The organism is Micromonospora sp. RHAY321 (assembly GCF_023896955.1).
Classification (GTDB): Bacteria; Actinomycetota; Actinomycetes; order Mycobacteriales; family Micromonosporaceae; genus Micromonospora.
Genome location: NZ_JAMHIW010000009.1, coordinates 114779 through 172045 on the forward strand (window position 1 = coordinate 114779; position 57267 = coordinate 172045).

The window sequence follows — 57267 nt, forward strand, 5'->3', positions numbered from 1 at the left end:
ACGAAATACGACATGGCCAACGGCAGTCAGGCGTACGTCGACGGCATCTGGGCCTCCACGCTGAACTACCGGCCGAGCAACCGCACCTTCTACTGGGCCGGCTGCATCGACTTCGCCCAGACGCACATCTACACCGCCTCCGCCGTCGACGGCGCCTGGAGCCGGCACACCACCATCCCCAACTGCTACTACGACGCCGGGATGCTGATCGACGACAACGACACCATGTACGTCGCGTACGGCAACGGCACGATCAGCGTGGCGCAGTTGTCCGCCGACGGGCGGACGCAGGTCCGGGCCCAGCAGGTGTACCAGACGCCGTCGAGCATCGGCACCCTGGAGGGCGCTCGCTTCTACAAGCGCAACGGCGCCTACTACATCTGGCTCACCCGCCCGGCCAACGGCCAGTACGTCCTCAAGTCGACCAATGGCCCGTTCGGTCCGTACGAGCAGCGGCAGGTCCTGCTCAACATGCCGGGCCCGATCTCCGGCGGTGGGGTGCCCCACCAGGGCGGCCTGGTGCAGACCCAGACCGGCGCCTGGTACTACATGGCCTTCACCGACGCGTACCCGGGCGGGCGGATGCCGACGCTCGCGCCGATCAGCTGGACCAGCGACGGCTGGCCGCAGGTGCAGACGGTCAACGGGAACTGGGGCGTCAACTACCCCAACCCGCTTCCGCCGCGTCCCGTCAAGCCGCTGACCGGCACCGACACCTTCGCCGGCACCGCCCTCGGACCGCAGTACGAGTGGAACCACAACCCGGACGACAGCCGGTGGTCGGTCAACAACGGGCTGCGTCTGCAGACCGCGACGGTGACCAACGACCTCTACCGGGCCCGCAACACGGTCACCCACCGGATCCAGGGTCCGACCTCGACGGGCACCATCGAGTTGGACTACTCGACGATGCGCGACGGCGACCGGGCCGGTCTCGCGATGTTGCGGGACACCTCGGCATGGATCGGCGTCAGGCGGGACAACGGCACCACGCGTGTCGTCATGACCAACGGCCTGACCATGGGCACCAACTGGAACACCGTCGGCACCGGGACGGAGGTCGCCAGCGCCGCGGTGTCCGGCGGAAGGATCTGGTTGCGGGCCAACGCCGACATCCGACCTGGGACGGGCCGGCAGGCGAGGTTCTCCTACAGCACCGACGGCGTCACCTTCGTCGCGCTCGGCAACGCCCTGACCCTCAACAACGCCTGGCAGTTCTTCATGGGATACCGGTTCGGCATCTTCAACTACGCCACCCAGGCGCTGGGCGGCGCGGTGACGGTGCGCCGGTTCACCCTCGCGACACCGTGACGTGGGTCGCGAGCCGAGTACGTAGGGGCACCACCGTGTGGTGACGGCACCTGCGCGGGGTGGGAGCGGAGCAGCAGCCGTACCGCTCCCACCCCGGGCCCGCTGGTCGACGCCGACGGCCCGGCGGGCCCAGCCACTCCCTTGGGACCCAGACATCCGATGTATCGTCGCCGCGCTGGTACGGCGGACCCCATCCCGGCGGCACCGCCGCCATCGTGACCGCATACCAGAACCGGCCCGGCAACCAGCGGGTCACGACCGCGGCCTGCGTCTACTACGTGGGTGTGGCACTGCAGAACAAGCAGGTGGTACGGGTCGAGCTGCCCAACATCAGTGCCCGGCCGGCGTCCGGCGTACCGACCATGCACATCTTCGCCATCGCGATTGGCGCCTGATCACGTCGCGGCCTGCCAGAGCGAAGCGGACCTCGGCCCCTCGACCTCCTGGTCCTGCGCGAACTCGTTAATGCCTTGTTGTCCCGCCGGACGGTCTCTACCGTCTGGTGATGCATTCGCGACTGCTGGCACTGACCTTCGAGGCGCAGGACCCGGCTCGTGCGGCGCGGTTCTGGGCCGCTCTCCTCGGCCGGGAGGTGGTCGAGGATGCCGCCGGTGCGCTTCTGCCGGGCGAGGACGCACAACTCGGTCTTCGATTCGTTCCGGGCCGCCCGGGCCAACTCGGAGCGAACCGCATGCACCTGCACCTGACCAGCACCGATCTTGACGATCAGCAGCACACGGTGGCGACGGCGCTGGAACTTGGTGGCCGCCACCTCGACGTCGGGCAGCGCCCCGAGGACGAGCACGTCGTCCTGGCCGACCCCGCGGGCTACGAGTTCTGCGTGATCGAGCCCGGCAACGCCTATCTCGCCGGGTGCGGCTTCCTCGGTGAGCTCACCTGCGACGGCACCCGGGAGGTCGGCCTGTTCTGGAGCAAGGTGCTGGGCTGGCCGCTGGTGTGGGACCAGGACGAGGAGACCGCGATCCAGTCACCGCGCGGCGGCACGAAGGTCGCATGGGCAGGCCCACCCGTGGCCCCGAAAAGGGAGCCGAACCGGCAACGCTTCGAGCTCATCCCGGCCGCTGGTGACCGGCAGGCGGCGGTCGACGGGCTGATCTCCCTCGGGGCCACTCGCCTCGATATCGGTGAGAACGGCGCAGTCATGCTGGCAGACCCGGACGGCAACGAGTTCCGCGTCAGGTGAGTCGGGCGGGCTGACGAGACCTCGTTTCCCGCCGCATGCCGTCCGTCGAATGGCAAGGTGATGTCCATGGACAGGAAGCACGTCGCCGATTGGCTCGCCGGTTACGAGCGGGCGTGGCGGACGCCGGGCACGGACGGGCTGGTCACGCTCTTCACCGAGGATGCGAGCTACCAGCAGGGGCCGTACTGGACGCCCGTCGTCGGCCTGCCGGCCATCGCCCGGATGTGGGAGGCGCAGCGCAAGGGTCCCGACGAGGTGTTCCAGATGAGCAGGGAGATCGTCGCGGTCGAGGGCGACACCGCGGTGGTCCGCCTGGAGGTCCGCTACGGCGACCCGGTCGAGCAGGAGTACCGCGACCTGTGGATCATGCGATTCGCCGACGACGGACGTTGTCGGTCGTTCGAGGAGTGGCCGTTCTGGCCGGGACAGCAGCCGGCCAACCCTCCGGACGGATCGTGACCTGAGGAGTTCGCCAGCGATGTAGCTCATTCCTCCATCCCGCCGAACTTCGGCGTTGACGCAACCTGACGGTCGTCCGGACCCGTCGAGCTTGCGGAGGAGGGAGCCCCATGGTTGATGCCGAGGGTGAGTTCGTCGAGTACGTCTCCGCGCGACTGCCGAGCCTGCATCGGACCGCGTTCCTGATGTGCGGCGACGCCCACCTGGCCGACGACGTGGTGCAGCAGACGATCACGGCGTTGTACGTGAACTGGCGCCGGGTCAGTCGGGCCGACAACGTCGACGCGTACGTGCACCGGATGCTGGTCCACAAGCTCGTCGACGAGAAGCGGTTGAGCTGGGCGAAGGTCCGGCTGCTGGGGTCGGTGCCGGTGCCGGAGCGCCCGCCGGTCACGCCGCACGACGAGCTGGCCGAGCGGGACAGCCTGGTCGCCGCTCTCGCCCACCTGCCCCGCGGCCAGCGCACCGTACTGGTCCTGCGGTTCCTGTGCGACCTGTCGCTGGCCGACACGGCCGCCGCGATGGGCTGCTCCGAAGGCAACGTGAAGTCGCAGACGGCTCGGGCGCTGGTGGCGGTCCGCCAGGTGCTCGACGTCACCGAGATGTCCGGGAGGAACCCGAGATGACCACGTTGGACGACCAGCGGATCGCCGCACTGATGCAGTCGGCGTCGGTTCCCGAGCCGAAGGTCGATGTTGGCCGGGCGGTCCGCGACGGCCGGCGTCGCCGACAGCGCCGCCGCGTCGGCGGGATCGCCGCGGTGACGGTGATGGCCGGGCTCGGCGTCCTGGGCGCCGCCCAGCTCGGCGGGGCCGCCAGCCGGCCGGCTCCGGTCCCGCCGGCCCTCGCGGCGTCACCGCAGGGGACCGTGACGGCCGCCCCGCCCTCGCCGGTCACCTGCGAGGCCTCGTGGTTGCCGCAGCCGATCAGCGGTCCGGTCGCGGTGGCGAACGCCGTCGACCCCACCGGGCGGTACATCGTCGGCGACATCGGCACCGGGCAGGAGGACGGGCGGGTCGTGTTGTGGACCGACGGCCGGGCGGGTGTACTGCCTGCGACCGCGCGGCACGCGGCCGCGGTCAACGCTGGCGGCATCGTGGTCGGCACCAACGGCGACGGTACCGGCTGGGTCTACCGGGACGGGAAACTGCGTTCCCTGGCCACCCCGCGCGGCTACCAGGCGGTTCTCGTGCACGCGATCAACGGCCGGGGCGACATCGCCGGCACCGCCAGGGGAGCGGGCGACTCGCACCACGCCGTGCTGTGGTCGGCGAACCGCCCGCAGGAGTACCGGCTGGTCGGCCAGCCGGGATCCGCCGCGACCGGGATCACCGAGGACGGCACAATCGTCGGCACGACCGACCAACTGCCCTACCGGTGGACGCCGCAGGGCGCCGGGGCGGCGCTGGCGGTGCCCGACGGCTACCCGCGCGCCTCGGTCGACTCGGCGCACGGCGACTGGGCGATCGGCATGGTTCCCGGCGCCCAGCAGGGCGGGTCCGTGCAGATGCTGCCGGTACGGTGGAATCTCACGACTGGTGCGGTGAGCCTGCTGCCATTTTCGGGTGCGACCGGGATCGCCGGCAACGGCGACCTGCTGGTCGGCGACGGTTCGCCGCTGGTCGTCGCCCCAGACGGCACGTCCCGCCGGTTGCCGGGCCGCTCCGAGGTCCGGGCGACCGAGGCCGGCACGTACACGGCCAATGGGATCAGCGACGACGGTCTGACCGTGGTCGGTGCCGTCTACGAGAAGCAGGTGTACCGGCCGCTGGTGTGGCACTGCCGCCGCTGAAGGTCGCGCGCCCGATCCACGAGTTTCTCGGCACGACCCCGCGTATCGGCGGCAGACCCTGATCGCCGAGCACCAGGCCGCCTCCGAGACCGTCGGCAGCTCGGCGCTCAGCCCTCCCGGCGGGGCCCGGGATCCCGACGGTACGCGGGGCGAAGCTTCGCGCTGGCGAACGCCGCCTTCACGGCGGCGGAAAGCGCGGCGATGTCGTACGCGCCGTGGTGGCGCCGGCCGTTGATGAAGAAGGTCGGGGTGCCGGTGACGCCGCTGAGGTCGGCCGAGTCGACGTCCTCGGCGATTCGCTCGGCGCCCTCGCGCTCGGCGAGGCGCTCCCGGAACCGCGCCAGATCCAGGCCGAGCTGTTCGGCGTAGCGGAGCACATCGGCGGGACTGAGTGCGTCCTGGTGGTCGAGCAGCAGGTCGTGCATCTCCCAGAACGCGCCCTGCTCGCCCGCCGCCTCGGCGACCTCGGCGGCGAGTTGGGCGTGCGCGTGGACGTCGGTGAGAGGCAGGTGCCGCCACACGTACCGGATGTTGGCGAAGTCGGTCAGCAGCTCCCGGACCACCGGCTCGGCCTGCCCGCAGTAGGGGCACTCGAAGTCCCCGTACTCCACGACCGTCACCGGAGCTTCGGGCGGTCCGCGCATGTGGTCGCGCTCAGGATCGACCGGGACCATCAGGTCGATGATCCCTTCGGCGGCGCCCAGCAGCGCACGGGCACGCCGTGCCGCCGGGAGTCGGGCGGCGTAGCGGAACACCAGCCAGGTGATGACGGCCGAAGCAACCGTCGCGACGAGGATGCCGAGCTTCGTCTCCTCCAGGGCCGGGCCATGCAGCGCATGGGTGGCGATCAGGAGGGCGACGGTGAACCCGATGCCGGAGACCGTGCCCACCCCGGCGACGGCGACCCAGCCGACCGGTGGCCGGAGCCGGTTGTGGCTGAAGCGGGCCACCAGCCACGAGGTGGCCACGATCCCGAGCGGCTTGCCGATGACGTATGCCACCACGACGCCCAGCGTGACCGGGGAGGTGACGGCCCTGGCCAGGAGTTCGCCGTCGATCACGATTCCGACGTTCGCCAGCGCGAAGAGCGGCACGATCACATAGCTGGCCCACGGGTGGTAGAGGTTCTGCAACCGGTCGTTCGGCGAGAGCGTCGAGGCGAGCCCGACCCGGGCCGAACGGGCGAGCTGCGGGGTGGGCTGTTCCCGGAAGAGGCGGAACAGGTCGCTCGCCCGCTGCAGTTCGGTGCGGCCGGGGGCATAGGCGTAGGTGAGCAGCCCCATCACCAGACCCACCACGATCGGGTCGACACCGGACTTCGAAACGGCGAGCCAGGCCGCCACCCCCAGCAGCGCGTAGATCGGCCCGTACCGCACGCCCCCACGCCCTGACGAGCAGGACGACGGCGAAGATTCCCGTCGCGACGAGCAGCGCCGGCGGCGAGGGATGTTCCGGGTAGGCGATAGCCAGCACCGCGATCGCGACCAGGTCGTCGATGACGGAGACCGTGAGCAGGAAACCTCGCAACCGGTCCGAGAATCGTGGCCCGAAGACGGCCAGGGCGCCGAGCGCGAGTGCGGTGTCCGTGGCCATCACCGCGCCCCAGCCCGCGGCGGTGGTCTGCCCGGCGTTGAACGCGAGGTAGATCGCGATCGGCAGGAGGATGCCGCCGAGCCCGGCCAACGTCGGCAACGTCAGCCGACGTCGGTCCCGCAGCTCTCCGATGTCGAAGTCGCGGCGCAGCTCCAGCCCGGCGACCAGGAAGAAGAACGTCATGAGGCCGCTGTTGACCCAGGTACGCAGGTCGTGTGACACGGGCCAGTCGCCGAGCTGAACGGTGAAGGAGGTGCTCCAGAGCGACTCGTAGGACAGAACGTGGAGGTTCGCCCAGACGAGCGCGACCACCGCGGCGACCAGCACCACCCGTGCGCTGCCGGTCTCGGTGTGCAGGAACGAGCGCCGCTGGGCGTTGAACCGGCCAACCCAGGTGGTCCGGCCGGACCACCCTCGGTGGGGGTTGTCACTCGTCACGTGGTCGATTCTTCTCGATCCGCTCGCGACCTGACTCAGAATTCACGAGATCGATCCCGCCGCAGAGGACGGCAGGGAGCCAGGGCCAACAGGGGGCACTTTCATCCAGAAATTTAAAAGTTCCGTTCGATAAATGTGAAGTGATAGCGTCTGCGATCAATCTTTTGCGTTCCGAGACCGTTCTGGCCGGTCCAGAGGGGAGTCCGCGTCTCCCACCTCGGCCAGAACCCGCACCCATCGGGAGGAACCATGACCGCACCGAATCGATGGCGCCGACGCCATCGCGTCGGTTTCGTGGCCGCAGGTGCCGCTCTGGCGACCCTGCTCGCCACGGTCCTCGTCAGTCCAGCCGGGGCCGCACCCGTCGCCGCCGATGTCCCGCCGCAGGAACCCGGCGTCACCCTGCGTTCGTACGACATGGGCGCCCCACTGTCGGCGCTGTGCACCCTCAAGCCGGCACAGACGCCGAACGTCGACAAGCTGATGCCGCAGGTCAACTGGACCACCACGGACGAGTTCGGCCTGTCCGACCGGTTCATCACCCACGTCACCGCCAACCTCGCCGTGCCCACCGACGGCGACTACACGTTCCGCCTCGTCAGCGACGACGGGTCCCGGCTCACGATCGACGACCACCTCGTCGTCGACCATGACGGCCTGCACGGTGAGACCGCCAAGGAAGGGTCGGTCACCCTGACCGCCGGCCTACACCCGTTGTTCGTCGAGTTCTTCGACAACGGCGGCGGCCAGGTGCTGCGGCTCGAGTGGCGGCCGCCGGGCGCCGACAGCTTCGAACTCGTGCCGCCCTCCGCGCTGAGCACCGATGCCGGCGTCGTACGCGTCACCGCCCCGGGCTGGAAGTACTGCGAGGGAGCAACCGACTCTGCCGGCGACGGCCTGCCGCTCGACCGGGTGCACCCCGGGTACACCCTCACCGACCTGCGTCCCGAGGGGTTCCAACCGCAGGTCACGGGGATGGCCTTCAGGCCCGACGGCGCCCTGGTGATCACCACCTGGGGCGGCACCGACAACGCGACCGGCGAGGTCTACGTGGTCGAGGGCGCCACCGGCCAGACCTCACCCGACCGGGTGACCTACCGCAAGTTCGCCGAAGGCCTGCGTGAGCCGCAGGGCGTGGCCGTGGTCGACGGCACCGTCTACGTCAGCCAGAAGCACGAGCTGACCGCGCTGCGCGACACCGACGGCGACGGCGACGCGGACGACCGCCGGACGGTGGCGACCTGGCCGTGGGGCCAGAACTTCCACGAGTTCGCGTTCGGTCTGCTCTACCGGGACGGATACTTCCACCTCAACCTCTCCGTGGCGATCGACCTGGGCGGGGCCACCACCGTGCCCCAGCCCGCGCCGAACCGCGGAACCTCGATCAAGGTGAACGCCAGGACCGGCGAGATCACCTACGTCGCCGGAGGACTGCGCACCCCCAACGGGATCGGGTGGGGCCCGGGCGGCGAGGTCCTCGTCACCGACAACCAGGGCGGTTGGCTGCCCGCGTCCAAGCTGGTCCAGATCCAGCAGGGGGCCTTCTACAACCACTACACGACGCCCGCTGGTCCGTTCGACGACAAGCCGGTCACGCGTCCCATCGTCTGGCTTCCGCAGAACGAGATCGGCAACTCGCCCTCCACTCCCGTGCTGCTGAAGCAGGGGCCGTACGCGGGGCAACTGGTGGTCGGTGACGTGACCTACGGCGGCCTGCAGCGCGTCTTCCTGGAGAAGATCGAGGGGCAGTACCAGGGTGCCGTGTTCCGGCACACGCAGGGCCTGGAGGCCGGTATCAACGAGGTCGCCCTCGGCCCCGACGGCGCGCTCTACGTGGGCGGTCTCGGCGCCGGCGGCAACTGGGGCCAGGAGGGCAAGCTCAGCTACGGCCTGCAGAAGCTCACGCCCAACGGCACCTCGGCGTTCGAGGTCAAGCGGATGCGTGCGTCGCATGTCGGGTTCGAGCTGGAGTACACCAAGCCCCTGTCGGCCGAGACCGCCGAGAAGCTCGCCGACGCGTACCAGGTGACGCAGTGGCGCTACGGTGCGACGAGCCAGTACGGCGGTCCCAAGCTCGACCTGGAGACGCTCGACGTGGCCAAGGCCGAACTGTCAGCGGACGGCCGTACCGTGAAGCTCAGGATCCCTGGCCTGAAGGAGAACCGCGTGGTGCACGTGCGCTCCCCGCGCCCGTTCAGCTCGGCCGGCGGCGAGGAGCTGTGGAACACTGAGGCCTGGTACACGCTCAACGAGATCCCGGGACGCGTGGTGCAGCCGCAGACCTTCTTCGAGGCCGAGGAGGGCCGCACGGCCGGCGTCGGGATGGCCACCGACCACGCCGCGTACTCCGGCGCCGGATTCGCCGCCGGATTCGCCCAGGACGGCGCGTCGACCAGGATCTCCGTCGACGTCCGCGAGGCCGGGACGTACGACCTGGCGATGCGCTACGGCAACGGCCCGAATCCCTACTCGGGCGAGAAGCAGCTGAGCCTGTACGTCAACGGTGAACGGGTCGAGCAGACCGTCTTCCCCTCCACGGTGACCTGGAAGGAGTGGGGCACCGTCACCACCACGGCGAAATTGAACAAGGGTCGCAATGTCGTCGAGTACCGCAAGGAGGCCGCGGACTCCGGGCACGTGAACCTGGACGTGCTCGCCGTCCGGCCGCATGGCAAGCGGATCACGCTGTTCAACGGTGACGGGCTCACCGAGTGGCAGCACAGCGACGGGCGCGAGCCGGAGTGGGCGGTCGCCGACGGCGCCATGACTGTGCGCGGCGGGGACCTGCGCACGGTCCAGGCCTTCGGCGACTTCCGGCTGCACGTGGAGTTCAACCTGCCGTTGTACCCGCCGGACGTGACCGGCCAGGCGCGTGCCAACAGTGGGGTGTACCTGCAGGACCGCTACGAGATCCAGGTGCTGGACTCCTTCGGCATCGACCCGCCGCAGACCAACGACGCCGCGGCCATCTACACCCAGAAGGCCCCGGACGTGAACGCGGCGTTGCCACCGCAGACCTGGCAGACGTACGACATCACCTACCGGCAGGCCCGCTACGACGCGTCCGGGAACAAGGTCCAGAACCCCCGCGTCACCGTGGTGTGGAACGGCGTCACGGTGCACGACGACGTCGAGATCCTCGGCCCGACCGGCGGTAGCCGGCCCGAGGGTCCGGCGACGGGTGCCATTCGACTGCAGGACCACGGCAATCCGGTCCAGTACCGCAACATCTGGATCGAGCCGCTGAACCAGTAGTCGCCCAGGTCGGGGCTTGCGCGATCATCGCCTCGTCAGTGCGGTCGGACCGCACTGACGAGGCGATGGTCAGTGGAGGGGGCGCTACTTCTCGACGATCGTGATGGTCGCCGTGCGGTAGTTGTTGCGCCGGTCGTTCTTCGTCGGGTCGTAGTTCTTCTCGATGTTGCCGGCGCTGTCGACGGAGAACCAGCGGAACGTCGTGGTCTCGGTCACGTGGAACACCTGCCCCGGCTCACGGAACTCGGTCGCCGCATAACGTGGCGACTCGAGCGTGGGCCGGCTGCCGTCCGTCGTGTAGTAGATGGTGGCCGGCTCGTTCGTCTCGAAGCGCACGTTGACGGGCCCGCGGTACTTCCCGTCGCCGGGGATGAGCCGGGACGTCGGGTCCTTCTTGTCCCTGCCCCAGTCCGCCGCGACCCGGAACATCTCCATGATCCCGTTGGCGTACTCCATCGTCTCGGCGTGGCCGCTGACGAGTTCCGGATTTCCCGCCCATTCTGGCTGGAACGAACCGCCCTGCCAGTCGCCGGTGGCCGGGTTGTAGACGGAGCCGCCGACCTCCCAGCCGAAGGCGTAGATCCCGTAGGTGTGGTACAGGTCCTCGCGCACGTTGCCCGCGGAGGAGTAGAGGACGTCGGACGAGCCGCCGACGTTCTCCGGCGTGACGACGGTTTCCCGGTGCGCCTTGACCTGCGACAGGATCCTGGCTGCGGACTGCCAGTAGAACGCCTCGTCACCCAGCGGCGGGCGCGGCGTGGTGATCCGCCCGTCCGCGATGTAGGCGCCGGGCTGCCAGAACAACTGACCGCCGTTGGAGTGCACCGACATCATGAACTTGATGTTCGGGTACTTCTCGACCAGCCAGATGATGTTCTTCGACTCGGGCTCGGACAGCTCCTCCGGCCCCTGGTAGGTGCCACTGACGCAGTTGGTCGACCCACCCGCGTAGCCGTCGTGGCCCGACCCCACCCGGTAGTTCCGGTTCAGGTCGACACCCCAGGAGTTCCGCTGCGCCGGATCGGCGGTCGCGTCCGGGCAGTGGTTCGTCATGTTCTTACGCTGCGAGGCGAAGTTGTAGAAGCTGTAGTTCGCCCCGTCGGGGTTGTTGGAGAGGATGAAGAAGACGTCCGTGTTGTCGACGATCGTCTTCGTCTCCCGGTCGGACCGGTAGTTGTGCACCAGACGCTCGGCCGACTCCAGGCTGGTCGTCGCCGGCACCCACTCGCGGGCGTGGTCCTGCGCCTGGATGAGCACGCCCGGCTTCTTGCCGTCGCGGTGCTTGCCGATCCGCAGGACCGGGATCGTGACCGGGCCGCGCGGCACCTCGCCCTCCGGTGCGCCCGCGCGCTTCTGGTCGAGGAAGTCGGTCAGCGCGACCGCGCCGGCCGTCGGCGCGACCACGCCGCTGCCGGTGTTGGTGCGGTACGGGTGCGCCCGGTCGATGAGGCCCTGGGACCGGGTCCGCAGTGCCTCCGCCACCTCGGTAGCCGTACTCGCCGGCCCACCGGAGGCATCCTTCGCGAGCAGGACGCGGACCGCCTTGCCCGCGACCTCCACCGCGAGCGGGAGGTTCGCCCCCGGCCGCTCCACGAACTCGACCGTGACGTCGTTGCCACCCTCGTGGCCCCACGCCGCCGAGCTGACGACGACCGCCGCCTGCCCCGTACCGCCGATCGTGGCCTGCGCCTTGCGCTGGTAGCCGTTGGTCTGGTTCGGCAGGTAGACGATCTCGGCGATGTCCGGGTACTGGCGGGCGATCTCCTTGGCTCGGCTGTAGAGCTGCTGCGGGTGCTTGTAGCCGTCCACGAAGTCCGACTTGTAGGACGGGTTCGCCGTCAGCGGCGGCGGGGCGTCCTCGAGCCAGTTGGAGACGACGCCGGTGGCGACGCCGCCGGTGGAGCTCGTCACCTGGATCTTGTTGGGTCGTGCGTCGAGCTTGAACAGGTTCCGGTGGAACATGTACTGCCCCGAGTCGACGAACCGGCTCATCGTCCGGGCGAAGCCGAACGGCGTACCCTTGCCCGAGTCGTTCTCAAGCTGCATCCCGACGACCGGGTCCGCCTGCTGCCCCTCGGTGGTCCGCGCCTCGACGTAGAGGAAGCCCTGGCCCTTGGTGGTGAACCAGTCGGCGCGGGCGATCCGCACCGTCGCCTCGTGGCTCAACGGCTGGACCGTCCGGGCGGCGGCGGCGCCGATGCCGCCGTCGGCCTGGTCACTCCAGGCGAAGCCCTCGCCATCGCCGAGCACCTCGACACCCATCGCCCTGAGCTCGGCGACCTGCTCGGCGGTGACCACCGCCTCACCTTCGATGCCGGTCGGCACGCGCTTGAGACCGTGCTCGAGGTCGAAGCCGGCGGCGACCACCTTGTCCAGCATGTCGGCACCGGTCAGCTTGATGTGTACGAGGCGTACCGACTCTCGATCCTCGACCTGGGATCGGCCGGCGGTGGCCGCCGATCCCGTGGGATCCGCGCCCGCGGGCCCGGTTGCCACGAGGATGCTACCCACCAGGGCGGGCAGCGCGAGAAGCGCGATGCGTCGTTGTATGCGCCGCATTCCCCCTCCTTCTACTCACGACGGATGATTGGGGTGGTGACAGACCCCCGTGCGCGTCGCCCCCACTGAGGACAGCCCTGCCGGACGCGCGGTGAGCCTGGGTACGACGACGGCTGCCGTCGCGAGAAGGAACGGGAGGGCGTGAGCGGGCTGGGTCCGGTGAGCGTATGTGCGTCCGCGGCGTCAGTGGTTCGCGTCGATCGAATTTGAGCATTCCTTGAGGCACCGTCCGACCGGGCCCGGGCCACGGCGTCACTCGCCGGCGGGGGCGTCCCGGATGGCGAGTGCGGCCTGGACGAGCGCGGCGTGGGTCAACGTCTGGGGGTAGTTGCCGAACTGTGCGCCGGTCGCGGGGTCCAGCTCTTCGGCGTAGAGGCCGAGTGGGCTGGCGTAACCCAGCATGATCTGGAACATCTCGACCGCCTCGGCGCGGCGCCCGGTGCGGGCGAGCGCTTGGACCAGCCAGAACGAGCAGGGCAGGAACGCGCCTTCGGTCCCCGGGAGGCCGTCCCGACCCGGCGGATAGCGGTAGAGCAGTGGACCTCCGGCGGAGAGCCGGTCCCGAATGGCGTCGATGGTGCCGTGCACCCGGGGCGACTCGACGCTGTCCATGTCCAGCAGCGGCAGGATGAGCAGGGCCGCGTCCAGGTCCGCCGAGCCGTAGGTGCGGACGTAGCTGGACGTCGTCGAGTCGAAGCCGGACGTCCGGACCTCGGCGGCGATGGCATCTCGTGCTTCCAGCCAGCGTCGACGTCGCCGACGTGACAGGGGGTGCGTGTCGGCGATGCGTAGGGCCCGGTCCAGAGCGAGCCAGGCCATGAGCTTCGAATGTACGTGCTGCGCCGGTTGGCGGACCTCCCAGATGCCGGCGTCGGGCTCCCGCCAGCAACGCGTGACCACGTCGGCGAAGCCGCGCACCGCCCGCCACGTCTCGGAGTAGAGGGGCTGCCCCGCCCGCACGAACGCCCAGGCGGCGTCGATCAGCCAGCCGTAGCCGTCGAGCTGGTGTTGGCCGGCGGCAGCGTTGCCGATCCGCACCGGGACGCTGCCGAGATAGCCGGGCCAGCCGGGAAGCTCCCGTTCTGCCGGTACGTGGCGGCCGTGCAGGGTGAGCAGCGCCGGCAGGCGTGGCCGTTGCAGCCGACTGGCGTGCAGCAGCCAGGCCAGGAAGCCGCGGGCCTCGTCGGGTTTGCCGACGCTGAGGAACGCACTGACGCCGATGCTGGCGTCACGCGGCCAGACGTAGCGGTAGTCCCAGTTCCGTACCCCGCCTGGATCTTCGGGCAGTGACGTCGTGGGTGCGGCCACCGGGGCTCGCGACGGCGAGTAGGTCAGCAGCCGCAGGGTCAGCAGGCTTCGTACGACGTGGTCCCGGAAGGGCAGTGACCCGTCGACGTCGGCGGTCCAGACCCGCCAACGTTCCTCGTCCTCGTTGAGCAGATCCCAGGCCCGTGCCGGATCGACGCGGATCAGCGGTTCGCGGTAGGCGACAGCCAGCACGAGGGTGACCGGTCGGTCCGGCCTGACGCTGATCAGGGCGGGGCGACCTGGTTCGATGGTGACATCAGGCGTGCTGTCCAGAGACACCGCGAGTGCCCCCCACTGACACACCAGGGTCGAGTGCCGGCGGTGGACCCGGGGCCGGCGGTGCCCCACGCCGAGGCGGGGATCGAACTCGACGACGGCGTCGACAGCCGTGTCCTCGGCCGACAGCCGCCGCACGATCAGTGTCGTGGGCAGCAGTCGGCCGCTGACCTCGGCCACCATGGCCTCGGTGAGGGTGAGCCGGCTACTACCGACCGCCCATGTCGTCTCCAGGGTGGCGCTGTCCTGCCGGTAGCGCCGTTCGACGACCGTGGCCGGTCGGGCGGGACCGACCCGAAAGGTTCCCGCGTCCGGACCCCCGACCAGCCGGCCGAACAGGGGTTCGCCGTCGAAGCGCGGCACGCAGAGCCAGTCGATCCCGCCGTCGGCGGAAACAAGGGCAGCGGTGCGGGTGTCACCCAGCAGCCCGTAGTCGCCGATCGGCGCCGGGGGCCGGGCAGACGCGGAGTCGGGCCCACCGGTCATGGCGATCGCTTCCTGACGGGCACTGGGACGCGAGTCAATGGGACCGAAGGAGCAGCCCGAGAACCACCCCGTAGATGACATGGACGACAACCACGACCGCGGGGGTCTGAATGCCGTAGTTGACGGCGAACAGACCGGGCGGCTCCAGTACGGCCGTGCTCGCCGGGCCCGCCCGCTGGGAGGCCATGCGCGGGTGGACCCCCGGAAGCAGCGGTAGGAGCACCGTCAGTGCGATCCCGACGTGAACGGTCCCGAGCAGTGCCCCGATCCACCAGGTGGCGCGGTCCAGCAGGGCGAACGTGGCCGCGTAGCCGAGGGCGAAGCCCTGACCGGCGCAGAGGTGGATGAAGAACCCGACGATCCGGGCCCGGTCGGGATCCTCGGTGACGAGGGTCCCGAGCACCAGGGGAAAGTCGAGGCGAGTGAGGCCGGCCAGTTGAGCGGTGATCAGAACTGCGGTGAGCGCCGCGGTGGCGACCAACCCGAACAACGCCCATCCGGCCCAGTCCATCTCCGCGATGTTCCCTTGGTCATTGGCCCGTCCTCGGCAAGAACAACAGTGGCAGCGCCGGTTTTTCACCATAGGCCACCGGGCGGTGGGATGCGGCCAGCTCCCGGGATTACGACCGGTGCCAGAACGGCCCGGGAGACGAACGACGTGGCCCGCCCTGGTTGGTCAGGCGCCGTGGCGTCCCACGTCGGCGTGGAGTGCTTCGCGGAGGTTCGCGGCGGCGTCGGCCGGCTGGAGGTAGCCGGCGGTGATGTTGCGGACGTCGGCGGTCACCACGCGGGCGACGTAGCCGGCGTGTGTGCGGTAGAGCTGGTCCAGGGTGCCCTCGTCGAACGGCTGGTAGGTGCCGAACAGCAGGCAGAACGACTCACCGCTGTTGTCGCCGGTGTTCAGCGCGGTCGGCACGACCACCTGCGACAGCCGGATTCCGCCGCGGGCCAGGCCGTGGGCGTCACGGGCCTTGGTGCCGTCCGAGTTGAACACCAGCGGCGGCGCGGTCGGGGGTGGGGTGCCCCGCTCCACCCAACGCGCCAGGTGGGCGTACGCGGCGGCGGTCACGTGGTGCATCGGCACCCGGCTGAAGGGCGGCCGCGCGCAGGTGTAGGTCGGGGCGGCGCCCAGGTCACGCTCCTGGATCGGCGCCCGGTAGACCTGGCCGTTATGGCCGCTGTGTGCCGCGCCGGCCACCTCCCACCGGCGGAACCGGTCCGTGTCGGCGGGGCGGACGGGTGTGCGCACGTCGGTCTCGGACAGCACCTGGAACACCGGCTCGTCGCCGACCCGGGTGGGCGCGGAGCCCACGATGAAGCCGTACCCCTCGAACACCGGCTGTACCTGGGGCAGGACCCGGTCGTAGTAGACAGTCATCCGGCCGGCCGACTGCGAGGCGCCGATGGCGAGCACGGTGCGGGCGCGCAGCCGGCCCAGCGGCGAGACACCCTGCGGGTCGGCGACGGCCCTGCCGGCCTGGGCGAAGATGTCGTACGAGAGTTCGTCGGCGACGTACCGTCCCCCGCCGGTGACGTCGAGTCCGCCGTACCGGGTCGGGCTCCAGCCGCGTAGCTGGTCGACTCCGACGCGCTGGGCGGAGACACCGATCCAGGCGTCGCCGGCGCGGATGGTGGCCTCGGCGTTCCAGAGCGCGTCCAGGTCGTACCCCGCCGTGACGTTCTGCCACTCCACCAGCGCGACGCCACTGAACCGGCGCGGGTCGACCGGCCGGCGCACGACCAGCCGGGTCTGGTACGCCACGTCGGCGGCGACCCGGTTGCCGGCGGTGTCCCAGCCGTCCGCCACGCCGGAGAGGTAGAACTCCTCCTCGACGTAGCCCTTGGCGGCCAGGTCGGACGGCGTCGAGAAGAAGGGGTAGGTGTCGGCCAGCCGCTCCGCGCGCGGGTCGCCCGGCACGGTGCCCGGGATCGGACCGCGAACCGAGGCGCGGGCGATCGGCTCCCGCTCACCGGGCGCCGCAGCGCGCGCCGGTGCCGAGGCGAGCAGCGTGCCGACCAGGGTGGTGACCAGGGCGGCGGCGAGGGTGGCGGTACGCCGTGGACGTGTCATGGCGAAGGCTCCTTCACGACGACTTCCTGGCCGTACCATAAACGCTCTTCGATGTGGTCGGAAGCGGGCGGGGGAGAGCTGAGACGGCTGTCGCAGCCGCTGCTCAGCACGCTTCGAGCACCGCCCGGGCGGCACGTTCCGCGGTCGCCGGGTCGGCCCGCCGCCCGTGGATCAGCTCCGCGTACAACATGGACTCGACGATCCGCACGTACAGGAAGGCGGCGCCGTCGAGGTCAGCCGGTGACCAGGCGGGGTCGGCAGCCGCGGCGACGAGGATGCCCCTCTGCGCATCGACGACCCGGGCGTGTACGCCGCCGGCCGGTGTGAACAGCACCCGCGCGGCCGTCGCCGGCTCGGCGCGCAGGAAGGCCCGGAAGGGCCGGGCCTGGCGGACTGCGACGGCGAACCGGCGGGTGGTCTCGAGCACCCCGTCGACGCCGGTGGTGGTGGTCTCGGCACGGGCCTGGGTGAGCAGCCGCTCCGCGAGGCGCCAGAGCACGTCACCGAGCAGCCGGTCGCGGCTGTGCACCACCCGGTAGAGCGTGGCCCGGCTGACCGTGAGGGCGCCGGCGAGCGCGTCCATGTCGACGGTGGCGTTGCGGAGAAAGAACAGACATCCGCCCTGGACGACACGCTCCGCGCTGATCACCCGCCGAGACGGCACCGCCATCCCTCGACGATAGCGCCGCCGGAACGGCGTGGCCGTCTGCCTCGTCATCGGCAAACTCAAATATTGCTCAACTTGTACCCGCGCCCCGCTGCCGCGACCTGCTGCCCGCCTACGGTCAAGGTCACTTCGACAGGGATCGGCGACACCCCCCATTCGCACAACCTGGGAGCATCATGGCACCTACTCCGCCCACGGATGCTGAGCTGAACGTTCTGATCCGTGCCCGGCTGGCCGCACTCGGCATCGACCTCGACCAACTCCCGCCGGGTACGAGCCCCGACCCGGAGACCGGCTCGCCCGGCCGGGACTCCGTGCTCGCCTCGCTGCGCTCCTTCATGCGGGGCACCGTGGCGACGCTCGCCGCATACCAGTTGCCGACTCCCGACGGCACCGACCCCGATGCCGCGAAGGCGTTGTCACAGCAGCACGTGCCCGTCCTCTACCCCTCCAACGGCACGGAATGGCGGAAGGCATGACGTCCGAACCCTTTGACCGTACGGTCGACCGGCGCGCGTTCCTGGCTCGCGCCGCGGCGCTGGCCACCGTCTCCGCCGTGGGCGTCAACGTCGGACTGCCCTCGGTCGCGCTGGCGGGCAACGGCCTGGCCACCAACACCAGAACCCGAGCGGGCGGACGGCCGCTGGACCAGCCGAACGCCTACACCGAGCCGCGGCCGGAGGCGCTCGCCGAGCCGACCGAGCTCACGATCGCCGAGGCGGCCTGGCTCATCCGCGCCGGCAAGCTCACCCCCGCGCAACTGGTCGAGGCGTACCTGGCCCGAATCTCCCGGCACGACGGCATCTACCAGGCGTTCAACCGGGTGCTCGCGGACACGGCCATCGCGGCCGCGAAGGACGCCGGACGCAGGCCCCGACGCGGCGCGCTGCACGGCATCCCGCTGGCCATCAAGGACAACTACTACACGGAGGGGGTCCACACCACCGCGAACTCGTTCCTGTTCAAGGACTTCGTGCCTCCGTACGACGCGACCGCGGTGGCCCGGTTGAAGGCCACCGGCGCGATCGTGCTCGGCAAGACCCAGATGGGCCCGCTGGCGACCACCCGTGCCACCACACCGGCCGGTGTGATCACCACCGTCAACGCCTGGGCGCCGACCGACCGCAGCACCGACCCCGGCGGGTCGTCCACCGGCACCGCCACCGCGGTCGCCGGCCGGATGGCCACCTCCGGCATCGGCACGCAGACCGGCGGCTCGATCACCTCCCCCTCCAACGCGCAGAATCTCACCGGCCTCAAGCCGACCATGGGTCGGGTCTCGGCGGCCGGCATCATTCCGCTCACCTACACCCGCGACCATCCCGGCCCGTTGGCGCGCGACGCCAAGGACGCCGCGATCATGCTGACCGCGATGGCGGGCGAGGACCCCATGGACCCGCGCAGCCAGGGCCTGCCCGACGTGCCGAACCTGATCGACGCAGCCAGCCCCGTCTACCAGGGGCGCCGCGTCAAGCTGCGCTGGAAGACCCGGATCGGGGTCCTGCCGGGCTTCGCCAACGGCACCTCGCCCACCGCGCTGGCCCGTGCGGCGTACCTGGCACAGCTCGCCGCGATCCCCGGCGTCACCCTGGTGGACGTGCCGCTGCCGGCCGAGTGGGGCCAGCTGACCGGCAGCACCTTCAACAACGTCCGGCTGCCCGAGCGGGCCGAGCCGTTCATGCCGTACCTGCGCACGGACCTGCGCGGCTTCGGGGTGTCGGTGACCAGTTGGCTGCAGGGTGCGCTGATGGGTGGCAACGAGTTCATCACCGGTCAGCGGGCCAAGCTGCTGTTGATGGATCGGGTGCTCAACGACCTCTTCGACGGCTGCGACGTCGTGGTGCAGACCGACCCGGTGCCCTTCGACATCGTGGGCCTGCCGGAGATCGCCTTCCCGATCGGGTCCACCACGGCGGGGCTGCCCATCGGCACCATCCTGGGTGGCCTCCCGTACGCCGAGGACCGGCTGTTGTCGGTGGTGGCCGCCTACCAGGCGGTGACGGACTGGCATCTGCGTCGTCCGGCCGACCCGCCCGCCGCCGCCGGCGCGCGGCGTGCGGCTCCTGCCGAAGAACTCCGCCTGACGGCCGAGGAGGTCGCCGAGCTCAGCCAGTGACGTGCGAAGGGCGGGCAGGTCGGTGCCCGCCCTTCGTGGCCGTGCGAAAAGCCGAGGACTTTCGACGTACGTCCCCGGTGGAATGTGTCGTGCCTCGGCAGAACAACCGCATCTGCTCTGACAGTGGCGAGTATCAAGATTTCCTCAACTGCCGCCGTGAACGTTCCGAACATCCATCGAAACCTGTTGAATCGAGTTATCCGAGTTGGCGCGGCCGCCCCTGCCGGACCCTTTTCCGTCGTGTACGTACCGTGAAGGGGTATCAGGTGAAACGAAGACTGTCTCGGACAACGGTGTCGGTCGCGTGCGCGTTGACTCTGGTCGGTGCGCCGGTGTTGACGTCGGCGACCACCGCTACCGCCTCGAACCGCGTACCGAAGCCGGAGTCGGTGATCGGCTGGGCGCCGTGTGCCGACTACAAGCTCGCCACGTACGAGCAGATCGCCGACTACTACCGGGCGATCGACAGGGCCAGCGACCGGATGAAGCTCGTCGAGATCGGCAGGACCAGCGAGGGACGGCCGCAGCTGATGGCGATCGTCTCCTCCGAGAAGAACCTCAAGGACGCGAACCTCAGGCGCTACCGCGAGACCTCGGTACGGCTCTCCCAGGGCGACTCGCTTCCCGAGTCTGAGGCGCGTGCCCTGGCGAAGAACGGCAAGGCCATCGCCTGGGTCGACTTCGGCATCCACTCCACCGAGGTGGCCGGGCACCAGACCGCCCCACAGTTCGCGTTCGACCTGGTGACCAGCGAGACGCCCGAGGCGCGCGCCATCCGGGACAACGTCATCACCCTGTTGGTGCCGAACGTGAACCCGGACGGCGGCACGAAGGTCGCCGAGTGGTACCGGAAGAACCTGGGTGGGCCCTACCAGGATGCGAGCTATCCCGAGCTGTACCAGAAGTACGCCGGCCACGACAACAACCGTGACTGGTACATGTTCAATCTGCAGGAGACGCAGAACGTCGGGCGTCAACTGTTCCACGAGTGGATTCCGCAGGTCATGCACAACGTGCACCAGACCGCCGTCTTTCCCGCCCGGATCAGCATCCCGCCGTACGAGGACCCGCTGAACCCGAACATCAACCCCCAGGTGGTCCGGGGCGTCAACCTCGTCGGCGACGCGATGGGGCAGCGGCTGGATCGGGAGGGCAAGGTCGGCGCGCTGGCCCGCCAGCAGTACGACATCTGGTGGAACGGCGGCGCGCGGACCGCGCCGTACTACCACAACCAGATCGGCATCCTGACCGAGACGGCGCACGCCTCGGCGAGCCCGCGGGTGTACGACCCCGCCACCTTCCCGAAGACCTTCGCGGACGGCACCTCGACGAGCGAGCCGTCGGTCTTCTACCCCAGCCCCTGGAAGGGTGGCGAGTGGCACCTGTCGCAGAGTTGCGACTACATCAAGACGGCCTCGTGGGCGATGCTCCGGGTGGCCAGCGACGACCGCGAGGGCCTGCTCTACGGCTCGGCGCAGATGGCCCGGGACGGTGCCCGCAACGGCGCCGGGACGACCTACGTGATCCCCGCCGACCAGGCGGACTTCCCGACCGCCACCAAGCTGGTGGACAAGCTGCGCTGGAACAACATCCAGGTCGAGCGGGCGGTCAGCTCCTTCACCGTCGGCAAGCGCACCTACCCCGCCGGGAGCTACCTGGTGCGGGAGGCCCAGCCGTACCGGGCGGCCGTGTTGGACCTGCTGAACCCGCAGGTCTATCCGGACCGGAGGCTCTACCCGGGTGGCCCGCTGGAGCCGCCGTACGACATCACCGGCTACACCCTGTCGTTCCAGATGGGCGTCACCGTCGACAAGCTCGGTCAGGCGGTGCGCGCCAGCACCGTCCGGGTCGACTCGCCGAGGGTGCCGGCGGGTGTGGTGGCCGGCGCGCCGAAGTACGCGTACGCCCTCGACCCGCGGGTCAACGACAGCTCCGCGGCCGTGAACTCCCTGCTGGCGGCGGGGGACAAGGTCCTGCTCAGCGGCGCCGAGGTGACCACTCGCAGCGGCAAACTGCCGGCTGGCACGTTCCTGGTGACCCCCCGTCCGGGCACCGAGGCGCGGGTGACGGCGCTCGCCACCCGGTACGGCCTCAGCGTCGCCGCGGTCGACGCGCAGCCGGCGACGGTGCGGGAACTCGTCGCACCTCGGATCGGGCTGTACGACGGGTTCAACAACTACGACGAGGGCTGGACCCGCCTGATCCTGGACCAGTTCGGCTTCGGCTACCAGAAGCTGACGAACGCGTCGGTCCGGGCCGGCGACCTGCGGGCGAAGTTCGACACGATCGTGCTGCCCGACGCCACGTACAACTCGATGCGCAACGGCCGCGCGGCGGGCTCGCTGCCGCCGGAGTACACCGGCGGGATGACCGACGCGGGCGTGGCCAACCTGAAGGCGTTCGTCGAGGCGGGCGGCACCGTGGTCACCCTCAACAAGGCCGCTGAGCTGCCCATCAAGGCGTTCGGCGTGCCGGTCAAGGACGTCACCGAGGGGGTGCCGGACACCAGCTACAACGTTCCGGGCTCGGTGCTGAACCTCACCGTCGACGCCGGTGACCCGGTCGCCGCCGGGTTCGGACCGACCGCGTCGGCGTTCGTCGCCGACGGGCCGGCGTTCGAGGTTGAGGACGGTGCGCAGGGTGTCACGGTGGCAGCCACCTGGCCGAAGACCAACCTGCTGAAGAGTGGCTTCCTCCTCGGCGAGGACGTCATCGGCGGCAAGGCGGCCGTGGTGACGGCGAAGGTGGGCGACGGGCAGGTCGTGATGATCGGCTTCAAGCCGCAGCACCGGGCTCAGTCGCACGGTACGTACCGGCTGCTGTTCAACGCGATGTACCTGGGGGGTCAGCGCTGACCTGACGTGGGTCGCGGTGGCCGGGTGCGCTCATGCGCCCGGCCACCGGCGTGCGCATGGGAACGCACTTAAGCGCCGCCGTGTCCCTCAGGCCAGGAGGCGCTCCCGCATCGTCGCGCCCAGATTGATCCCACCCACCGCACGAGGGCCCGTCGGGTCGTGCACGTCGAGGACGTTGTTGCGGCGCATCAGCTCCCGCACCGCAGGTGGCAGCCGAGGCGGGTCGTCCATCGCTGCGAGGACCTGCGCGGCGCTTGAGATCAGTCGATCGGCCAGGGCGGCGGCGTCGGTGTCCACCCGTACCCGGCCGTACTCCCAGCCGGCGGTGGTGAGGTCGAGTACCTCGAACATCCGGGTCACGAGCGGCTTCGGGTCGGTCACCCGGTCGAGCCGGGGTGCCCGGCTGCCGACCACCGCGACGGCGGCGGCCACCTGCGCGTACGGGTGGAAGCCGCTCGGCAACGCGAACAGTGGCCACCGCAGCGCCGAGCCGGCCTCCATCCACAGCGGCCGGTAGTTCCGGCGGTGCACCAGGAGGCGCCGGCCCGTCCGTCGGTGGATCTCGTGGGCCTGGGCCAGGAGATCCGCGTGGGCCTCGTCGGCGACCTGGCTCACGATCCGGGCCGCCACCACCAGGCCGTCGTCGCTGTCCAGCATTCCGCTGACCGCCTCGACCTGCTCAGAGAACCGGATCTGCGCGCGGGCGCCGTACCGGTGCTGGACGTCGCGTAGCAGCGCCTCCTGCCGCCCCGCATCGAGCTGGACCCGCCCGCCGCCCAGCAACCGTCGAAGCCAACGCATTTCGCCTCGTTTCAGCACAGCCGTCCCGGACCGCGGCAATGCTAGTGCGTCGGACCTTCCTGGGATGGTGACGGGGTGCCTGGGCGGTCTGTGCGCCCTCTGCTCCGAGCGGGTCGAAAAAAGTCAGGACGCCGATGTCGAGAACCGGGGGCCGGCTCCGTCCCCGTGGTGAAGGCGACCAAGATGGGGCGCACCAGTACCGAGGAGAACCACGATGGCCAAGTACCTGCTGCTGAAGCACTACCGCGGCGCTCCGGCTGCGGTCAACGACGTGCCCATGGACAAGTGGGCGCCGGAGGAGATCACGGCGCACGTGCAGTACATGAACGACTTCGCGGCCCGGCTCGAGACCACCGGCGAGTTCGTCGACGGCCAGGCGCTCTCCCCCGAGGGGACGTGGGTCCGGTACGACGGGGAGGGCCGCCCGCCGGTCACCGACGGCCCGTTCGCCGAGACGAAGGATCTCATCGCCGGCTGGATGGTGATCGACGTGGACAGCTACGAGCGCGCCGTCGAGCTGGCCGGGGAGCTGTCGGCCGCCCCCGGAGCGGGCGGGAAGCCGATTCACGAGTGGCTGGAGCTGCGCCCCTTCCTGACCGAGCCGCCCACCATCACGGAGTGACCTCGGCAATGAACGAGGCCCTGCTCAGGAGCCTCACACCGAGCGTGCTCGGGATCCTCGTCCGCCGCGGAGCTGACTTCGCGGCGGGCGAGGACGCCGTGCAGGACGCGCTGGTCGAGGCGGTCCGTGTCTGGCCGACCGATCCGCCACGGGACCCGAAGGGCTGGCTGGTCACCGTGGCCTGGCGCCGGTTCCTCGACGCGACCCGGGCGGACGCCGCCCGCCGCCGGCGTGAGGACCTCGTCGACGAGGAGCCGGCCCCCGGCCCCACGCCAGCGGTGGACGACACGCTCCAGCTCTACTTCCTGTGCGCCCACCCCTCCCTGACGCCGTCGTCCGCGGTCGCGCTCACGTTGCGCGCCGTCGGCGGGCTGACCACCCGCCAGATCGCCCAGGCATACCTGGTGCCCGAGGCGACCATGGCGCAGCGCATCAGCCGGGCCAAGCGCACGGTCTCCGGCGTGCGCTTCGACCAGCCCGGCGACGTCGCCACCGTGCTGCGCGTCCTCTACCTGGTCTTCAACGAGGGCTACTCCGGCGACGTCGACCTCGCCGCCGAGGCCATCCGGCTCACCCGGCAGCTCTCGGCCGCGATCGACCACCCCGAGGTGGCGGGGCTGCTCGCGCTGATGCTGCTCCACCACGCCCGGCGGGCCACCCGGAACGCGCCCGACGGCAGCCTGGTGCCGCTCGCCGAGCAGGATCGCGGTCGCTGGGACACCACGTCGATCGCCGAGGGCGTCCAGATCCTGCAGGCGGCCCTCGCCCGCGACCGGCTGGGCGAGTTCCAGGCCCAGGCCGCCATCGCGGCGCTCCATGCTGACGCGCCCGCCGCCGAGGAGACCGACTGGGTGCAGATCGTCGAGTGGTACGACGAACTCGTGCGCCTGACCGACAGTCCGGTCGTCCGGCTCAACCGCGCGGTGGCCGTCGGTGAGGCCGACGGACCCCGTGCCGGCCTGGCGGCGCTCGCGGCGCTGGACGACGCACTGCCCCGCCACACGGCGGTCGCGGCGTACCTCCACGAGCGCGACGGCGACCTGGCGACGGCGGCACGGCTGTACGCCGAGGCGGCGCGACGGGCACCCAACCTCGCCGAGCGCGACCACCTCACCCGCCAGGCCGCCCGACTGAACGCCGGGCGGGGTCGTTGACGGGCCGATCTGATCAGGAATCAAGAAGCTCGGGGGTGCGGTCGCGCCTAGCCTTTCCCAGGTAGCCGGCGCCACGCCGGGCCTGAACAGTGAGGGGAAGCCTGAGAATGTCCGCGAACACCTCCACCACCGTGTCCGACGGCTTCAGCCCGGAAGAGCGTGCCGCGATGAAGGAGCGCGCCGCCGAGCTGCGCGCCGAGGGCAGGAAGGGCGCCAAGAAGGCCGACGGGTTGCAGGCGGTCCTCGACCGGATCGCCCAGATGGCGCCGGAAGACCGGGCGCTCGCCGAACGCGTACACGTGGCGGTGACCGCCGCCGCCCCGGAGCTGTCGCCCAAGACCTGGTACGGGATGCCGGCCTACGCGAACGCGGACGACAAGATCGTGGTCTTCTTCCAGGACTCCGGCAAGTTCAACTACCGGTACTCGACCCTGGGCTTCCAGGACACGGCCAACCTCGACGACGGTGACCTGTGGCCGGTGGCGTACGCGCTGCGGACGTGGAGCGCCGCGGTGGAGAAGAGGGTCATCGAGCTGGTGAAGGCCGCCGTCGCCTGACCGTTGCCCGTACGACCACCCTCAGCTCCGAGCGCTGCGTCCCGCGTCCCGTGAGGGCGTGGACTCCTGCTCGGACGATTCGGTGTGCGCCCGTTCACCGTCCTGGTCGAACATGGTGAGGATCTCGACCGGGCCGTCCAGCGCCCCGATGGAGTGCGGGGTCATCGTGGAGAACTCGGCCGCCTCGCCGGCGCCGACCGTGATCCGCCGGTCGCCGAGGTGCAGCAGCGCGGTGCCGCTGAGCACGGTGAACCATTCCCGTCCGGGGTGAACGGCCAGGTGCCCGGGGCCGGTACGCCGTTCGGGAGTGATCCGCATCTTGGCCACCAGGCGGCCACCGTGCTGTGCGGCGTCGCGCGACAGCACCCAGGTGACCAGGCCGGGTTCCTGGTGCTGGACCGGCCGGATGATCACGTCGGCGTCGTCGACGGGCTCCACGAGGTGATCGATCGTGGTGCCCAGTTCCCGGGCGAGTACGACGAGCTGGTCGAGGTCGATGCGGCGGTTGCCGGTCTCGATCCGGCTCAGCGTCGACGGGCTGATGTGGCACCGGGCGGCGAGCGAGTCGAGGCTCCAACCGTGGGCCTGCCGTAGCCCGCGGAGGCGTTGCCGGACGACGTCCGACAGGTCGACGTGTGACACGGCTCCATGCTACGGCTTCTTGCGTAAACGGCAAGGAGCCTTGCTGCAACGGCAGGAGCGCATACCGTTGAGGTACGGGGGACAGGCGGTCTCTCGTACCCCTTCGGCAGGAGCCCGGTAATGAGCAAGCCTCACGACCATCCCGGATCGCCGCACGCGGAGCACGCCGCGTTCGACCCGCAGTGGTGGGAGCACCACTACCGGGAACACCCGGCGAAACACCAGTCCCCGAGCCCGCAACTGGTGGCCGAGGTGACCGGCCTTCCCGCCGGGTCGGCGCTCGACGCGGGTTGCGGCGGTGGAGCCGACGCGCTCTGGCTCGCCCAGCAGGGCTGGCAGGTGACGGCGGTCGACGTGTCACCGACCGCCGTCAGCACCGCCGAGGGCTCCGCCGCGCACCACGACCACCAGATCACCTCGCGCATCTCCTGGGTCGTGGCCGACCTGACAACCTGGCAACCGCCGACGCGCTACGACCTGGTGGTGAGCCAGTACGTCCACCCCAGGGTGCCCTTCACGGAGTTCGTGGCCCGCCTGGCCCAGGCCGTCGCCCCCGACGGAACGCTCCTCATCGTCGGCCACGATAAGGCCGACGAGCACTCGGCGGCCCACGCCCCCGACGACGCCTCGATCAGTCTCGACGCCGTCACCGGATCCCTGAGCCCGGACCTGTGGGATGTCGAGGTGGCCGAGCCCCGGATCCGCCACACCGAGCATGATTCAACGCGAGTGGTTATTCGCGACCTGGTCGTCAGAGCGCATCGCAGGCCGCTGTGATGGTGCCCGCCGGTCACGCCGGGTCGGTAGCCGCGCCGGCATCCGAGGCGGAGCGGGCAGGCGCTGAGGTGCCGCCGTCCTGCTGCGTCGCCCAGAGCGCCAGCAGGCGCAGGTTGTCGTGCGAGGGGCTGCCGGGGGCGGTGGTGTAGACGAACAGCGTCTGGTCCTCGTCACCGGGCAGCGCCAACGCCTCGTACTGGATGGTGATCGGTCCCACCGAGGGGTGGACCATGTGCTTGGTGCCGTGCGTGCGCTCGTGCACCCGGTGCCCGTTCCACCACGTACGGAATTCCCGGCTCTTGATCGTCAGCTCCCCGACGAGCTCGTTGAGCAGGCCATCGTCGGGATACCGCCCGGCGTAGAGGCGCAGCGTGCCGACCACCTCGGCCGCCACGGTCGGCCAGTCGAGGAATGCCTCGCGGGCGGCCGGGTCGAGGAAGACCCACCGTGTGTAGTTCCGGTGCGGGGGCGGCAGGCGGGTCCAGTCGGTGAGCAGGGCACGCGCCAGCGTGTTCGACGCGAGGACGTCTGTGCGGCGGCCGACGATGAAGGCCGGCTGGTCGACCATCGAGGCGATCATCTGGTGCACGGCCGGCCGTACCCGCTGGACCGGCGGCTGCTCGGAGCGGCGCCGGACCGGCCGGGCCAGGTCGGCGAGGTGGGCGCGGGCGGCGGCGTCGAGCCGGAAGACCCGCCCCAGAGCGTCGAGGACCGCTTCCGACGGGCTGGTGTGCCGGCCCTGCTCCAGCCGGGTGTAGTAATCGACGCTCACCCCGGCGAGCTGCGCCACCTCCTCCCGGCGCAGGCCGCGCACCCGCCGGCCAGCCTGACCGGTGTAGCCCGGAATGCCCGCGACCTCCGGGGGCATGCCCGCCCGGCACCTCCTCAGGAAGTCACCCAGATCTGTGTGTCCTGCCATGCCGTCAATGATGGCCGCCCCGGTGGTGTGGTGCCCACGGTTGGGTGGGCATGCCGTTCCCAGGCAGGGCTGGGCTCGCCTGACGGTGTCCGGCCCGGGGTGCGCGGCCGCAGCATGGGATGGCGTTCCCGCTTCGGGACGCATCCACTGTCACGCCGTCAAGAAGAGGAATCTCCCATGCCGTATCCCACCACCGGACCCGCCACCTGGTTCGTCACGGGCGCCTCCCGTGGCCTCGGTCTCGAGCTCGTCAGGCACCTGCTTGAGCGCGGCGACAACGTCACGGCGACCACCCGCTCGACCGAACGGCTCAGCGCGGCGCTGAGTCCCGTCGACACGTCACGGTTGCTGGCCCTGCCGGTGGACCTCGCCGACGAGAAGGCCGTCCGCACCGCCGTGGAGGCAGCCGGCGACCGCTTCGGAGCCGTCGACGTCGTGGTCAACAACGCCGGCTACGGCCTGCTCGCCGCCGTCGAGGAAGTGACCGACGCCGAGGCCCGGGAGCTGTTCGACGTGCAGCTCTTCGGCGCGTGGAACGTGCTGCGTGCCGTCCTGCCCGGCATGCGCGAGCGCCGCAGCGGCCACATCATCAACATCTCCTCCATCCTCGGGCTGACCGCCTTCCCGGGCTGGGGTGCGTACTGTGCCGCCAAGTACGCCCTGGAAGGCCTCACCGGATCTTTGGCCCGCGAGGTCGCCGACTTCGGTATCCGCGTCAACCTGGTCGAGCCCGGCTACCTGCGTACCGACTTCCTGCGCACCCACAGTCTGCGGCTGCCAGCGCAGGCCACCGACGGCTACGACGCCATCCGCGAGATGACCGACAACCACCTGGCCATGCCCGGGACCCAGCTCGGCGACCCCGCCAGAGCCGCCGCCGCGATCATCAGCATCGTCCGGAGCGGCACCGCACCCCTGCACCAGATCCTCGGCTCCGACTCCTACGCACTGGCCACCGCCCGCATCAACGATCTCACCGCCGATATCGAGGCCGGTCGACACCTCGCCACCACCACCGACATCACCTGAGCCGACGTCCGTGTCCCAGGACCGAGCGCAGGCGGCCGCGTGGACGTCGGCATCGGCGTTGCACCTGAACGTGACGATGCCGTCGCGGCCGTCACCGTTGACGACACCGACCGGGGCCACCTCGGCGTTCGGCGCGAACCAGTCGTGCCATTTCGTGGCGCCGGCGAACGACGATCCGGTCTGAAGAATTCCATCACCGTGCTGTCTGATGCAGGCAGACATTGACATGCATGATGGTCGCGGGTTTACTCGCCGCAGTCAGGAAGGGGGAGCCATGGGCATCCGTCGTCGTTCGCTTCTCGGCCGTGCCGCCGCGATAGGTGCAGCCGGCGTGGTCGGTGTCGTCGGAGGTGGCCTGACCACGGCCGGTCCGGCCCAGGCGGCGGTCTGGAAGAAGCGGTTGACCGGCGCGGACCTCGACACCAACAGTCGGTGGCGGGTGGCCGGCACCGACCTGGGCATTCCCTACGTGCTGGAGAACGGATCGATCGGCTACCTCTTCGGTGACACCTTCAACACGCCGTGGCCGGAGGGCCCGCCCCTGCCCAACGACTGGCGGTCACCGGTCATGTTGCGCTCCGCCGTCCACCCGGGCGCGACGGGAGGCGTGGTCTTCGACAGCGCGGCGCGGGTCGCCGGCAACGGACGTGCGCCCGAACTGATGCACAACGGCCACCACGGCATCGGCATCGACGGGCTTCCTGAGGTGACCGTCATTCCCAACGACGGCATCAGCTTCCCCGAGACCGGTCGGCAGCTCATCTCCTACATGAGCATCGAGAACTGGAACTCCGCCGGCCCGGCCGGGCCGCAGTGGAAGTCCCGCTACGCCGGCCTGGCCTACTCCGACAACGGCAACGACTTCGTCCGTACGCCGCTGAAGTGGTGGAACAGCCCGGACAACAGGGACCCGTTCCAGATGTGGACCATGCAGCGCGACGGCGACCACGTCTACGTCTTCTCGGTCCGCTCGGGACGCCAGGACGGTCCGATGATGCTGCGTCGCGTCCGGTGGGACCGGCTGTTCTACCCCGAGTCGTACGAGGGGTGGGGCTGGAACGGCGCGAACTGGGGCTGGGGGAGGCCCTGCACGCCCATCCTCACCGGTCGTTTCGGTGAGCCGTCGGTACGTCGCCTGAGCGACGGCACCTGGGTGATGTCGTACCTGAACTGTCAGAACGGGTGCGTGGTCACCCGGACCGCCTCCGGGCCGGACCGGGCGTGGACGGCGGAGAAGATTCAGGTCACGAGCTGGCAGGAGCCGGCTCTCTACGGCGGGTTCATCCATCCCTGGTCGAGCCGGGACGCCAACGATCTGCACCTGATGGTGTCGAAGTGGACCCGTACGCCGGACGGCCGCAGCACCGCCTACCACGTCAGCCAGTTCGTCGGCTCGGTGTGACAGGAGTGCGCCCGGACGGTTGAGCCGGCCCGCCGCGACGCGACGGGACCGGCCCAACCGGTGGTGGTCAGCTGTTCAGAGTAGCCAGCAGGGCGGTGGCCATGCCCTGCTCGCCCCGTGCGTTCGGATGGAACGGGGCAGCCGAGTTCTGTGGCACCAGCCCCTCGACCCACCGGGTGCCGCTGCTCTTGCACGCGTCGCGGCCGATCGACGGGGTGTAGACGTCGGCGTACGTGGCGCCGTTCGCGGCGGCGACGCGGGCCAGCGTGGAGTTGAGCGACTTCTCGATGCCGCGCAGGTACGGCACGTCCTGGTAGGCGATCGGGACCACCGGCCAGCAGCCGTACCCGGTGTCCGGCAGGATCGCCGGATACCCGAGCACCGCGACCCGCGCGCCCGGCGCGGCTCGGCGGACCGCCTGGAGCACGGCGGTCACCTTCGGCGCGGCGGCGGCGATCCTGGCCTGCAACTGGTCGGTGCCTCCGGCGGTGTACCGGTCCTTGCACGGTGATCCCAGCGGGCTGCTCAGACTCGCCTCCGCGCAGTCGCCGATGATGCCGGAGAAGCCGATGTCGTTGCCGCCGATCTGCACCGTCACCAGCGCCGTGTCCGGCGTGACGGCGTTGAGCTGCGGTGGCACCTCGATACCCAACTGGCCGCTACCGCCGTAGAGGATGTCGTCGGTGGTGGCCCCTGAGCAGCTCACGTCGACGAGCGGCGACGAGCCGGCGGACGCGGCGACCAGGGACGGGTAGTTGCGGTTGGAGCGAAGGCAGTTGAGGTCGACCTGGGTGGGGATCAGCGGACCGGCCGCGTACGAGTCGCCCAGTGCGACGTAGCGTCCGGCCGGCACGGCGGCGTTCGCGGGTGTGGTGAGGGCGAGCAGCACGCCGGCGGTGGCCGCGGCGAGTGCCGCCAACCGGGTGGCTGCGCGCAGGATCGGCAGGCGGGGACGGGTCATGGCGCCTCCCAGTGGGGATCAGGGTGGTGCCGAGATTCTGTCGACAGCGACGGCGAGGGTCAATATAGATAGACCTCACTATTTGCTGGTCCAGGGTGTGGGGTGGGCTGATCTTGGCTGATCCGGCATTGCCTGAAACAGACTCGCGTCATGAAACCGGACACCGCCGCGGGTGGAGGCTGACCAAAACTAGATTCATTCCAGAAGAGTGGACTATGGTCATCACGTGACATCCGACTTCGAGGCTCAGCTGCGGTCGGTCTCGTTGCGCGTGACCAAGCCCCGGTTGGCCGTGCTCGCGGCACTGCACGACCACCCGCACGTCGACACCGACAGGGTGATCGCCCTGGTGCGGGCGGACCAGCCCACGGTCTCCCACCAGGCGGTGTACGACGTGCTGCGCGCGCTCACCGACGCCGGTCTGGTGCGACGCATCCAGCCTGCCGGCGCGACCGCCCGCTACGAGTCGCGGGTGGGGGACAACCACCACCATGTCGTGTGCCGCTCCTGCGGCGCGATCGCCGATGTCGAGTGCGCTGTCGGCCACGCTCCCTGTCTCACCGCCTCCGACGACCGCGGCTTCGTGGTCGACGAGGCGGAGGTCGTCTACTGGGGCACCTGCCCCGACTGTGCGACCGAACGCACCTCCCAGTGATCCAGCAGCACCAGTTCGGAAGGAAAACATGAGCGACACCCAGGACAACGGCCCCTCCAGCGCGCAGGGCGTGGACAAGAAGGAGGCAGCGGGCTGCCCGGTCGCGCACGACTCCGTGACCGCGCAGGGCAGCGAGAGCGAGAATCCGGGCATTCCCTCGCCGACCCCGAAGACCGGTGGGCGTCCGCGTACCAACCGGGACTGGTGGCCCAACCAGATCGACCTGTCGGTGCTGCACGCCCACTCCTCCAAGAGCAACCCGTTGGGCGAGGACTTCAGCTACGCCAGGGAGTTCGCCAAGCTCGACGTCGAGGCGCTCAAGCAGGACATCGTGCAGGTCCTCACCACCTCGCAGGACTGGTGGCCGGCCGACTTCGGCCACTACGGCGGCCTGATGATCCGGATGAGCTGGCACTCGGCCGGCACCTACCGCATCCACGACGGTCGCGGCGGAGCCGGTGACGGCGGGCAGCGTTTCGCTCCGCTCAACAGCTGGCCCGACAACGCCAACCTCGACAAGGCGCGCCGCCTGCTGTGGCCGGTGAAGCAGAAGTACGGCCAGAAGATCTCGTGGGCCGACCTGCTCGTGCTCGCCGGCAACGTGGCCCTGGAGTCGATGGGCTTCAAGACGTTCGGCTTCGGCTTCGGCCGGGAGGACGTCTGGGAGCCCGAGGAGATCTTCTGGGGTCCCGAGGACACCTGGCTGGGTGACGAGCGCTACGTCGGCGAGGCCGAGATGGCGCCCGAGGTCGGCGCGACCGAGATGGGCCTCATCTACGTCAACCCGGAGGGCCCGAACGGCAACCCGGACCCGCGGGCGGCGGCGTACTTCATCCGGGAGACCTTCGGCCGGATGGCGATGAACGACGAGGAGACCGTCGCGCTGATCGCCGGTGGCCACACCTTCGGCAAGACCCACGGCGCGGCCCCCGCCGAGAACAACGTGGGCCCGGAGCCCGAGGGTGCCCCGCTGGAGGCGCAGGGCCTGGGCTGGCTGAGCAGCCACGGCAGCGGCAAGGGCCGGGACACGATCACCAGTGGCCTCGAGGTGACGTGGACCGACGTGCCGACGCAGTGGAGCAACCGCTTCTTCGAGATCCTCTTCGGCTTCGAGTGGGAGCTCACCACGAGCCCCGCCGGCGCGAAGCAGTGGGTCGCCAAGGACGCCCCGGAGATCATCCCGGACCCGTTCGACCCGTCGAAGAAGCACAAGCCGACGATGCTCACGACCGACCTGGCGCTGCGTTTCGACCCGGCGTACGAGAAGGTCTCCCGCCGCTTCCTGGAGAACCCGGACGAGTTCGCGCTGGCCTTCGCCAAGGCCTGGTACAAGCTGCTGCACCGCGACATGGGTCCGGTCAGCCGCTTCCTCGGGCCGTGGGTCGCCGAGCCCCAGCTGTGGCAGGACCCGGTGCCGGCCGTCGACCACGAGCTCGTGGGTGACGCCGACATCGCCGCCCTCAAGGCGAAGGTCCTGGACTCCGGCCTCACGACCGCCCAGCTGGTCTCCACCGCCTGGGCGTCCGCGGCGAGCTTCCGGTCCACCGACAAGCGCGGTGGTGCCAACGGCGCCCGGATCCGCCTGGAGCCGCAGCGCAACTGGGAGGTCAACCAGCCCGAGCAGCTCGCGTCGGTCCTGAGCACGCTCGAGGGCATCCAGCGGGAGTTCAACGAGGCCGGCGGCGCGAAGATCTCGCTCGCCGACCTGATCGTGCTGGCCGGCTCGGCCGCCGTGGAGAAGGCGGCGCGCGACGCCGGCGTCGAGGTGACCGTGCCGTTCCGCCCGGGCCGCACCGACGCCAGCCAGGAGCAGACCGACGTCGAGTCGTTCCGGGTCCTCGAGCCGCGCGCCGACGGTTTCCGCAACTACCTGCGGGCCGGCGAGAAGACCCAGCCGGAGGTGTTGCTCCTCGACCGCGCGTACATGCTCAGCCTGAGCGCGCCCGAGATGACCGTCCTCATCGGCGGCCTGCGTGCCCTCGGGAACAACGTGGGTGGCTCGCGGCACGGCGTCCTCACCGACCGGCCCGGCGTGCTCACCAACGACTTCTTCGCCAACCTGCTCTCCCCGGGCACCCGGTGGAAGGCGTCGGAGTCCGACGAGCACGTGTACGAGATCCGGGACCTGGCCACCGATGAGGTGAAGTGGACCGCCACCGCGGTCGACCTCATCTTCGGCTCCAACTCGCAGCTGCGGGCTCTCTCGGAGGTCTACGCCAGCGACGACGCGCGCGACAAGTTCGTGGCCGACTTCGTCGCGGCCTGGACGAAGGTCATGGAACTCGACCGGTACGACGTCGCCTGACCCTGCTCCAACCGACGAGCCCCGGTCGATCGACCGGGGCTCGTCGGCGACGGGAACCGACCCTCGGGGCCGGGGTCACCCACGCGTCAACGCCGCGCCGCGGCGGGTGGATCGTCGGTCGAGAGGGCCCGCGCGGACGCGATGACCCTCCCACGTTCCGACTGGGGAAAGCGGTCGAGCATGGCGCGCACCTCCTCAGCGCTCACGTTGGCACCGAACAGCTCGCTGCCCGGTTCGAGCCGTACGCCCTCGGCGAGGGGGCCGGCGACGACCGGATCGAAGCCGAGGGCGTCCACAAGAGACGCCACTGCGGCGAGGTCGGCGGCGTCGTCGCCAGCGATCGCGATGGCCTTGCGGCCGGGTGTCCCCGCCGGCCGTGCCTCGTCCTCAAGGTCGTGGTAACCCATGTGGTTGAACGCCTTGACGACCCGGGATCCGGCCAGGAACGCCTGCACGACCTCACTCGACGACGTGCGCGGATCGGTGAGGTCCGCACGGATGCCGTCGACCTCCCACCAGTAGTTCATCGCGTCGACGACGAGCTTTCCGCGCAGCGCCTCGGCGGGGACGCTGCGGTACTTGCCGAGCGGGAGGGCGAGGATGACGACGTCGGCGTCGGCCACCGCGTCGACCGCGGTGGTGGCGACCGCCCCGGGCGTGAGCACCTCGACGGTCAGCGCGATCTTCGCCGGGTCGCCGGAGCCGGCGACGAGCACCCGACAGCCGGCGGCGACGGCGAGTCGAGCCAGCACGGTGCCCACCTTGCCGGCGCCGAGGACGGCGAGGGTCTGTGGCCTGTTCCGGCCGTTGCCGTTCATGTCTTCCTTCCGGGTTGCCGATGCGGCGGTGGTGGGAACGGGTCAGCTGGCGAGGATGTCACGGACCATGGGGATCACCTTGGTGCCGTACAGCTCCACCGCGCGCATCCGGGCACTGACCGGCTGCGCTCCCGCTGTGTAGATGAGGTCGAACCGGCCGACGCCGACGCTGCGAACGGCCCGGGCGATACGCCGGGCCACGGTCTCCGGAGAGCCGATGTAAAGGGAACCGTGCTCCACCTCGGCGTCGAACTCCGGGCGACGGATCGGCGGCCAGCCCCGCAGCCCACCGATCCGGTCCCGCATGACCCGGTAGTACGGCCAGTACACCTCCTTCGCCTCCTCGTCGGTGTCGGCGACGAAGCCGGGGGAGTGCATCCCGACCGGGTGCGCGGTCGTGCCGAGCTGTTCGGCCGCCCGCCGGTAGAGGTCGATGTAGGGCGCGAAGCGCTCGGGAGCCCCGCCGATGATGGCGAGCATGAGCGGGAGGCCGTACCGGGCGGTACGCACGACCGACTGCGGCGAGCCGCCGACGCCCACCCAGGTGGTGAGGCGACCCGACTCCGTCTTCGGGAAGACGTCCGCGTTCTCCAGGGGCGGTCGCTTGGTGCCACTCCAGGTGACCGGCTGCTCGTCCAGCAGCTTGACGAACAGTTCGATCTTCTCCTCGAACAGCACGTCGTAGTCGCGCAGGTCGTAGCCGAACAGCGGGAAGGACTCGGTGAACGAGCCACGACCGAGGATGACCTCGGCCCGGCCGTTCGACAGCGCGTCGACCGTCGCGAAGCGCTGGAACACCCGGACCGGGTCGTCCGAGCTCAGCACGGTCACCCCGGAGGCGAGCCGGATCCGCGACGTGCGGGTGGCGATACCCGCCAGCACGGTCTCCGGCGTCGATACCGAATATTCGGGCCGGTGGTGCTCGCCGAGGGCGATGACGTCGACGCCGAGCTGGTCGGCCAGCACCGCCTCGTCGACGACCTGCCGGATGGCCGCCGCGTAGGAGATGGGCTTACCGGAGTCGTCCTCCGGTACGTCGCCGAAGGTGTCGAGGCCGAACTCGAGGTCAGACATTGGTGGGCTCCTTCGCCAGCAGCTCCCGGACCCGCGGCGCGACCTCGCTGCCCAGCAGTTCGATGGTGCGCGCCCGTGCCTCGCGAGGCAGGTGCATGATGTCGTACTTGAGGTCGAATCGGCTCAGCCGTAGGTCACGCGCCACGGTGGCGATCTTCCGCGCGACCGTCTCCGGTGACCCGACGAACAGCGCCCCGTGGTCGATTTCGGCCTCGTAGCGCGCCCGGTCCGGCTTGTAGAAGCCGCGCTCCTCGGCGAGCGCCGCGACGACCGGCTGCCAGTACCGCCACCAGGTCTCCACCGCCTCCTCGTCGGTGTCCGCGACGAGGCCGAGCGAGTGTTGCCCGATCGGCTGGACAGTATGCCCGGCCTGTTCGAGCGCGCGGAGGTAGAGGTCGGCGTGCCCGGCGAACCGTTGGGGGCGCCCGCCGATGATGGCCATCATGAGCGGGAGCCCGTAGCGCGCCGCGCGGAGCACCGAGTTCGGGCTTCCTCCGACGCCGATCCACGTCGGGATGCCGCCCGGCCGCATCCGCGGATGCAGTCGCTGCGCGACCAGAGGGCTTCGTACGGTTCCGGACCAGATGACCGGTTCGTCACGCTGGAGCCGTACGAAGAGGTCGAGCTTCTCCTCGAACAACCGCTCGTAGTCCGCCAGGTCGTAGCCGAACAGCGGGAACGACTCGGTCGCGGACGCGCGCCCGAGAACGATCTGCGCCCGTCCGTTGGACACGGCGTCGAGGGTGGAGAACTCGTGGTAGAGCCGGACCGGATCGTTCGTGCTGAGCACCGTGACCGAGGTGCCGAGGCGGATCCGGTCGGTTGCCGTCGCGATCGCCGCGAGCAACACGGGTGTGGCCGAGTCGTTGTGGCCCTCCCGGTAGTGCTCACCCACGCTGAACACGTCCAGGCCCACCGACTCCGCGAGCCGCGCCTCGTCGACGAGCAGCCGCACGGTTTCCGCGTCGCTCAGGACCCGGCCGCCGTCGGTGGCCACCTCCCCGAACGAGTTGAGCCCCAGTTCGAAGCCTCCGTCTGTCATCGTCTCCTCCTCACGCTCGCCTCCCGCCGTGACTCCCACGGCAGGAAGCCCCTCGACGATTGACACGTCAATCATGCTAGCCTTCGAATTGACATATCAACCGGGAGGGGCGGATGACAAAGGCCACACCCGAGCGGCGGAGCGGACGCCGCCTGCCGACCGCGGAGGAGCTGCGGATCTGGCGGGACTTCATCGAGACGACCGGTGCGCTCAGCTCCCAGATCGCGTCACGCCTCCAGACCGATTCCTCGCTCTCGCCGGGGGACTACGCCGTACTGCTCGCCCTCAGCGAGGCGCAGGACCGGCAGATGCGCTCCTCCGAACTCGCGGCACACATCAGGTGGGAGCGGAGCAGGCTCTCCCACCACCTGGGGCGGATGGAGCGGCGGGGACTCATCCGTCGCCAGGAGTGCCCAACGGTTCCCCGAGGGGCGGAGGTGCTGCTCACGCCGACCGGTGCGGAGGCGTTCCGACGCTCCACCGTCCCGCACCTGCGCGCCATCCGCGAGCTCTTCGTCGACGCTCTCACACCCGACCAGCTCCGCGCGGCAGGCGAGATCGCGGCGGCGCTCAGCACGCACCTCGGCACGCGGCACGAGAGTTGAGCGGCGGCCGGGACGCCGAGAGCGTCACGGCCGTCCCGCCGCATGCGACCGAGCACACCGGGTACGCCGCAGCGGCCCTCCAGCCAGCGCGGTGGGCCAGGACCGAGCGCTTTCCCCGCAGCCGAGGAGCACCGACATGCCGATCGCGGGACGGGCACGACTCTCACCGACGGCCTCCCTGGTGCTGCTCGCGTCGATTCTCGTGTCGTTCCTGGCCGCGTCGGCGGCACCGACCCCGCTCTACGGCATCTACCAGGAGCGCTGGCACTTCTCGCCGGTCACGACCACCGTGGTGTTCGCCGTCTACGCGCTCGCCGTGCTGGCGTCGCTGCTCACGTTCGGCAAGTTGTCCGATCATGTCGGCCGGCGTCCGGTCCTGGCCGTCGCGATCGCGGTGCAGATGGTCTCGCTGGTCGTCTTCGTCTTCGCCAACGGCGTACCCACGCTGCTGGCGGCCCGGATCGTGCAGGGGCTCGCGGCCGGCGCCGCCACCGGCGCCGTCGGCGCCGCCATGCTCGACATCGACCGCGCCCGCGGCACGCTCGCGAACTCGATCGCCCCCGGTATCGGTACCGGCAGCGGTGCCCTGCTCTCGGCGCTGCTCATCCAGTTCCTGCCCGCGCCGACGCGGCTGGTCTACGTCGTGCTGCTCGTGGTCCTGCTGATCCAGGCCGTCGGGGTCGCGCTGATGCCGGAGACGGTCACGCCGATGGCGGGGGCGCGACGCAGCCTGCGGCCGGACATCAAGCTGCCCCGCTCGGTGCGGGAACCGGTACTGGTCGTCATTCCGGTGCTGTTCGCGGTCTGGGCGCTGGCCGGCTTCTTCGGGGCGCTCGGCCCGGCGCTCGTGCGGACCCTCATGAACACGTCGATCGTGGTCGGCGGTCTGGTCCTCTTCGTCTTCGCGCTCTTCGGGTCGATCGCCGTCCTGGTGCTGCGCAACACCGCCGCGAAGACGGTGATCCTCACCGGGATCGTCGCCCTCATCGTGGGCATGGTCGTCACGTTGGTGTCGGTCATGGCCCAGTCCGTCCCCGGATTCTTCGTCGGCCTGGCGCTCGGAGGTGTCGGTTTCGGTGGCGGATTCCAGGGCAGCCTCAAGACGATCATGCCGCTGGTCGAGGCGCACGAACGTGCCAGCGTGCTCTCCCTGCTCTATCTCGTCTGCTACGTCGGGTTCGGCCTCCCCACGGTGATCGCCGGTTTCCTCGTGGTCTACGCCGGCGGTCTGCCCCGGACCGCCGACGAGTACTCCGTCGCCGTCATCCTCCTGGCCCTCGTAGCCCTGGTCGGGTTGCGCAGGGCCACGAGAATGGCCCCTGGCTAAGGCCGGGAACGAGGAACCAAGCCGGGGCACGGGCAGTAGCGTGGTGATCGGGACGGAACGCCAGGCAGGGCATGAGCCGTACGCGATCCAGGGAGGCCGCGATGAGCCCGAGGAGTGCCCAGGGCGACGCGAGTGGGATGTCGAGCATCGAGAACCTCGACGTGAAGCTCGAAGTGATCGTCGTTCCGGTTTCGGACGTCGACCGCGCGAAGGAGTTCTACGGACGCCTCGGCTGGCGGCTCGACCAGACCCCGCCCGGCATCGTCCAGTTCACGCCACACGGCTCCGGGTGCTCCGTGCAGTTCGGTTCGGAGCTCACCTCGGCCGCGCCCGGTTCGGCCATGGCGTACCTGATCGTGTCCGACGTCGAGGCGGCCCGCAACGCCCTGGTCTCGGCCGGCGTCGAGGTCGGCGACGTCTTCCACCCCAGCCCGGACGGCCCGGTCGACGGGCTGGATCCCGAGCGGCGCAGCTACTTCTCGCGTGCCATGTTCCGCGACCCGGACGGCAACACCTGGCTTCTGCAGGAGATCACGACCAGGCTTCCCGGCCGCATCGAGGGCGGCCTCACGTCCTTCAGTTCGGCGACCGACCTGGCGAGCGCGCTCCGGCGCGCGGCCGACGCGCACGGCGAGCACGAGAAGCGCACCGGCAAGAGCGACCCGGACTGGCCCGACTGGTACGCGACGTACATGGTGAGCGAGCAGTCGGGGGCGAAGCTTCCCGAGTGAGCCGCCAACGGGTCTGACCGCCATCAGGCATTGACACGTCCCGCTATCCATTCCATGGTCGATGGACTCATCACTCCGTCGAAGGGTCAAGGATGGTCGGCAACGAGCACAGGTACGTCATCGTCGGGGCGGGGCCCGCCGGGCTTCAACTGAGCTACTACCTCCAGCAGCACGGTGCCGACTACCTGACGCTCGAAAGTGGTGACGAACCGGGCGGGTTCTTCCGGCGGTTCCCCCGGCATCGCCGGCTCATCTCACTGAACAAGGTGCACACCGACAGCACCGACCCGGAGATCCGCCTGCGCTGGGACTGGAACTCCCTGCTCAACGACTCCCCGGACCTGCTGTTTCCGAACTTCAGCGAGGAGTACCTGCCCGCAGCCGACGACCTGGTGCGCTACCTCGCGGAGTTCCAGCGGATCCACCAGCTCAACGTCCGGTACGGCACGACGGTCGAGCGGATCACGCGGACGGGCGACGGTTTCACCGTGCGCACCGGCCAGGATGAGGTCCGGGCGCGCTGCCTGGTCGTCGCGACGGGCTGGGGCCAGCCGTTCGTGCCGGCCATCAAGGGCATCGAACATGCCATCGGGTACGAGGACATGGTCGTCGACCCCACGGCGTACGAGGACCAGCGGGTCCTGATCATCGGTAAGGGCAACTCCGCCTTCGAGACCGCGTCGGCCATCCTCGGCCGGGCCTCGATGGTGCACCTCGCCAGCCGGCAACCCCTGCGGCTCGCGTGGAACACCAAACACCCCGGGGACGTCCGTGGCCAGTACGGCGCGATCCTCGACAGCTACCAGTTCAAGACACTGCACTCGGTGCTCGACTGCACGATCGACGAGATCCGGCCCGTCGACGGGCGGTTCCAGGTGTCGATCACGTACACCCACGCCGAGGGCGAGACCGCCGTGCTCGACTACCACACGGTGCTGCGGTGCACCGGCTTCCGGATGGACACCGCGGTGTTCGACGAGACGTCCCGTCCCGACATGGTGCGGGACGGCCGCATGCCCGGGCTACGCCCCGACTGGCAGTCGAGCAACATCGACGACCTCTACTTCGCCGGTACGATCGCCCAGGCCCGGGACGTCAAGCACGCGTCGTCGCCGTTCATCGACGGCTTCCGGTACAACCTCCGCACGTTGACCCGGATCCTGCGGGAGCGGTACGACGACGTGCCGTTGTCGTTCACGACGACGCCGGCGGACGCCTCGTCGTTGGCCAAGCTGATGCTCGACCGGGTGAACTGGTCCTCGGCGCTGTGGACCCAGTTCGAATACCTCTGCGACGTCCTCGTGCGCGACGACGCCACCGGCGACTTCCACCACTACGAGGACCTGCCGGAGGACTACGCCGTGGAGCGCTTCGCGTCCGCCACGCAGTGGTACACGCTCGCGCTGCGGTGGGGCCGCGACGACTACGGCGATGTCTTCGCCATCGACCGGCACCCGACCCCCGACCGGGCCCGGGAGAGCGCCTTCATCCACCCGGTGATCCGGCGGTACCGCGGAGCGGACCTGCTCGCCGAGCAGCACCTGCTGGAGGATCTGCTGGCCGAGTGGCGGCGCCCGGACCGGCACGTCGAGCCGTTGGTCGAGTTCCTGACCAGGGACCTCACCAGCGGATCATGACCTCGTCGAGCGGCTTGCGGGTCAGGTCGGGGACGTGGGCGTCCGGCGTCGGATAACCGACCGGCATCACGACGTACGGGCGCTCCTCCGGCGGTCGCTCACACACCTCGTTGAGGAATCGCATCGGGCTGGGGGTGTGGGTCAGTGTGACCAGGCCGCAGTGGTGCAGCGCGGTGATCAGCAGACCGACGGCGATGCCCACGGATTCCTTGACGTAGTACGGCTTCGGGCTGTGTGGCCCCTGGTGTATCTCGAACACGACGATGACGGCCGGTGCGGTCTCCAGGAACGGCTTGCGCCAGTCGGTGCCGAGCCCGGCGATCGCATCCAGCCACTCGGCTGAGGCGCGACGGTCGTAGAACGCACGTTCCTCGGCCTCCGCCGCCTCGCGCAGCCGGCGCTTGCGGGCCGGGTCGGTCAGGACGACGAACCGCCACGGCTGCACGTTGGCGCCACTGGGTGCGGTCGAAGCGGCCCGGATCGCGGCCTCGATCACCCCGTCGGGCACGGGGTCGGGGGCGAAGTCCCGCACGGAACGGCGCCGCGCCATCCGTTCCGCGAACGCCTCCGCCTCGCGCACCATCTCCGCCGGCTCCATACGGGCGTACTGGATCGGAACCCTGGACTGCGGGTCTGCCTCGGTCACCTGTGGCCTCCACTGATCAGGGGTGCCGGTCGCCGTGGCAGGGCAACCCTGCCGCGACGTCCGGTTTCCCCAGCATTTCCGAGGCCGGCGGTTCGTCGTTACGCCGTCGTGCTGTCTTCGCGGGAGGGCACGTCCGGGGCGGTCCGGGTGGCGATCTCGTCGACCACGTCGGTCAGGCGGCCGCGCAGTGCCGCGGCGGCCCGCTGGCGGGTCGCTCCGTCACCGTTCGTGGCGAGGAGTGTCAACCAGTCCTCGACCCGCTCGCAGTCGCCCGCCTCGTGCAGCGCCGGTCGGGCGCGCTCGACCAGCCGCCCGGCGAGCGCCGCAGCGGGCAGCAGCCGGCCGGTGAGGACGTCGACGCCGTGCCCGCCCATCCCGTCGCGGGCGGCGCGCCAGTACGCGAGCCGCATCAGCTCCGGGACCAGTTCCGGCCCCTCGTCGCCCCGGTCGACCGCGTCACCGGCAACGACCACCAGAGCCCGCACCAGGGCGGCCAGGGCCGCGGACTCGGCGGCGGTGACGGGCACGTCGGCCACCCGCACCTCGAGCGTCGGGTGGTTCGTCGACAGGCGGAGATCCCAGAAGATGGTGCCCCGGTCGACCAGCGCGCCCACTTCGAGCAGCATGTCCACGTGGTCGTCGTACTGCTGCGCGGACCTCAGCAACGGAGGCGGGCCGGCCACCGGCCACCGGCCCCATGTGACGCTGCGCCAACTCGCGTATCCGGTGTCGCGCTCCGACCAGTAGGGCGAGTTGGCCGTGAGGGCGAGAAACACCGGCAGGTGCTGGCGCAGGTGGTTGCCGATCAGCACGGCGCGGTCCCGGTCGGGCTCCTCCACGTGGACGTGGACGGCGCAGATCGCAAGCTCGTCGTGCAGCCCACGGAAGGTGGCGGTGCCGCGATCCTGGCGCGGCCCTTCCGTGATGGGCGGCGGCACGGCACGGCCCAGCACCGGCGAGCCGCTCGCGATCACCCGCAGACCCGCCGACAGCGCTGCGGCCTGGACGGCGGCACGACCTTCGACGAGTTGCGCGCTCAGGGCGTCCAGGCTCCGGCACGGGTCGGTGCGGGTCTCGACCTGAAGCTTGGTGATCTCGCCGCCCACCCGGGTGCCGAGGGCCGGACGCGCACGGTCGACGACCGTGGCCGCCTCCGGCACGACCTCACCCCGGTCGACGTCGACGACGAGGAACTCCTCCTCGACCCCGAGCAGGGGAATGGGCGATCCCGAGCGCTGTCCCGTAGTCATGCCGACGCCGACCCCTCGCTGCCGGTCGTTCGCCGGCGCCGAGCCAGACTATGGGATGTCGTCGATGGGTCGCGGCCCGGAACGCTCCATCGTGGACAACGCGCCGACGAGCCCGGCCAGCAGCGCCGCGCGCTCCGGCATGCGGTCGACACAGACGTACTCGTCGGCAGCGTGTGCCCCGCCTCCGACCGCACCCAGGCCGTCAAGGGTCGGGACGCCCAGCGCGGCGGTGAAGTTGCCGTCGGACGCGCCGGCGGCGTGCGCACCGACGACGTCCGGAATGCCAAGCTGACGGGCGATCGACTGGGCCAGCTCCAGGAGCGGCCGCGCCAGCTCGGGCGACATGGGGTAGCGGTTGATCCCGCCCTGCACGGTCAGCGTCGCCTCGGGCAGGAACGGCACCAGCCCGCGGATGGCGTGGTCCACGCGTTCGAGTTCGTCCCTGGTCCAGGCCCGGACGTCGACGGCCAGGCTGGCGCGTTCCGGCACCGTGTTCGTCGTGGTGCCGGCGGAGAGCAGGGTCGGCGTGACCGAGGTGCCACCGCTGTCCGCCGCGCCGAGCGTACCCAGCGTGAGGACCTGGTGGGCGACCTCGACCGTGGCGTTGACCCCGCGTCGTGGCTCGACGCCTGCGTGGGCGGCGCGGCCCCGGACGGTGAGGCGGTACACCGAGCCGCCCTTCCTGGCCACCTTCACGTGCCCGTCCGGGGTGGCGGCCTCGCAGACGAGAACCGCACCCGAGCGCCGTGCCTCCCGCTCGATCAGCGGCCGTGACGTGACGGACCCGGACTCCTCGTCGCACGTGAGCAGCACGCCGACCGCCGAAGTGTCTTCGACCAGGCGCAGTGCCGTGAACATCTGCACGATGCCGCCCTTCATGTCGCACACGCCGGGTCCCGTCGCGACGTCCTTGCGGACGGTGAAGGGCCTGGACCGGATCGTGTCGACCGGGAAGACGGTGTCGAAATGGCCGAGGAGCAGCACCCGTTGACTGGCGGCCTGCCACAGCAGGTGCGGCAGGCCGTCGATCACGACGCGGCGGGCGGGCCGGCCGAGCGCTTCCTCACCCCAGCGGGCGAGCAGGTCGGCACAGGACTCCAGGTGAGGCAGCGAACCCGGTGCCGACTCGGACGCGACGAGCGTGCCCAGCCGGTCGACCATGTCTTCCCTGAGCCGCGTCGCGGCGTCGAGCAGACGGCGTGGGTCGTCCATCGATCCCTCCAGCCTCACGGGTGACGGGCCTGGCCAGGCGTGTCCGTCGACCATCTCAGGGGGATCGGGGTGTGGTCACCCTTGTCTGTGCTCAGGCAGCCGCTTCACCCGCCGGCTGCACGCTGGCCGATCCGTAGCCGAACTCGACGATCCGACGCGTGGACTCGGCGTAGGCGTCCTGACCCTCGGGCGCGAAGGTGCCGAGCCCGTCGACGTACCGGTTGAACATGCAGAACGCGGCGGCGATCAGGACCGTGTCGTGGATCTCCAGGTCGCTGGCGCCCTCCGCGCGGGCGTTGGCGACCAGCTCGGCGGTGACGTTGCGGCCGCTGATCTGTACCGCGCCGGCGATGCGCAGCAGCGCCCGCAGCTTGGCCGAGATCGGGGCGCTGTCGAGGTCGGCGCGTACGTGGTCGACGAGGGGCATCCCCTCGTCGAGTTGTGCCGCGGCGAACGCCGAGTGCGACGCACAGCAGAAGGTGCACTCGTTGCGCCCGGAGACGTACGCCGCGATCAGTTCGCGCTCGCCGGCCGGGAGTGAGTGCGGGGCGCGCAGCAGCACCTCGGCCAGCTCGTTGAGCGGCTTCGCCGTCTCCGGGCGGTACCGCATCGGACCGGATATGCCGGGAAACTGCTTCTCGTCGATCCCCAGGTCGATGTGCGCCATGGTTGTCATGCCTCTCAGCCGTGAGCCGTGGCCCGGTCGGGCGGCGCTCCTGCCGAAGACGACTGCCGGCGCCGGGGCGCGCGGCCGCCGCCGCGTCGCGCCGCCACGATCTCATTCCGTGCGCCGGCCGCGCTTATTCAATCGTGCTCTGTTCCAGAAACCGGCGTGCGTTCCCGGATCCTCGGCTTTCGCCGCCGGTGACGCTTGCTCCTCACGCGGCGTCATGCCACATAGTCGGTGGCGTGGAGGAGCACCTGACCGTGGGGCGTGTGGCGGAGTTGGCCGGCGTCAGCGTCCGCACGCTGCATCACTATGACGAGATCGGCCTCCTGGAGCCGTCCGCGAGGAGCGCGGCTGGGCACCGGGCCTACTCCGCGCACGATGTGGAGCGACTTCGGGAGGTGCTCGCCTACCGGCGGCTCGGCTTCGGACTGCGGGAGATCGCGGACCTGGTGCACGACCCGGCCACCGACGCGGTCGCGCACCTGTGCCGGCTGCGCGGCCTGCTGATGGACCAGCGCGACCGCGCTGCCGCCATGGTGACGGCCATAGACAGGGAACTGGAGGCACGAGCAATGGGAATCAGGACGACGCCAGAGGAGCAACTCACAGTGTTCGGCGCGCGGTTGTACGACGCCATCGGATCCGCCTACCCAGCGACGCGACGCACCGAGCCACGGATCGCCGCGCGCATCTGGGAGGCGCTGGGGGATGCGCGAACGGTGTTGAACGTCGGGGCTGGCACCGGCTCCTACGAGCCACCCGACCGCGACGTCACGGCGGTGGAACCGTCGGCGGTCATGCGGGCGCAGCGTCCCGTGGGCGCGGCGCCGTGTGTGGCCGCCGCGGCGGAGAGTCTGCCGTTCGAGGACCAGTCTTTCGACGCCGCGATGGCGGTCAGCACCGTCCACCACTGGCCCGACCCGGTCGCCGGGCTGCGGGAGATGCGGCGCGTGGCCCGCCGCGTGGTGGTGTTCACGTACGACGCCGATGACACCGGCTGGCGTCAGCGGTTCTGGCTCACCCGCGACTACCTGCCCGAGTTCGCGGACCTCCTCGTCGGCTGGCCGTCCCTGGCCGACCTGACCCGCGCCATCGGAGGACGCGCGGAGCCGGTGCTCGTCCCCTGGGACTGCGCGGACGGCTTCTTCGAGGCGTACTGGCGCCGGCCGGAGGCATACCTGGACGACCGTGTACGCCGCGCGGTTTCGGTGTGGACCAGAGTCGGGCCGCAGGCTGAGCAACGGGCGGTCCGCACACTCCGCGAGGACCTCTCCTCAGGCCGGTGGGCCGAGCGCAACCGCGACCTCGTCGCCCTCGACACGGCGGAGCTCGGTCTCCGCCTGCTCACAGCCTGAACCACCGTGTGTACGGACGCCGCCAGAAGGCTCACCGCCGCCCACCAGGAGCGCTGTTGCTCACGGTGACGGGTCTTGGGATGCTCTGCGTATGTCTTCCCACGCGGCGACGTCCGCCGAAGAGGTGATCGATCAGCCGGCCAGGGCCCAGTTCGAGGTGTTTCTCGATGAGCACCGCCGCGCGCTCAACGACTGCTTGGACGGGCTGACCGAGGAACAGGCGCGCCGATCGTTGGTGCCGTCCCGGACCACCCTGCTGGGCCTGGTGAAGCACGCGACCTTCGTGGAGAAGGTCTGGTTCGACGAAGCCGTCACGTGCCGATCGCGCGCCGAGATCGGCATCCCCGCGACGCCGGACGAGTCGTTCGTCCTCGACGACGACGACACCGTCGCCACCGTACGGCGCGCACACGACGAGGCATGTGAAGCGTCCCGCCGCGCGACGGCCTCCCTCGGGCTGGGCGACATGGTGCACGGCAACCGACGCGGCCCACTCCCGCTGCGCTGGGTGTACCTCCACATGCTGCGCGAGCTCGCCCAGCACTGCGGGCACGCGGACATCCTGCGCGAGCAGGTGCTGAGCGAGTAGCGCGGGCATCGACACCGGTGCGGGTGCCCCGGTGTGGCCGGTCAGTTGTACGGCATTGTCGGGAACCAACCGACGCCGAAGAGCGCCGGCACCCGAAGGTCCCAGTACACGACGGTGAACACGCCCAACGCGACGAGAAGCGCGCCGGTCAGGACGGCGGCCCGGGTGGGCGCCGCGATCCAGCGCAGGAAGCCGCCGCGGGTCACGAGCACCAGGACCGCGAAGATGAGTGTCACGATGAGGACGTTGCCGAGCGACTGCAGGGAGAACGCCAGCGCGCCGTAGAGGGGGTTGCCGGTATCCACGGCCCAGTGGAACAGCTTGTTGAACAGCGGGTACGGCCGGCCGACGACGAAGCCGCCGACCAGGGCGCCGAGTGCGACGAGCCGGGTCACCGGCCGGTTGGCGAAGATGTCGGGCAACGCGCCGAGTGCCGCCAATCCGAGATAGGTCAGGGCCAGCCCGATCAGGCCGAACACCACCGACGACTGGATCAGGCGGACCGGCATCCCGTCGACCGTGTCCGTCGACAGTTGGGGCAGACGGTCGCCGAGCAGCACACCGAGCACGCCGTAGGACGCCGACACGGCGAGCATGCCGACGGTCAGCCAACCGACGGGACGCAGCAGCGCGCGTACCGTGTGGGAGGCGGTCGGGGCGCGATCGTCCGCACCCACCGTGCTCATCGGACCCACCGCGGCCACCATGGCGATGTTGCAGGCGGTGAAGGTGCCGGCGAAGCCCGACACGAACGCGAAGACCAGCCCCGCGACGGTGCCGCCGATGGCGGTGGCCTTGGCGTCATGGCCCAGGACGGTGTTGGCGACGTTGTCGCCGATCACCGAGTCGACGAACTCGAACGACCAGAGCACCGCGAGCAGGACGCCCGCCGCCGCGCTGAGAAGCGCGATCCGTAGCCGACGAGCCGGTGCGAGCCGGACGAAATCCGCCGGCGTGGACCCAGGATCGTTTCTGGTGGCACTGCGCGATGTCATCTCATTCTCTTCTGTGCGAGAGCCGACTCGGAAGGCGTGCGTGCACACAAGCTATGCGGCGTACGGCGGAGCCGGTTCTCTCAGCGTGCTCAGTAGCCGCTCCGCTGGTTTCGCGCGACGCGGGCGACGGCAGGAGCGCAATTCTGCGTATCCGTGGCAGCGCCACCCCGGGTCAGGATGGCGCCATGACAACCGCCTACCGAACCTGCCCGATCTGCGACGCCGTCTGCGGGCTGCGGCTCAGCCTGGCCGATGACGGGCGGGTCACCTCGGTCAAGGGGGACCCGGAGGACCCGTTCTCACGCGGCTACCTCTGCCCCAAGGGCGCGAGCCTCGGGCACATCGACGCGGATCCGGACCGCCTGCGTCTGCCCCTGGTCCGTGTCGACGGCGAGTTGCGCGAGGTCGGCTGGGACGAGGCGTTCCACGCCGTCGACCAGGGGCTGCGACGCGTCATCGAGGCGCACGGTCGGCAGTCGCTCGCCGTCTACCTCGGCAACCCGACCTTCCACACCATGGCCGGCATCCTGTACCGGGGGCCGCTGGCCCAGTCGCTCGGTACACGCAACGTCTTCTCCGCCAGCACCATCGACCAGATGCCCAAGCACGTCTCGTGCGGGCTGCTCTTCGGCGATCCGTTCGCCATCCCCGTGCCCGACCTGGACCGCACCGACTACCTGCTGATCCTCGGCGCCAACCCGGTGGAGTCGCACGGCTCGCTCTGCGCCGCCCCGGACTTCGCCGGCCGGCTCAGGGCGCTGCGTGAGCGCGGCGGGCGACTGGTGGTGGTCGACCCGCGGCGGACCCGTACCGCGGCCGTAGCCGACGAGCACCTGTTCATCCGTCCCGGCACCGACGCCTACCTGCTCTTCGGCATCGTGCACACGCTGCTCGCGGAGGAGCTGACCTCGGTCGAGGTCCCGGTGAGTGGCCTCGCCGAGCTGCGCGACCTGGCCGGGGCGTTCAGCCCGGCCGCGGTGGCGCCGGTCTGCGGGGTGCCCGCCGAGGCGGTCGTGCGCCTGGCCCGCGAACTGGCCGGCGCGCCCACTGCGGTGGTCTACTCCCGGGTCGGCACCTGCACCGCCGAATTCGGCACGCTCACCCAGTGGCTGGTCGACGTGATCAACGTGCTGACCGGCAACCTGGACCGGCCGGGCGGGGTGATGTTCCCGAAGACCGCCACCGCTGAGATCATGCGCACCGGCGAGCCGTGGGTGTCGGGTCGCTGGCGCAGCCGGGTACGCGGGCTGCCCGAAGTCCTCGGTGAGCTGCCGGTGGCCACCCTGGCCGACGAGATCGACACCCCGGGCGAGGGCCAGGTCCGTGCCCTGGTCACGGTCGCCGGCAACCCGGTGCTCTCCGCGCCGAACGGCCCGCGGCTGGGCCGGGCACTGGAGGACCTGGAGTTCATGGTCTGCGTCGACCCGTACCTGAACGAGACCACCCGGCACGCCGACGTGATCCTGCCCCCGCCGCGCATCATGCAGATGCCGCACTACGACTTCCTGCTGCTCACCGTGACGGTGCGCAACTACACGCGGTTCTCCCCGCCGGTGCTGCCGTTGGGGCCGGATCAGCGCTCGGAAGCCGAGATCATGAAGCGGCTCACGATGATCGCCTCCGGGCAGGGTGCGGACGCCGACCCCGACCTGCTGGACGAGATGATGCTCGGCGAGATGATCGGCGGCGGCGTACGCACGCCGAGCTCGCCGCTGTACGGGCAGGACCCGGCCGTCGTGCGATCGGAGCTGACCGGCGAGAGTGGGCCGGAGGTGCTGCTGGACGCGATGCTCCGGCTCGGCTCGTACGGGCTGACGCTGGCCGACCTGAGGGCGAACCCGCACGGCATCGACCTCGGAGCGCTGCGGCCGCGCCTCGGCGAGCTGCTGTGCACCGCGTCCCGCACGGTGGAGCTGGCCCCCGCGGCGCTGGTCGAGGACGCCGCGCGGCTGCGTGCCCGACTCGCCGAGACACCGCCGGAGGTGGTGCTCATCGGCCGGCGACAGCTGCGGTCCAACAACAGTTGGCTGCACAACGTGGCGCCGTTGGCCGGCGGCAGCAACCGGTGCACGCTGCACATCCACCCGCACGATGTGGCGCGCTTCGGGCTGGACGGGCAGGCCCGGGTGCGCTCGGCGACCGGCGAGGTGGTGGTGCCGCTGGAGCCCACCGAGTCGATCATGCCGGGAGTGGTCAGCCTGCCGCACGGCTGGGGGCACTCGGACACCACCCAGCTGGTGGCCGCCCGCCAGCCCGGGGTCAACGCCAACGCCTTGACCAACGACACGGTCATCGACCCGCTCTCCGGCAACGCCGTGTTCAACGGGATACCGGTCGCCCTCAGCCCGTGCCGGGACAGCCCGCAGCCGTAGCGATGCGCCAGCGACGCGACAGCCCCGCCCGGTGGACCCGGGCGGGGCTGTGGTGCAGAACGGGCTGCACGACCTCAGTGGAGATGCTTCGAGTCATTCCGCCGGGGGAGTGAACAGCGGCCTGACCTCCACGCCGCCCGGTGAGCGCGTCGGCACCAACTTGGCGATCTGCAACGCATGGTCCAGATCCCGTGCCTCCAGCACGAAGAACCCGGCGAGCACCTCTTTCGCCTCGATGAACGGCCCGTCGACGAACACTCCGTCCCGGATCGAGGTCGCGGTGGCGCTGGACTGCAACGCCTGCGGCGTCAGGAGTTGACCGCCCAGCTCCTCGACCTGCTTGCCGAACCGCATGTGCGCCTCGGTCTCCTCCGGCGGGGTCTCCATCGGGTCGGCGGGCGCGGGCAGGTACAGGAGAACGGCGTACTGCGCCATGGGGAAGTTCCCTCCTTCGTGTCTGGCCGGCGGAGCGGCCCGGTCGGTTGCGGTGCGCCGCGGGTGCGTCACCCTCCCGTGACGACGCGGTACCTGATGTGCGTCGCGCAGGGAGTTTCGATCACCCGGGTGGATTCCATCCTGACCCGGTCCAGGCCGGGGCGCTCGAACAGCCGGACGCCGCGTCCCAGCAGCACCGGTGCGAGGTGGATCTGCACCTCGTCGAGGAGCCCGGCGGCCAGGTACTGCTGTGCGACGTCCGCGCCGCCCATCACGTAGACCGGCTTGTCGGCGGCCGCCGCCTGCGCCTGCTGCAGGGCGCTGCGGATGTCGGACGCGAAGGTGAACACGGCGCCGCCGTCGGGCACCTTGTCAGGACGGTCGTGGGACACCACGAACACCGGTGTCCTGCCCAGCGGACCGTCGCCCCACCCGTTCGGTCCGGTGGAGATGTCATAGGTCCGCCGGCCGGCCACCACGGCGCCGGACGCGAACAGCTCGTCCAGGACCCGGGTGTCCTCGTCCGTCCGGCCGCTGGAGATCCAGTCGTGGAGTCGTTCGCCGCCCTCGCCCAGCGGACGCTCCGGGCTGTCGTTCGCACCCGTGATGAATCCGTCCAGCGACATCGTGATGTCGAAGACGACCTTTCCCATCATGCCTCCCACGCTCGGCTCGGCCCAGACGCCCGGCTGGGCGGGAGCCCATGGTGCGTTGTCGCGGGGCATGACCGCATCCTCCCGATTGCTCCGTCGTACGCCGAGGTGGTGCGCATGGTGGATGGTCCGCAGCGGAAGGTATCCGGTCGCCGGGACCGGCGCGAACAGGACACGCAAAAGTCGGTGGCCGGAGGCTGTCGATTTTCGGGCCGGTCGTTCGTCGTCAGTGCGGGACGGAGGGTTCGCCGTGCCGGCGCGGCGAACCCTCCGCCCCCCGGTTTCGACCATGAGTGAGGTACGAAAGGACCACAGAAGTGACTGCAGAAGCTCCACCGAAGGCGGGAAGGGCGGCGTGGATCGGGCTGGCCGTGCTCGCCCTGCCGACGTTCATCATTGCCGTCGACCTGTTCGTGCTGCTCCTGGCGCTCCCGGCGCTGGCAGGCGACCTGGGCGCCAACAGCGTCCAGCAACTGTGGGCCTCCGACATCTACGGGTTCCTGCTGGCCGGGTTCCTGATCTCCATGGGGACGCTCGGTGACCGCATCGGCCGGCGCAAGCTGCTGATGATCGGTGGAGCGTTGTTCACCGTGGGGTCGGTGCTGACGGCGTTCGCCCCGACCATCGAGTTGCTGCTCCTGGCCCGGGCCGCCCTGGGCATCGCCGGTGCCACGCTGATGCCCTCGACCATCGGGCTCATCGGCGCGCTGTTCGCGGACCCGAGGCAGCGCGCCACCGCCTTCGGGATCTGGGGCGGTGTCTACACCCTGGGCGCCAGCTTCGGGCCGGCGCTCGGTGGTCTGCTGCTGGAGCATTTCTGGTGGGGATCGGTGTTCCTGGTCGCCGTCCCGTTCCTCGTGGTCATGCTGGTGCTCGGGCCGAAGTACCTGCCCGAGTTCAGCAACCCGAACGCGGGCAAGATCGACTACGTGAGCGTCGGCCTGTCGTTGCTGGCGCTGCTCCCGATCATCTACGGCATCAAGGAGTTGGTCCGCACCGGCTGGGAGCCCGTGCCGGTGCTGGCACTGGTCGTCGGCCTCGTGTTCGCCGTGCTGTTCGTCCGCCGGCAGAACCGGCTGGCCGAGCCGCTGCTGGACCTGAAGCTGTTCAAGAACGGTGTCATCAGCGCGACCCTGACCAACTCGCTCATCTTCAGCGGTGTCGGCGGTGGCCTGATGCTGCTCATGCTGCTGTACTTCCAGCTCGTGCGGGGCTTCAGCCCGCTGGAGGCGGCCCTGCTGATGATCCCGGGCATGCTGGCCGGTGCGGTGGGCATGCAGGTGGCACCGAAGCTCGCCGCCAGGTACCGGCCGGGCAACGTCATCGGCGTCGGTGTGCTCCTCGCCGCCCTGGTGTACGTCGCAATGACCCAGGTGTCGGTGGAGAACGGCACGTGGCTGCTGGTCACCGGCTTCGTGCTGGCCTCCTTGTTCGGCACCGCGTCCGTCGGTCTGGGCACCGGGCTGGTGGTCGGCAACGCGCCGCCGGAGAAGATGGGCTCCGCGGGCTCGCTCGCCCAGCTGTGCCTCGAGTTCGGCGGCACGCTCGGTCTGGCGCTGCTGGGGACCGTGGCCACCGCGGTGTACCGCGGCACGGTCGACGTCCCGGGCGGCGTCCCGGCCGACCAGGCCGCCGTGGCTGGCGACAGCCTCGCGGGGGCGGCGGTGACGGCTCCGGACCTGCCCGTCGACCAGGCCGGCGCGCTGCTGGCGTCGGCTCAGAACGCCTTCGTCAACGGTGTGCAGGTGATGGCCATCATCGGCGTCGTGCTGTACGTCCTCAGCGGGCTCCTGGTGATCTCGAAGCTCAGGAACGTGCCGCCCTTCGGCCAGGCCGCGCCGCCGCCCGAGCCCGACCCGGCTGCGCCGGTCGGGGCGGAGAAGGTCGCCTGAGCCGCGCCGGGTGGGCCGGTCCGGTGAGCCCGGTCCGGTGAGCCTGGTCCCGTGACGACGGTGCGCCCGCGTGGGCGTCCGCCGGTGCTCCCGGTGAACGGGGCGGGTCGCACCCGCCGGTTCACCGGGAGTCGCCCGGTGAGGGCGCCGGCTTCGCTGCTCTGCGCACTCTCGGAGGGGCGACCGTCGGGCCTGCTCGTCGAGACTTACCAGTGATCCGAATTGCCGACCACGACGTCAGTGGAGGGAACCGATGCGATTAACCGCATTCCTGGCGCAGGCCGCCACCATGGCCGTGATGACCACGATGGTGGTGGCGCCTGCCCAGGCCGCCCCGGTGGCACCCGGCGTGATCCGGCCGGTCCGCGGATGCGCCGAGCTGGTCCGGGACTACGCCATTCCCGGGGCTGCGACACACGTGGTATCGGCGACGCTGGTCGAGGCGACCGGGACCGAGCCCGCCCAGTGTGACGTTCGCGGATACGTCGAGCCCGCGGTGAACTTCAAGCTGCGCCTGCCCACCGACACCTACCGGGGGCGGTACGTCCAGCACGGGTGCCCGGGCGAATGTGGTGTCATGGAACAGGCGCCCCCGGAATGCGGGCCGCGTAATCCGGACCTCGCCGTGGCGCAGACCGATGACGGGCACGTGGGCAAGGGCGACTTCCCGGCCAACATCTCCGACGCCAGCTGGGCGGAGAACAACCAGGCCGCCCGGGACGACTTCTACTTCCGCGCGCCGCACGTGGTGTCCGTGGCCGTCAAGAAGCTCATCCAGCGGTTCTACGGGGCGCCACCGAAGCAGTCGTACTTCTTCGGCTGCTCGACCGGCGGGCGGGAGGGCCTGATCCTCGCCCAGCGCTACCCGCACGACTTCGACGGGATCAGCGTCGGTTCACCCGCGATCTTCCTCGGCCCGCTCAACGGGATCTACATCGCCTTCGCCGCCAAGACCAACATGGGCGCCGACGGCCAGTCGATCCTGACCCGCGAGAAGCTTCCCGCGCTGCACAATGCGGTGCTCGCCGCCTGCGACCATCTCGACGGCCTGGTCGACGGGCAGCTCGACGACCCACGCAGGTGCCGGTTCGACCCGGGCACCGTCCAGTGCTCGGCCGGCACGGACGGCCCGAACTGCCTGACCCCGGCGCAGGTGGCCGTCGTGCGCAAGCTGTACGACGGGCCGCGGGATCCGGACGGAACCCGCCTCTACCCCGGCTGGCAGACCCGTGGCTCGGAGCTGTCCTGGGACGGCCACCTCGTCCCGAACGAATTCAGCTCGGCCCGGCCGTTCCCCGACCAGTTCCTGCAGTACATGGCGTACCCGATCGGCAGGCCGCAGTCCTCGCTGGCCGAGATCGAGTTCACGGTCGAGGAACTGCGCCGGCTGAAGCCCGAGAGTATCGCGGGCAACGCGGCGAGCCTGGACATGCGGGAGTTCCGTCGCTCCGGCGGCAAACTGATCATGTGGAGCGGCTGGGACGACCAGTCCATCCCGGCGGTGGGCATGCTGGACTACTACCAGCGGGTGTGGCAGCGCTCGGGCGGCCTGCAGGCCACCCAGCAGTGGCTGCGCACATACGTGATCCCGTCGAAGTACCACGCCTGGACCGGCGGGTCCCGGCTGACCGAGTTCGAGACCTTCAACGCGCTGGTCGACTGGGTCGAGCGCGGCCGGGCCCCGGTCGGCATCGTCGCCACCGGCACCAACCCAGAAGGGGGCCCGCGCGCCCGTCCGGTCTATCCGTACCCGTTGGTGGCGCGTTACGACGGCACCGGCAGCGTGGACGAGGCGCGGAACTTCGTCCCGGTCCGCCCTCCGGGCCGGCTGAACGACGTCATCGACTGGGCCGGCGAGGACCTCCACCACCGGCCGGGGCCGGTGGCCCGCTGACCCTCGTCGTCGCCCCCGACAGACACACGATCCGGGTCGGCCGCGTCGCACCACCGCGCGCCGCGGCCGACCCGGAACACCCGCCCTGCAGAGGAAAGGAAGACCCGATGACCGAGACTCTGACCGAGGCCACCCAGACCGAGCCGGAGCCGTGGCTCCAGAACGTGGTCGTCACCCGCGAGTTCGACGCCACTCCCGAGCAGATCTGGGCCGCCTGGACCACGCCCGAGCTGATCACCCAGTGGTGGGGTCCGAGCGGGTTCCGCACGCCGCTGGAGGAGATCACCTTCGAGCCCTTCGTCGGCGGCCAGTTCAAGCTGACCATGTACTCGCCGGACAACGACGCGGTGCCGCAGGACGCGCGCGTCCTCCTGTGGGAGCCCAACCAGCGGTTCATGTACACCGAACCGGTCCCGTGCTGGCCGGTCATCAAGTTCGTCGTCGGCAAGATGGCGCTGTCCGAGAAGGACGGTAAGACCGAGCTGACCCTGGACGTCACCTCGATCGCCGGCGTCGACATGGTGGAGATGTCCCAGGGCACCTGGCACGAGATGTTCGACAAGCTCGCCGACCTTCTCGCGACGAGCAGATAACCGCGGCGCCTCATCCGTGGCGGTCATTGCGGCCGCCCATTGGCCGATCGTGCAAAGTGGTGCGTCATCGGCGTACCTCCCGCCGGTTTTGTGGCAAAATGTACGGTGACGCAAGCGACCGGTAGGAGACCGAACATGCGGAAACTGATCGCAGATGAATTCATGACGCTCGACGGGGTCGTTCAGGCTCCCGGCCATGACGGAGAGGACAGCGACGGCGGCTTCCAGCACGGCGGCTGGCACATGCGCCACATGGACGAAATGTCGACGAACTGGGTCAACAAGACCACGCTCGAAACTGCTGGCTTTCTGTTCGGCCGCCGCACGTACGAGATCTTCGCATCGTTCTGGCCGACCGCTCCCGACGAGCTGGCCACCCTCGCCGACGTGCTCAACAATCGGCCGAAGTACGTGGCCTCGACGACGCTCAACGAACCGCTCACCTGGCAGAACTCCACTGTCCTCGACGGCGACGTCGTCAAGGCCGTGGCGTCGCTGAAGGAAGAGGACGGCGGCGACCTCCACGTCGTCGGCAGCGCCCAGCTGACCCGTACCCTCATCGAGCACAACCTCGTCGACGAGCTCCGACTCCTCATCGACCCGGTCCTCGTCGGGGGTGGCAAGCGCCTCTTCCCCGACAACGGCACCTTCCGGCAGTTGCGGCTCGCCGACAGCCAGGTGACGAGCACCGGCGTCATCATCGCGACCTACACCACGGCCGAGTCCTAGAGATCACCAAGCATGGGCGGGCACCGGTTTCCGGTGTCCGCCCATCGCCATGGGGTCGGCCAGCCCAACCGGTGTCCGGCCCCGGCCCGGTCGGCCCGCACAGCGATGCGGCGGCCTGCGGATCTCCCGCCGGCCGCCGCATTCGCGCACCCGATGGTGGTTACCGGACCGCGGTGGGTTCGTCGGATGACACGAGGTCGTACGGGTCTTCCATCTCGTACCAGCCGAGGCCCGGCGGGCACCGGTCGTACCCGAGGAGCCGGCGCACCTCCGGCGGGTACGCCAGGACGGACTCCCGCGGCACCGCCAGGTACTGATTTTCCTCCTGGCGGAGGTTGCCGAGGTCCAACGCGAGGGTCAGGCCGGTCCGCGGGGCGTCGCTCACGTTCTTGCCGCCGCCGTGGTAGGTCCCCCCCAACCAGATCAGGCCCGAACCGGCCGCCATCTCGGACGGGAGGGCTTCCTCCTGCAGCGGAGCCCGCTCGTCATCCCAGAGGTGGCTCCCCGGGATCATCAACGTGGCGCCGTTCTGGG

The 57267-nt window shown here is 70.3% G+C and carries 50 protein-coding genes and 1 pseudogene (2 of these 51 only partly in view); 30 read left to right on the top strand and 21 right to left on the bottom strand.

Annotation, left to right across the window (positions count from 1 at the left end; translation table 11 throughout):
* The 6 genes from M8C17_RS20205 to M8C17_RS20230 all read left to right on the top strand — a co-directional run.
* Positions 1-1311, top strand: the 3' portion of a protein-coding gene (locus tag M8C17_RS20205) for an RICIN domain-containing protein (protein ID WP_252418077.1). The gene continues 771 nt to the left of window position 1, outside the view; the window shows 1311 of its 2082 coding nt (coding positions 772-2082); the start codon falls outside the window, past its left edge; the stop codon is at positions 1309-1311.
* A 215-nt stretch (positions 1312-1526) separates the two neighbouring features.
* Positions 1527-1706: a hypothetical protein gene (locus M8C17_RS20210; RefSeq protein WP_252418078.1), complete on the top strand. Its 180-nt coding sequence runs from the start codon at positions 1527-1529 to the stop codon at positions 1704-1706.
* A 110-nt stretch (positions 1707-1816) separates the two neighbouring features.
* Complete coding sequence (locus M8C17_RS20215; protein WP_252418079.1) at positions 1817-2515, top strand: VOC family protein; 699 nt, start codon at positions 1817-1819, stop codon at positions 2513-2515.
* Between the two features lie 66 nt (positions 2516-2581).
* On the top strand, positions 2582-2974 hold the full coding sequence (locus tag M8C17_RS20220; RefSeq protein WP_252418080.1) for a nuclear transport factor 2 family protein: 393 nt from the start codon (positions 2582-2584) through the stop codon (positions 2972-2974).
* 110 nt (positions 2975-3084) lie between these two features.
* A complete protein-coding gene (locus M8C17_RS20225; RefSeq protein ID WP_252418081.1) occupies positions 3085-3600 on the top strand; it encodes a SigE family RNA polymerase sigma factor in 516 nt (171 codons plus the stop codon).
* Positions 3597-4766, top strand: a complete 1170-nt coding sequence (locus M8C17_RS20230; protein ID WP_252418082.1) for a hypothetical protein — start codon at positions 3597-3599, stop codon at positions 4764-4766. The genes M8C17_RS20225 and M8C17_RS20230 overlap by 4 nt, the downstream gene beginning before the upstream one ends.
* Before the next feature lie 107 nt (positions 4767-4873).
* Here the strand turns inward: M8C17_RS20230 and nhaA are convergent.
* Positions 4874-6797, bottom strand: a pseudogene (gene nhaA / locus M8C17_RS20235) (Na+/H+ antiporter NhaA).
* A 294-nt stretch (positions 6798-7091) separates the two neighbouring features.
* Between nhaA and M8C17_RS20240 the strand changes: the two are divergent.
* Positions 7092-10052 (top strand): family 16 glycoside hydrolase, encoded by a 2961-nt coding sequence (locus tag M8C17_RS20240; protein WP_252418083.1) that lies wholly within the window; start codon positions 7092-7094, stop codon positions 10050-10052.
* Positions 10053-10136: 84 nt separating this feature from the next.
* On the opposite strand, the gene M8C17_RS20245 is transcribed toward M8C17_RS20240, so the two are convergent.
* From M8C17_RS20245 to M8C17_RS20265, 5 genes are all read right to left on the bottom strand, one after another.
* A complete protein-coding gene (locus M8C17_RS20245) occupies positions 10137-12611 on the bottom strand; it encodes a M14 family metallopeptidase (protein WP_252418084.1) in 2475 nt (824 codons plus the stop codon).
* A gap of 252 nt (positions 12612-12863) precedes the next feature.
* Complete coding sequence (locus M8C17_RS20250) at positions 12864-14681, bottom strand: glycoside hydrolase family 15 protein (RefSeq protein ID WP_252418085.1); 1818 nt, start codon at positions 14679-14681, stop codon at positions 12864-12866.
* A 34-nt stretch (positions 14682-14715) separates the two neighbouring features.
* Complete coding sequence (locus M8C17_RS20255) at positions 14716-15192, bottom strand: hypothetical protein (protein WP_252418086.1); 477 nt, start codon at positions 15190-15192, stop codon at positions 14716-14718.
* A 165-nt stretch (positions 15193-15357) separates the two neighbouring features.
* On the bottom strand, positions 15358-16752 hold the full coding sequence (locus M8C17_RS20260) for an alpha/beta hydrolase domain-containing protein (RefSeq protein WP_252418087.1): 1395 nt from the start codon (positions 16750-16752) through the stop codon (positions 15358-15360).
* 103 nt (positions 16753-16855) lie between these two features.
* Positions 16856-17422: a QsdR family transcriptional regulator gene (locus M8C17_RS20265; RefSeq protein ID WP_252418088.1), complete on the bottom strand. Its 567-nt coding sequence runs from the start codon at positions 17420-17422 to the stop codon at positions 16856-16858.
* A 173-nt stretch (positions 17423-17595) separates the two neighbouring features.
* Here M8C17_RS20265 and M8C17_RS20270 point away from each other — a divergent pair, with 173 nt between their 5' ends.
* From M8C17_RS20270 to M8C17_RS20280, 3 genes are all read left to right on the top strand, one after another.
* Complete coding sequence (locus M8C17_RS20270; RefSeq protein WP_252418089.1) at positions 17596-17898, top strand: hypothetical protein; 303 nt, start codon at positions 17596-17598, stop codon at positions 17896-17898.
* The gene (locus M8C17_RS20275) at positions 17895-19535 is read left to right on the top strand and encodes an amidase (protein ID WP_252418090.1); all 1641 of its coding nucleotides are present in this window, start codon (positions 17895-17897) and stop codon (positions 19533-19535) included. Before M8C17_RS20270 ends, M8C17_RS20275 begins: the two co-directional genes overlap by 4 nt.
* 266 nt (positions 19536-19801) lie before the next feature.
* Positions 19802-22390, top strand: coding sequence for a M14 metallopeptidase family protein (locus M8C17_RS20280; protein ID WP_252418091.1), 2589 nt, complete (start codon positions 19802-19804; stop codon positions 22388-22390).
* Between the two features lie 87 nt (positions 22391-22477).
* Here the strand turns inward: M8C17_RS20280 and M8C17_RS20285 are convergent, their stop codons facing one another.
* On the bottom strand, positions 22478-23191 hold the full coding sequence (locus M8C17_RS20285) for a hypothetical protein (RefSeq protein WP_252418092.1): 714 nt from the start codon (positions 23189-23191) through the stop codon (positions 22478-22480).
* A gap of 214 nt (positions 23192-23405) precedes the next feature.
* On the opposite strand from M8C17_RS20285, the gene M8C17_RS20290 reads away from it, so the two are divergent.
* The 3 genes from M8C17_RS20290 to M8C17_RS20300 all read left to right on the top strand — a co-directional run bounded on the left by M8C17_RS20290 (position 23406) and on the right by M8C17_RS20300 (position 25524).
* On the top strand, positions 23406-23813 hold the full coding sequence (locus tag M8C17_RS20290) for a YciI family protein (protein ID WP_252418093.1): 408 nt from the start codon (positions 23406-23408) through the stop codon (positions 23811-23813).
* A gap of 8 nt (positions 23814-23821) precedes the next feature.
* Positions 23822-24967, top strand: a complete 1146-nt coding sequence (locus M8C17_RS20295) for an RNA polymerase sigma factor (RefSeq protein WP_252418165.1) — start codon at positions 23822-23824, stop codon at positions 24965-24967.
* A gap of 107 nt (positions 24968-25074) precedes the next feature.
* Positions 25075-25524 (top strand): iron chaperone, encoded by a 450-nt coding sequence (locus tag M8C17_RS20300; RefSeq protein ID WP_252418094.1) that lies wholly within the window; start codon positions 25075-25077, stop codon positions 25522-25524.
* Between the two features lie 21 nt (positions 25525-25545).
* On the opposite strand, the gene M8C17_RS20305 is transcribed toward M8C17_RS20300, so the two are convergent.
* Positions 25546-26166 (bottom strand): XRE family transcriptional regulator, encoded by a 621-nt coding sequence (locus M8C17_RS20305; protein WP_252418095.1) that lies wholly within the window; start codon positions 26164-26166, stop codon positions 25546-25548.
* 120 nt (positions 26167-26286) lie between these two features.
* On the opposite strand from M8C17_RS20305, the gene M8C17_RS20310 reads away from it, so the two are divergent.
* A complete protein-coding gene (locus tag M8C17_RS20310) occupies positions 26287-26943 on the top strand; it encodes a bifunctional 2-polyprenyl-6-hydroxyphenol methylase/3-demethylubiquinol 3-O-methyltransferase UbiG (RefSeq protein ID WP_252418096.1) in 657 nt (218 codons plus the stop codon).
* 13 nt (positions 26944-26956) lie between these two features.
* Here M8C17_RS20310 and M8C17_RS20315 read toward each other — a convergent pair whose 3' ends face one another.
* A complete protein-coding gene (locus M8C17_RS20315; protein ID WP_252418097.1) occupies positions 26957-27862 on the bottom strand; it encodes a helix-turn-helix transcriptional regulator in 906 nt (301 codons plus the stop codon).
* 177 nt (positions 27863-28039) lie between these two features.
* On the opposite strand from M8C17_RS20315, the gene M8C17_RS20320 reads away from it, so the two are divergent.
* Genes M8C17_RS20320 through M8C17_RS20330 form a run of 3 tightly spaced genes read left to right on the top strand, consistent with a single transcriptional unit; the run spans position 28040 to position 30293 of the window.
* Positions 28040-28891, top strand: a complete 852-nt coding sequence (locus tag M8C17_RS20320) for an SDR family NAD(P)-dependent oxidoreductase (protein ID WP_252418098.1) — start codon at positions 28040-28042, stop codon at positions 28889-28891.
* Between the two features lie 39 nt (positions 28892-28930).
* Positions 28931-29116: a hypothetical protein gene (locus tag M8C17_RS20325; protein ID WP_252418099.1), complete on the top strand. Its 186-nt coding sequence runs from the start codon at positions 28931-28933 to the stop codon at positions 29114-29116.
* A gap of 49 nt (positions 29117-29165) precedes the next feature.
* A complete protein-coding gene (locus M8C17_RS20330; protein WP_252418100.1) occupies positions 29166-30293 on the top strand; it encodes a DUF4185 domain-containing protein in 1128 nt (375 codons plus the stop codon).
* A gap of 67 nt (positions 30294-30360) precedes the next feature.
* On the opposite strand, the gene M8C17_RS20335 is transcribed toward M8C17_RS20330, so the two are convergent.
* Positions 30361-31254: an SGNH/GDSL hydrolase family protein gene (locus tag M8C17_RS20335; protein ID WP_252418101.1), complete on the bottom strand. Its 894-nt coding sequence runs from the start codon at positions 31252-31254 to the stop codon at positions 30361-30363.
* 226 nt (positions 31255-31480) lie between these two features.
* On the opposite strand from M8C17_RS20335, the gene M8C17_RS20340 reads away from it, so the two are divergent.
* Both M8C17_RS20340 and katG read left to right on the top strand, forming a co-directional pair.
* Positions 31481-31909, top strand: coding sequence for a Fur family transcriptional regulator (locus M8C17_RS20340; protein ID WP_252418102.1), 429 nt, complete (start codon positions 31481-31483; stop codon positions 31907-31909).
* Between the two features lie 28 nt (positions 31910-31937).
* The gene (gene katG, locus M8C17_RS20345) at positions 31938-34214 is read left to right on the top strand and encodes a catalase/peroxidase HPI (RefSeq protein ID WP_252418103.1); all 2277 of its coding nucleotides are present in this window, start codon (positions 31938-31940) and stop codon (positions 34212-34214) included.
* Positions 34215-34300: 86 nt separating this feature from the next.
* Here the strand turns inward: katG and M8C17_RS20350 are convergent, their stop codons facing one another.
* Genes M8C17_RS20350 through M8C17_RS20360 form a run of 3 tightly spaced genes read right to left on the bottom strand, consistent with a single transcriptional unit; the run spans position 34301 to position 37148 of the window.
* Positions 34301-35032, bottom strand: coding sequence for an NADPH-dependent F420 reductase (locus tag M8C17_RS20350; protein ID WP_252418104.1), 732 nt, complete (start codon positions 35030-35032; stop codon positions 34301-34303).
* 42 nt (positions 35033-35074) lie between these two features.
* A complete protein-coding gene (locus M8C17_RS20355) occupies positions 35075-36106 on the bottom strand; it encodes an LLM class flavin-dependent oxidoreductase (RefSeq protein ID WP_252418105.1) in 1032 nt (343 codons plus the stop codon).
* Positions 36099-37148, bottom strand: a complete 1050-nt coding sequence (locus M8C17_RS20360) for an LLM class flavin-dependent oxidoreductase (protein WP_252418106.1) — start codon at positions 37146-37148, stop codon at positions 36099-36101. The genes M8C17_RS20355 and M8C17_RS20360 overlap by 8 nt, the downstream gene beginning before the upstream one ends.
* A gap of 113 nt (positions 37149-37261) precedes the next feature.
* On the opposite strand from M8C17_RS20360, the gene M8C17_RS20365 reads away from it, so the two are divergent.
* The 4 genes from M8C17_RS20365 to M8C17_RS20380 all read left to right on the top strand — a co-directional run bounded on the left by M8C17_RS20365 (position 37262) and on the right by M8C17_RS20380 (position 41448).
* The gene (locus tag M8C17_RS20365; RefSeq protein WP_252418107.1) at positions 37262-37753 is read left to right on the top strand and encodes a MarR family winged helix-turn-helix transcriptional regulator; all 492 of its coding nucleotides are present in this window, start codon (positions 37262-37264) and stop codon (positions 37751-37753) included.
* Positions 37754-37889: 136 nt separating this feature from the next.
* Positions 37890-39080: an MFS transporter gene (locus M8C17_RS20370; protein WP_252418108.1), complete on the top strand. Its 1191-nt coding sequence runs from the start codon at positions 37890-37892 to the stop codon at positions 39078-39080.
* 101 nt (positions 39081-39181) lie between these two features.
* Complete coding sequence (locus M8C17_RS20375) at positions 39182-39811, top strand: VOC family protein (RefSeq protein WP_252418109.1); 630 nt, start codon at positions 39182-39184, stop codon at positions 39809-39811.
* A gap of 92 nt (positions 39812-39903) precedes the next feature.
* Positions 39904-41448 (top strand): NAD(P)-binding domain-containing protein, encoded by a 1545-nt coding sequence (locus M8C17_RS20380; protein ID WP_252418110.1) that lies wholly within the window; start codon positions 39904-39906, stop codon positions 41446-41448.
* Here M8C17_RS20380 and M8C17_RS20385 read toward each other — a convergent pair.
* From M8C17_RS20385 to M8C17_RS20400, 4 genes are all read right to left on the bottom strand, one after another.
* The gene (locus M8C17_RS20385) at positions 41432-42031 is read right to left on the bottom strand and encodes a nitroreductase family protein (protein ID WP_252418166.1); all 600 of its coding nucleotides are present in this window, start codon (positions 42029-42031) and stop codon (positions 41432-41434) included. The two genes, M8C17_RS20380 and M8C17_RS20385, sit on opposite strands and share 17 nt — an antisense overlap.
* A gap of 161 nt (positions 42032-42192) precedes the next feature.
* Positions 42193-43344, bottom strand: coding sequence for a glutamate--cysteine ligase (locus M8C17_RS20390; protein WP_252418111.1), 1152 nt, complete (start codon positions 43342-43344; stop codon positions 42193-42195).
* A gap of 48 nt (positions 43345-43392) precedes the next feature.
* Positions 43393-44556, bottom strand: coding sequence for a M20/M25/M40 family metallo-hydrolase (locus M8C17_RS20395; protein WP_252418112.1), 1164 nt, complete (start codon positions 44554-44556; stop codon positions 43393-43395).
* A gap of 91 nt (positions 44557-44647) precedes the next feature.
* Positions 44648-45223 (bottom strand): carboxymuconolactone decarboxylase family protein, encoded by a 576-nt coding sequence (locus tag M8C17_RS20400; protein ID WP_252418167.1) that lies wholly within the window; start codon positions 45221-45223, stop codon positions 44648-44650.
* A gap of 242 nt (positions 45224-45465) precedes the next feature.
* Between M8C17_RS20400 and M8C17_RS20405 the strand changes: the two genes are divergently transcribed.
* Both M8C17_RS20405 and M8C17_RS20410 read left to right on the top strand, forming a co-directional pair.
* Positions 45466-46581: a MerR family transcriptional regulator gene (locus M8C17_RS20405; RefSeq protein WP_252418113.1), complete on the top strand. Its 1116-nt coding sequence runs from the start codon at positions 45466-45468 to the stop codon at positions 46579-46581.
* A 91-nt stretch (positions 46582-46672) separates the two neighbouring features.
* Complete coding sequence (locus tag M8C17_RS20410; RefSeq protein WP_252418114.1) at positions 46673-47170, top strand: DinB family protein; 498 nt, start codon at positions 46673-46675, stop codon at positions 47168-47170.
* A gap of 41 nt (positions 47171-47211) precedes the next feature.
* Here M8C17_RS20410 and M8C17_RS20415 read toward each other — a convergent pair whose 3' ends face one another.
* Positions 47212-48165 carry a hypothetical protein gene (locus M8C17_RS20415; RefSeq protein ID WP_252418115.1) on the bottom strand — a complete coding sequence of 318 codons (954 nt, stop codon included), beginning with the start codon at positions 48163-48165 and terminating at the stop codon, positions 47212-47214.
* 185 nt (positions 48166-48350) lie between these two features.
* On the opposite strand from M8C17_RS20415, the gene M8C17_RS20420 reads away from it, so the two are divergent.
* Positions 48351-50537, top strand: coding sequence for a molybdopterin-dependent oxidoreductase (locus tag M8C17_RS20420; protein ID WP_252418116.1), 2187 nt, complete (start codon positions 48351-48353; stop codon positions 50535-50537).
* 93 nt (positions 50538-50630) lie between these two features.
* Here M8C17_RS20420 and M8C17_RS20425 read toward each other — a convergent pair whose 3' ends face one another.
* Positions 50631-50972 carry a YciI family protein gene (locus M8C17_RS20425; protein WP_252418117.1) on the bottom strand — a complete coding sequence of 114 codons (342 nt, stop codon included), beginning with the start codon at positions 50970-50972 and terminating at the stop codon, positions 50631-50633.
* Between the two features lie 68 nt (positions 50973-51040).
* Positions 51041-51697, bottom strand: a complete 657-nt coding sequence (locus M8C17_RS20430; RefSeq protein WP_252418118.1) for a dihydrofolate reductase family protein — start codon at positions 51695-51697, stop codon at positions 51041-51043.
* A gap of 245 nt (positions 51698-51942) precedes the next feature.
* On the opposite strand from M8C17_RS20430, the gene M8C17_RS20435 reads away from it, so the two are divergent.
* From M8C17_RS20435 to M8C17_RS20450, 4 genes are all read left to right on the top strand, one after another.
* A complete protein-coding gene (locus tag M8C17_RS20435) occupies positions 51943-53517 on the top strand; it encodes an MFS transporter (RefSeq protein ID WP_252418119.1) in 1575 nt (524 codons plus the stop codon).
* A 253-nt stretch (positions 53518-53770) separates the two neighbouring features.
* Positions 53771-55411, top strand: a complete 1641-nt coding sequence (locus M8C17_RS20440; protein ID WP_252418120.1) for a tannase/feruloyl esterase family alpha/beta hydrolase — start codon at positions 53771-53773, stop codon at positions 55409-55411.
* A 107-nt stretch (positions 55412-55518) separates the two neighbouring features.
* Positions 55519-56004, top strand: a complete 486-nt coding sequence (locus M8C17_RS20445) for an SRPBCC domain-containing protein (protein ID WP_252418121.1) — start codon at positions 55519-55521, stop codon at positions 56002-56004.
* Between the two features lie 105 nt (positions 56005-56109).
* Complete coding sequence (locus M8C17_RS20450) at positions 56110-56733, top strand: dihydrofolate reductase family protein (protein ID WP_252418122.1); 624 nt, start codon at positions 56110-56112, stop codon at positions 56731-56733.
* Between the two features lie 160 nt (positions 56734-56893).
* On the opposite strand, the gene M8C17_RS20455 is transcribed toward M8C17_RS20450, so the two are convergent.
* Positions 56894-57267: the 3' portion of a phytanoyl-CoA dioxygenase family protein gene (locus M8C17_RS20455; protein ID WP_252418123.1), read on the bottom strand. Its footprint extends 478 nt past the window's final position; only the last 374 of its 852 coding nucleotides appear in the window; its start codon lies beyond the right edge, outside the window — the gene reads right to left on this strand; the stop codon is at positions 56894-56896.

Bases quoted from the DNA above. Each gene is read 5' to 3' on its own strand.
- M8C17_RS20390 (WP_252418111.1), bottom strand. From the start codon at position 43,344: ATGACTACGGGACAGCGCTCGGGATCGCCCATTCCCCTGCTCGGGGTC.
- M8C17_RS20225 (WP_252418081.1), top strand. From the start codon at position 3,085: ATGGTTGATGCCGAGGGTGAGTTCGTCGAGTACGTCTCCGCGCGACTG.
- M8C17_RS20300 (WP_252418094.1), top strand. From the start codon at position 25,075: ATGTCCGCGAACACCTCCACCACCGTGTCCGACGGCTTCAGCCCGGAA.
- M8C17_RS20420 (WP_252418116.1), top strand. From the start codon at position 48,351: ATGACAACCGCCTACCGAACCTGCCCGATCTGCGACGCCGTCTGCGGG.
- M8C17_RS20335 (WP_252418101.1), bottom strand. From the start codon at position 31,254: ATGACCCGTCCCCGCCTGCCGATCCTGCGCGCAGCCACCCGGTTGGCG.
- M8C17_RS20400 (WP_252418167.1), bottom strand. From the start codon at position 45,223: ATGGCGCACATCGACCTGGGGATCGACGAGAAGCAGTTTCCCGGCATA.
- katG (WP_252418103.1), top strand. From the start codon at position 31,938: ATGAGCGACACCCAGGACAACGGCCCCTCCAGCGCGCAGGGCGTGGAC.
- M8C17_RS20260 (WP_252418087.1), bottom strand. From the start codon at position 16,752: ATGACACGTCCACGGCGTACCGCCACCCTCGCCGCCGCCCTGGTCACC.
- M8C17_RS20290 (WP_252418093.1), top strand. From the start codon at position 23,406: ATGGCCAAGTACCTGCTGCTGAAGCACTACCGCGGCGCTCCGGCTGCG.
- M8C17_RS20245 (WP_252418084.1), bottom strand. From the start codon at position 12,611: ATGCGGCGCATACAACGACGCATCGCGCTTCTCGCGCTGCCCGCCCTG.
- M8C17_RS20415 (WP_252418115.1), bottom strand. From the start codon at position 48,165: ATGACATCGCGCAGTGCCACCAGAAACGATCCTGGGTCCACGCCGGCG.
- M8C17_RS20385 (WP_252418166.1), bottom strand. From the start codon at position 42,031: ATGGTGCGCGAGGCGGAGGCGTTCGCGGAACGGATGGCGCGGCGCCGT.
- M8C17_RS20320 (WP_252418098.1), top strand. From the start codon at position 28,040: ATGCCGTATCCCACCACCGGACCCGCCACCTGGTTCGTCACGGGCGCC.
- M8C17_RS20255 (WP_252418086.1), bottom strand. From the start codon at position 15,192: ATGGACTGGGCCGGATGGGCGTTGTTCGGGTTGGTCGCCACCGCGGCG.
- M8C17_RS20425 (WP_252418117.1), bottom strand. From the start codon at position 50,972: ATGGCGCAGTACGCCGTTCTCCTGTACCTGCCCGCGCCCGCCGACCCG.
- M8C17_RS20295 (WP_252418165.1), top strand. From the start codon at position 23,822: ATGAACGAGGCCCTGCTCAGGAGCCTCACACCGAGCGTGCTCGGGATC.
- M8C17_RS20365 (WP_252418107.1), top strand. From the start codon at position 37,262: ATGACAAAGGCCACACCCGAGCGGCGGAGCGGACGCCGCCTGCCGACC.
- M8C17_RS20230 (WP_252418082.1), top strand. From the start codon at position 3,597: ATGACCACGTTGGACGACCAGCGGATCGCCGCACTGATGCAGTCGGCG.
- M8C17_RS20445 (WP_252418121.1), top strand. From the start codon at position 55,519: ATGACCGAGACTCTGACCGAGGCCACCCAGACCGAGCCGGAGCCGTGG.
- M8C17_RS20275 (WP_252418090.1), top strand. From the start codon at position 17,895: ATGACGTCCGAACCCTTTGACCGTACGGTCGACCGGCGCGCGTTCCTG.
- M8C17_RS20220 (WP_252418080.1), top strand. From the start codon at position 2,582: ATGGACAGGAAGCACGTCGCCGATTGGCTCGCCGGTTACGAGCGGGCG.
- M8C17_RS20310 (WP_252418096.1), top strand. From the start codon at position 26,287: ATGAGCAAGCCTCACGACCATCCCGGATCGCCGCACGCGGAGCACGCC.
- M8C17_RS20330 (WP_252418100.1), top strand. From the start codon at position 29,166: ATGGGCATCCGTCGTCGTTCGCTTCTCGGCCGTGCCGCCGCGATAGGT.
- M8C17_RS20440 (WP_252418120.1), top strand. From the start codon at position 53,771: ATGCGATTAACCGCATTCCTGGCGCAGGCCGCCACCATGGCCGTGATG.
- M8C17_RS20380 (WP_252418110.1), top strand. From the start codon at position 39,904: ATGGTCGGCAACGAGCACAGGTACGTCATCGTCGGGGCGGGGCCCGCC.
- M8C17_RS20285 (WP_252418092.1), bottom strand. From the start codon at position 23,191: ATGCGTTGGCTTCGACGGTTGCTGGGCGGCGGGCGGGTCCAGCTCGAT.
- M8C17_RS20430 (WP_252418118.1), bottom strand. From the start codon at position 51,697: ATGCCCCGCGACAACGCACCATGGGCTCCCGCCCAGCCGGGCGTCTGG.
- M8C17_RS20375 (WP_252418109.1), top strand. From the start codon at position 39,182: ATGAGCCCGAGGAGTGCCCAGGGCGACGCGAGTGGGATGTCGAGCATC.
- M8C17_RS20355 (WP_252418105.1), bottom strand. From the start codon at position 36,106: ATGTCTGACCTCGAGTTCGGCCTCGACACCTTCGGCGACGTACCGGAG.
- M8C17_RS20215 (WP_252418079.1), top strand. From the start codon at position 1,817: ATGCATTCGCGACTGCTGGCACTGACCTTCGAGGCGCAGGACCCGGCT.
- M8C17_RS20370 (WP_252418108.1), top strand. From the start codon at position 37,890: ATGCCGATCGCGGGACGGGCACGACTCTCACCGACGGCCTCCCTGGTG.
- M8C17_RS20265 (WP_252418088.1), bottom strand. From the start codon at position 17,422: ATGGCGGTGCCGTCTCGGCGGGTGATCAGCGCGGAGCGTGTCGTCCAG.
- M8C17_RS20350 (WP_252418104.1), bottom strand. From the start codon at position 35,032: ATGAACGGCAACGGCCGGAACAGGCCACAGACCCTCGCCGTCCTCGGC.
- M8C17_RS20360 (WP_252418106.1), bottom strand. From the start codon at position 37,148: ATGACAGACGGAGGCTTCGAACTGGGGCTCAACTCGTTCGGGGAGGTG.
- M8C17_RS20315 (WP_252418097.1), bottom strand. From the start codon at position 27,862: ATGGCAGGACACACAGATCTGGGTGACTTCCTGAGGAGGTGCCGGGCG.
- M8C17_RS20270 (WP_252418089.1), top strand. From the start codon at position 17,596: ATGGCACCTACTCCGCCCACGGATGCTGAGCTGAACGTTCTGATCCGT.
- M8C17_RS20410 (WP_252418114.1), top strand. From the start codon at position 46,673: ATGTCTTCCCACGCGGCGACGTCCGCCGAAGAGGTGATCGATCAGCCG.
- M8C17_RS20395 (WP_252418112.1), bottom strand. From the start codon at position 44,556: ATGGACGACCCACGCCGTCTGCTCGACGCCGCGACGCGGCTCAGGGAA.
- M8C17_RS20250 (WP_252418085.1), bottom strand. From the start codon at position 14,681: ATGACCGGTGGGCCCGACTCCGCGTCTGCCCGGCCCCCGGCGCCGATC.